The 57,671-nt window shown below is 40.2% G+C and carries 40 protein-coding genes, 3 tRNA genes and 3 rRNA genes (2 of these 46 only partly in view); 33 read left to right on the top strand and 13 right to left on the bottom strand.

Features of this window, described 5'->3' with window-relative positions:
* Positions 1–394, top strand: the 3' portion of a protein-coding gene (locus HUW48_RS21220) for a DUF1003 domain-containing protein (RefSeq protein WP_182412834.1). It extends 311 nt beyond the left edge of the window; only the last 394 of its 705 coding nucleotides appear in the window; its start codon lies off the left edge, out of view; its stop codon occupies positions 392–394.
* A gap of 167 nt (positions 395–561) precedes the next feature.
* Entirely contained in the window at positions 562–1,515 is a 954-nt protein-coding gene (locus HUW48_RS21215; RefSeq protein ID WP_182412833.1) for an SGNH/GDSL hydrolase family protein, read from the top strand.
* A gap of 17 nt (positions 1,516–1,532) precedes the next feature.
* Here HUW48_RS21215 and HUW48_RS21210 read toward each other — a convergent pair whose 3' ends face one another.
* From HUW48_RS21210 to HUW48_RS21200, 3 genes are all read right to left on the bottom strand, one after another.
* Positions 1,533–1,940 carry an OsmC family protein gene (locus tag HUW48_RS21210; protein WP_182412832.1) on the bottom strand — a complete coding sequence of 136 codons (408 nt, stop codon included), beginning with the start codon at positions 1,938–1,940 and terminating at the stop codon, positions 1,533–1,535.
* Positions 1,941–1,959: 19 nt separating this feature from the next.
* Positions 1,960–3,456: a DUF1501 domain-containing protein gene (locus tag HUW48_RS21205; protein WP_182412831.1), complete on the bottom strand. Its 1,497-nt coding sequence runs from the start codon at positions 3,454–3,456 to the stop codon at positions 1,960–1,962.
* Between the two features lie 72 nt (positions 3,457–3,528).
* Complete coding sequence (locus HUW48_RS21200; RefSeq protein ID WP_182412830.1) at positions 3,529–6,273, bottom strand: DUF1553 domain-containing protein; 2,745 nt, start codon at positions 6,271–6,273, stop codon at positions 3,529–3,531.
* A gap of 251 nt (positions 6,274–6,524) precedes the next feature.
* Here HUW48_RS21200 and HUW48_RS21195 point away from each other — a divergent pair, with 251 nt between their 5' ends.
* From HUW48_RS21195 to HUW48_RS21180, 4 genes are all read left to right on the top strand, one after another.
* The gene (locus HUW48_RS21195) at positions 6,525–6,740 is read left to right on the top strand and encodes a hypothetical protein (protein WP_182412829.1); all 216 of its coding nucleotides are present in this window, start codon (positions 6,525–6,527) and stop codon (positions 6,738–6,740) included.
* A gap of 658 nt (positions 6,741–7,398) precedes the next feature.
* On the top strand, positions 7,399–10,788 hold the full coding sequence (locus HUW48_RS21190; protein WP_182412828.1) for a PKD domain-containing protein: 3,390 nt from the start codon (positions 7,399–7,401) through the stop codon (positions 10,786–10,788).
* Between the two features lie 472 nt (positions 10,789–11,260).
* The gene (locus HUW48_RS21185) at positions 11,261–14,569 is read left to right on the top strand and encodes a choice-of-anchor tandem repeat GloVer-containing protein (RefSeq protein WP_182412827.1); all 3,309 of its coding nucleotides are present in this window, start codon (positions 11,261–11,263) and stop codon (positions 14,567–14,569) included.
* An 832-nt stretch (positions 14,570–15,401) separates the two neighbouring features.
* A complete protein-coding gene (locus HUW48_RS21180) occupies positions 15,402–17,207 on the top strand; it encodes a M61 family metallopeptidase (protein ID WP_182412826.1) in 1,806 nt (601 codons plus the stop codon).
* Positions 17,208–17,229: 22 nt separating this feature from the next.
* On the opposite strand, the gene HUW48_RS21175 is transcribed toward HUW48_RS21180, so the two are convergent.
* Positions 17,230–17,679, bottom strand: coding sequence for a hypothetical protein (locus HUW48_RS21175; RefSeq protein WP_182412825.1), 450 nt, complete (start codon positions 17,677–17,679; stop codon positions 17,230–17,232).
* Positions 17,680–17,836: 157 nt separating this feature from the next.
* Positions 17,837–18,457 (bottom strand): FKBP-type peptidyl-prolyl cis-trans isomerase, encoded by a 621-nt coding sequence (locus tag HUW48_RS21170; RefSeq protein ID WP_182412824.1) that lies wholly within the window; start codon positions 18,455–18,457, stop codon positions 17,837–17,839.
* A gap of 315 nt (positions 18,458–18,772) precedes the next feature.
* Between HUW48_RS21170 and HUW48_RS21165 the strand changes: the two genes are divergently transcribed.
* From HUW48_RS21165 to HUW48_RS21150, 4 genes are read left to right on the top strand one after another with little or no spacing between them, the layout of a single operon-like run.
* The gene (locus tag HUW48_RS21165) at positions 18,773–19,390 is read left to right on the top strand and encodes a TetR/AcrR family transcriptional regulator (protein WP_182412823.1); all 618 of its coding nucleotides are present in this window, start codon (positions 18,773–18,775) and stop codon (positions 19,388–19,390) included.
* The gene (locus tag HUW48_RS21160) at positions 19,387–20,760 is read left to right on the top strand and encodes a TolC family protein (protein ID WP_182412822.1); all 1,374 of its coding nucleotides are present in this window, start codon (positions 19,387–19,389) and stop codon (positions 20,758–20,760) included. Before HUW48_RS21165 ends, HUW48_RS21160 begins: the two co-directional genes overlap by 4 nt.
* Before the next feature lie 12 nt (positions 20,761–20,772).
* Positions 20,773–21,840: an HlyD family secretion protein gene (locus HUW48_RS21155; protein WP_182412821.1), complete on the top strand. Its 1,068-nt coding sequence runs from the start codon at positions 20,773–20,775 to the stop codon at positions 21,838–21,840.
* Between the two features lie 2 nt (positions 21,841–21,842).
* Positions 21,843–23,390, top strand: a complete 1,548-nt coding sequence (locus HUW48_RS21150; protein WP_182412820.1) for a DHA2 family efflux MFS transporter permease subunit — start codon at positions 21,843–21,845, stop codon at positions 23,388–23,390.
* An 89-nt stretch (positions 23,391–23,479) separates the two neighbouring features.
* Here HUW48_RS21150 and rfaD read toward each other — a convergent pair whose 3' ends face one another.
* Positions 23,480–24,445, bottom strand: a complete 966-nt coding sequence (gene rfaD, locus HUW48_RS21145) for an ADP-glyceromanno-heptose 6-epimerase (protein WP_182412819.1) — start codon at positions 24,443–24,445, stop codon at positions 23,480–23,482.
* Between the two features lie 145 nt (positions 24,446–24,590).
* Between rfaD and HUW48_RS21140 the strand changes: the two genes are divergently transcribed.
* The 4 genes from HUW48_RS21140 to lpxB all read left to right on the top strand — a co-directional run bounded on the left by HUW48_RS21140 (position 24,591) and on the right by lpxB (position 28,217).
* Entirely contained in the window at positions 24,591–25,526 is a 936-nt protein-coding gene (locus HUW48_RS21140; protein ID WP_182412818.1) for an ABC transporter substrate-binding protein, read from the top strand.
* Entirely contained in the window at positions 25,523–26,530 is a 1,008-nt protein-coding gene (locus HUW48_RS21135) for a FecCD family ABC transporter permease (protein ID WP_182412817.1), read from the top strand. Before HUW48_RS21140 ends, HUW48_RS21135 begins: the two co-directional genes overlap by 4 nt.
* Positions 26,530–26,949: a 6-pyruvoyl trahydropterin synthase family protein gene (locus HUW48_RS21130; protein WP_182412816.1), complete on the top strand. Its 420-nt coding sequence runs from the start codon at positions 26,530–26,532 to the stop codon at positions 26,947–26,949. Before HUW48_RS21135 ends, HUW48_RS21130 begins: the two co-directional genes overlap by 1 nt.
* 146 nt (positions 26,950–27,095) lie before the next feature.
* Positions 27,096–28,217, top strand: a complete 1,122-nt coding sequence (lpxB, locus tag HUW48_RS21125) for a lipid-A-disaccharide synthase (protein WP_182412815.1) — start codon at positions 27,096–27,098, stop codon at positions 28,215–28,217.
* 126 nt (positions 28,218–28,343) lie between these two features.
* Here lpxB and clpX read toward each other — a convergent pair whose 3' ends face one another.
* Positions 28,344–29,567: an ATP-dependent Clp protease ATP-binding subunit ClpX gene (gene clpX, locus HUW48_RS21120; protein WP_182412814.1), complete on the bottom strand. Its 1,224-nt coding sequence runs from the start codon at positions 29,565–29,567 to the stop codon at positions 28,344–28,346.
* Between the two features lie 278 nt (positions 29,568–29,845).
* On the opposite strand from clpX, the gene HUW48_RS21115 reads away from it, so the two are divergent.
* Both HUW48_RS21115 and HUW48_RS21110 read left to right on the top strand, forming a co-directional pair.
* The gene (locus tag HUW48_RS21115) at positions 29,846–31,117 is read left to right on the top strand and encodes an AAA family ATPase (protein ID WP_182412813.1); all 1,272 of its coding nucleotides are present in this window, start codon (positions 29,846–29,848) and stop codon (positions 31,115–31,117) included.
* A 6-nt stretch (positions 31,118–31,123) separates the two neighbouring features.
* Positions 31,124–32,161, top strand: coding sequence for a 5-methylcytosine restriction system specificity protein McrC (locus HUW48_RS21110; protein ID WP_182412812.1), 1,038 nt, complete (start codon positions 31,124–31,126; stop codon positions 32,159–32,161).
* A 91-nt stretch (positions 32,162–32,252) separates the two neighbouring features.
* Here HUW48_RS21110 and HUW48_RS21105 read toward each other — a convergent pair whose 3' ends face one another.
* From HUW48_RS21105 to HUW48_RS21095, 3 genes are all read right to left on the bottom strand, one after another.
* Complete coding sequence (locus tag HUW48_RS21105; RefSeq protein WP_262891461.1) at positions 32,253–32,954, bottom strand: ClpP family protease; 702 nt, start codon at positions 32,952–32,954, stop codon at positions 32,253–32,255.
* Positions 32,955–33,087: 133 nt separating this feature from the next.
* Entirely contained in the window at positions 33,088–34,419 is a 1,332-nt protein-coding gene (tig, locus tag HUW48_RS21100) for a trigger factor (protein ID WP_182412811.1), read from the bottom strand.
* 74 nt (positions 34,420–34,493) lie between these two features.
* Positions 34,494–34,575 (bottom strand) — tRNA-Leu (locus HUW48_RS21095).
* Positions 34,576–34,854: 279 nt separating this feature from the next.
* Between HUW48_RS21095 and HUW48_RS21090 the strand changes: the two genes are divergently transcribed.
* The 16 genes from HUW48_RS21090 (at position 34,855) to HUW48_RS21015 (ending at position 52,711) form a co-directional block, all read left to right on the top strand.
* Complete coding sequence (locus HUW48_RS21090; RefSeq protein ID WP_246343565.1) at positions 34,855–37,089, top strand: RelA/SpoT family protein; 2,235 nt, start codon at positions 34,855–34,857, stop codon at positions 37,087–37,089.
* Between the two features lie 70 nt (positions 37,090–37,159).
* On the top strand, positions 37,160–37,627 hold the full coding sequence (locus tag HUW48_RS21085) for a Fur family transcriptional regulator (protein WP_394368423.1): 468 nt from the start codon (positions 37,160–37,162) through the stop codon (positions 37,625–37,627).
* A complete protein-coding gene (locus HUW48_RS21080; protein WP_182412810.1) occupies positions 37,624–37,968 on the top strand; it encodes an STAS domain-containing protein in 345 nt (114 codons plus the stop codon). The genes HUW48_RS21085 and HUW48_RS21080 overlap by 4 nt, the downstream gene beginning before the upstream one ends.
* Positions 37,969–38,037: 69 nt before the next feature.
* Positions 38,038–39,306 (top strand): adenylosuccinate synthase, encoded by a 1,269-nt coding sequence (locus HUW48_RS21075; protein WP_182412809.1) that lies wholly within the window; start codon positions 38,038–38,040, stop codon positions 39,304–39,306.
* A gap of 129 nt (positions 39,307–39,435) precedes the next feature.
* Entirely contained in the window at positions 39,436–39,609 is a 174-nt protein-coding gene (locus tag HUW48_RS21070; RefSeq protein ID WP_182412023.1) for a hypothetical protein, read from the top strand.
* A gap of 608 nt (positions 39,610–40,217) precedes the next feature.
* A 16S ribosomal RNA gene (locus HUW48_RS21065) occupies positions 40,218–41,738 on the top strand.
* 208 nt (positions 41,739–41,946) lie between these two features.
* Positions 41,947–42,023 (top strand) — tRNA-Ile (locus tag HUW48_RS21060).
* Positions 42,024–42,029: 6 nt separating this feature from the next.
* Positions 42,030–42,103 (top strand) — tRNA-Ala (locus tag HUW48_RS21055).
* A gap of 186 nt (positions 42,104–42,289) precedes the next feature.
* Positions 42,290–45,183: ribosomal RNA gene (locus tag HUW48_RS21050) — 23S ribosomal RNA — on the top strand.
* 143 nt (positions 45,184–45,326) lie between these two features.
* Positions 45,327–45,438 (top strand): 5S ribosomal RNA (gene rrf, locus HUW48_RS21045).
* Together the 16S, 23S and 5S rRNA genes with 2 tRNA genes alongside form the textbook arrangement of a ribosomal RNA operon.
* A 726-nt stretch (positions 45,439–46,164) precedes the next feature.
* Complete coding sequence (locus HUW48_RS21040) at positions 46,165–48,180, top strand: BatA domain-containing protein (protein WP_182412808.1); 2,016 nt, start codon at positions 46,165–46,167, stop codon at positions 48,178–48,180.
* Position 48,181: 1 nt separating this feature from the next.
* Positions 48,182–49,468 (top strand): dihydroorotase, encoded by a 1,287-nt coding sequence (locus tag HUW48_RS21035; RefSeq protein WP_182412807.1) that lies wholly within the window; start codon positions 48,182–48,184, stop codon positions 49,466–49,468.
* Between the two features lie 43 nt (positions 49,469–49,511).
* Complete coding sequence (locus tag HUW48_RS21030; protein WP_182412806.1) at positions 49,512–50,024, top strand: DUF4199 domain-containing protein; 513 nt, start codon at positions 49,512–49,514, stop codon at positions 50,022–50,024.
* Between the two features lie 25 nt (positions 50,025–50,049).
* Positions 50,050–50,586, top strand: a complete 537-nt coding sequence (locus HUW48_RS21025; RefSeq protein ID WP_246343564.1) for a DUF4199 domain-containing protein — start codon at positions 50,050–50,052, stop codon at positions 50,584–50,586.
* Between the two features lie 9 nt (positions 50,587–50,595).
* Positions 50,596–51,582 (top strand): glycosyltransferase family 2 protein, encoded by a 987-nt coding sequence (locus HUW48_RS21020; protein WP_182412805.1) that lies wholly within the window; start codon positions 50,596–50,598, stop codon positions 51,580–51,582.
* Positions 51,575–52,711 (top strand): glycosyltransferase, encoded by a 1,137-nt coding sequence (locus HUW48_RS21015; RefSeq protein WP_182412804.1) that lies wholly within the window; start codon positions 51,575–51,577, stop codon positions 52,709–52,711. The genes HUW48_RS21020 and HUW48_RS21015 overlap by 8 nt, the downstream gene beginning before the upstream one ends.
* Here HUW48_RS21015 and HUW48_RS21010 read toward each other — a convergent pair.
* Entirely contained in the window at positions 52,686–53,801 is a 1,116-nt protein-coding gene (locus tag HUW48_RS21010; protein WP_182412803.1) for a glycosyltransferase family 9 protein, read from the bottom strand. The two genes, HUW48_RS21015 and HUW48_RS21010, sit on opposite strands and share 26 nt — an antisense overlap.
* Before the next feature lie 40 nt (positions 53,802–53,841).
* Entirely contained in the window at positions 53,842–55,191 is a 1,350-nt protein-coding gene (purB, locus tag HUW48_RS21005) for an adenylosuccinate lyase (protein WP_182412802.1), read from the bottom strand.
* A gap of 252 nt (positions 55,192–55,443) precedes the next feature.
* On the opposite strand from purB, the gene HUW48_RS21000 reads away from it, so the two are divergent.
* Positions 55,444–57,456, top strand: coding sequence for a biosynthetic peptidoglycan transglycosylase (locus HUW48_RS21000; protein ID WP_246343563.1), 2,013 nt, complete (start codon positions 55,444–55,446; stop codon positions 57,454–57,456).
* Between the two features lie 68 nt (positions 57,457–57,524).
* Here the strand turns inward: HUW48_RS21000 and HUW48_RS20995 are convergent, their stop codons facing one another.
* A protein-coding gene (locus HUW48_RS20995; RefSeq protein ID WP_182412801.1) for a hypothetical protein crosses the window boundary here: on the bottom strand, positions 57,525–57,671 show its 3' portion. Its footprint extends 105 nt past the window's final position; only the last 147 of its 252 coding nucleotides appear in the window; its start codon lies off the right edge, out of view — the gene reads right to left on this strand; its stop codon occupies positions 57,525–57,527.

Raw genomic sequence — 57,671 nt, 5'->3', positions numbered from 1 at the left:
AGCAGATGGTATTGCTGAATTTGGCGGCAGCTGGACTTTTATTATATGCTTTTTTAGTTTTATTCTGGGTTGGATGCTGGTTAATATTTGGTTGTTTACCACCAAGCCTTTTGATCCTTATCCATTTATCCTTCTTAATTTAATTCTGTCCTGTCTGGCGGCTATTCAAGCACCTATTATTATGATGAGCCAGAACCGACAAGAGCAAAAAGATCGGCGACGAAGCGAACACGACTATAAAATTAATTTAAAAGCAGAATTAGAAATTAAATTACTGCACGAAAAATTAGACCATTTAATGGTGCACCAAAACAAACGCTTGCTGGAAATTCAGGAGCTGCAAACCGATTTTTTAACGGATATTTTTAATCAAATGAAAAAAAAGAATACTTAATATAAAGTAACCTAATTCATTTACTTTAGCCATATACGACTAGCTATTTCAGCTTTAATATTTACTAAATTGTTTTAGAAATAAGTCAGTTAGTAATTTTTATAGGTATTTATTCTTTGTTTTTAGTGGGATTTTACTTGTATACCTGATTTTTGATTAAACATTGTATGAGCAAGCGCCTTCGTTTTAGTTTTATTTTTATTCTCATTCAAATTTTAGCTGCTCCGGTTTTTGCGCAGAAGATTGCTCCCAATGTTAAACGAATTTTGTTTTTAGGCAACAGTATTACCTGGGCCGGCATTTATGTAAACGACATAGAAGCTTTCATAACGGCGCAAAACCCCAGCCAACAAATAGAATTTATCAATGTAGGCTTATCCAGTGAAACGGTTTCGGGGCTTTCGGAAGAAGGCCACGCCGGAGGAAGTTTTCCGCGGCCCGACCTGCACGAGCGGTTAGCCCGGGTACTAACTAAAACCAAACCCGACCTGGTATTTGCCTGTTACGGCATGAACGATGGTATTTATTTGCCTTTTGATGAAAGCCGGTTTACTAAATTTAAAGAAGGTATTAACTGGCTGCACAACGAAGTTGTAAAAACCGGTGCAAGAATTATTCATTTAACCCCTCCCGATTACGATGAGCAGAGAGGAAAAAGTTTGGGCTATGCGGCTGTTTTAGATCGATATTCGGATTGGTTATTGAGTCAAAGATCTTCAAAATGGGAGGTAATTGATATTCATTATCCCATGCAAAAATACTTGCGGGCGCATCTGGTAGTAGATGCTACCTTTAATCTGTCTGGTTTTGCTTTAGCCTTGGATGGAATTCATCCCGGCGAAACCGGGCATTGGATTATAGCCCGGGAAGTTTTATCGTATTTAGGTTTTAAAGAAGTAGCAAATTCTCCGGGGATTATCGAAAGTTTACTGCAATTACCAGATGCAACTCAATATGTAAAGGTAGTGACAGAACGCCAGAACTTAATGCGGGATGCCTGGCTCATCGAGACCAAACACAAACGACCGGGTTTGCCAGTTGGCTTGCCTTTAAACGAAGCAAAAAGTAAATCTGAGGAATTACGTCAGCAGATTCAAAGTTTACTGCAGGGTAAAAATTAAAATAAGTAAATTTTTTACTAGCTGGTTTGTTTTAAAGTTACACTTACGCCTTTTCGTAAGGTGTTATGTACTTCGGCTACCTGATCTACCTGTTGAATAAGTTCAGCAATTTCCTGAGAAGAATGATGAATAGAAAGTACCTGGGCCTGGTACGTAATATTAGAAGCTGGTTCTCCTTCTAGCCCGAATTCTCCTGAAATAGTTACGGTTACCGATTCAATATCCATTTTTCTGCGGGTTGCTTCCCGGTATATATCATTGCAAAAGCAAGTTGCCAAGGATAGAAAAAGTAATTCGCCGCCGTTTACAGAGGAACCATAACCTTCCGGTTTACCGGCAATCTGCATTTCTTTTTCAAGGCCGTTGGTAGCAACTCTTACTTTATTGGCCTGGTTGCTATTTTGAATAGTTGCCGAAATATTCATAGGTGGTAATTACTAATTCTTAGGCAATAATGGGGGTAATGACTTTGCCGTGTACATCGGTTAACCGGAAATTACGACCCTGGAACGCGTAGGTAAGTTTTTCGTGATCCATGCCTAACTGGTGCAAAATGGTAGCTTGCAAATCGAAAATGTCCGTTCGCCCTTTAATGCCGTAATAACCAATCTCGTCGGTTTCGCCGTGGGTATACCCTTGCTTAATGCCCCCACCCGCTAGCCAAACGGTAAAAGCTTCGGTATGATGATCGCGGCCTTTAAAGGCCATTTGCTTACCTTCGCGGTTTTCCTGCATTGGGGTTCGGCCAAATTCGGCTCCCCACACCACCAAAGTTTCTTCTAATAAACCGCGCATTTTTAAATCTTGTAATAGCGCAGATACAGGCTTATCAATGTTGCGGCATAAATTTCCAAAGCCTTTATCCAGAGCATTGGTGGGATCATTGCCATGAGAATCCCAGCCCCAATCGAACAATTGCACAAACCGAACGCCCCGTTCTACTAACCGGCGAGCTAATAAACAGTTATTAGCGAACGAAGCTTTACCAGGTTCCGTGCCGTACATTTGGTGAATATTGGCTGGTTCGCGCGAAATATCCATTACTTCCGGCACCGATACCTGCATCTTAAAAGCCATTTCGTATTGCGAAATCCGGGAAATAATTTCCGGGTCTTGCGTTTCCTCGTAGTGTAGTTTGTTTATTTCATTTATAGCGGCTATGGATTGTTTCCGTAAATCCCGACTCATACCCTCCGGATCTGACACATACAATACTGGTTCACCTTTTTGCCGGCATTCTACGCCTTGGTAAACCGTAGGTAAAAAGCCGCTGCCAAAACCAGCTTTGCCGGCATCCGGAGCTTTACCTCCTGATAGCAATACCATAAATCCAGGCAAATTTTCGTTCTCGGAACCTAATCCATACGTTACCCAGGCTCCCATGCTAGGCCGACCTAAACGGGCATTACCTGTTTGCATCAGTAATTGGGCCGGAGCATGATTAAACTGGTCGGTATGCATGGCTTTCAAAAAAGAAACATCGTCGACCATTTTGGAAAAATGAGGTAAATGCTGCGATACCCAGGCACCTGATTGCCCGTGTTGTTTAAACTCAGCTTGCGGCCCCAGCATTTTAGGTACTCCTTTAATAAAAGCAAACTTTTTACCTTCGAGTAACGAAGGTGGGCAATCTTGACCGTCCAATTTATGCAGCACGGGTTTATAATCAAAAAGCTCTAGCTGCGAAGGTGCTCCCGCCATGTGCAGAAAAATTACCGCTTTTGCTTTAGGAGCAAAATGTGGGGCTAAAGGAGCAAATGGTTTAGATAAATCCCGGAGAATACCACTGGCACCAGCCATGCTATCCGCCCGGTCCCGACCCGAGCAACCTAACAACGACGATAGTGCCATTGCGCCTAAGCCAGTAGTACATTGCCGCAAAAAGTGCCGTCGGGTAAAGTATTCAGACTGCCGGAAAAGAGCTTCTTCAAAAAGATTCATAGCTACTTAATTATTATTTAAATTCATTTTCCAGATTTACGCCTAAAAATTTAGGATGTAATTTACTTTTTCTCACTCCTTAGTAATGTATTCATCTAAATTAAGAATGGCATTACTTACTACGGTTAAGGCGGCTAGTTTTTGGGCTTTAGGCAGAGATGTTAAATTTTGCTGACCTAAAAATTTAGCTAGCTCTTTTGGTTGCTGGGCGTAATGCTGTTCGGTTTGCTGGTATAATTTCAAGAGTACTTCTAAAGTGTAGGCGTTGGGGTATTTAAACAAAGCCTGGTAATAACCTGCTTTAATCTGGTAAAAAGGAGTAGTGCCGGCTAATTGCATGCGCCGGGCCAGACCACGGGCAGCAGTCAAATATACGGTATCGTTTAAAGTAACCAAGGCCTGCAAAGGCGTATTGGTCCGGATACGCCGGGAAACGCAAACCTCCCGACCAGCCGCATCAAAAGTAAGCAAGGACGGATACGGGCTAGACCGACGCCAGAAAGTGTAAATGGCGCGCCGGTAAGCATCTTCCTCCGGGCTGGTTTTCCATTCCATGCCACTGTAAACTACTTGCCAAACCCCTTCCGGCTGCGGAGGCATCACACTCTTACCATACATTTTCCGGCTCAGTAAACCTCCGGTAGTTAAAGCTTGATCGCGAATTTGTTCAGCGGTTAACCGCACGCGCGGGCCACGAGCCAGCAACCGGTTAGCCGGATCTATGTCTAATAAAGTTTTATTGGTTTTAGAGCTTTGCTGGTACGTTTTTGAGAGAACCAAAAACTTTAATAATTTCTTTACCTGCCAGTTTTGTTCGTGCTGAAAATTGAGAGCCAGCCAGTCGAGCAATTCGGGGTGAGAAGGTTTGCTACCTTGCGAACCGAAATCTTCTAAACTTTCTACTAAACCTGTTCCAAATAATTGTTCCCAAAAACGATTAACCGTTACCCGAGCTGTAAGCGGATTTTCGTTGCTTACCAGCCATTGCGCCAAACCTAACCGGTTTTTAGGATAGGAGCTAAAGCTAGGTAAAAAGCGCGGCGTTGTGGCTTGTACTTCTTTGCCTTTGGTTAACCAGTTGCCTCTTACAAATACCACGTTTTTGCGGCGTAGATCGGCGGGGTTTTCGTAAATTATCGGGGTTTGCTCCGTTTCTGTGTTCAGTAGGGATACTAACTTTTTTTCTGTTTCCGGATAACCAGGTTTATCTGCCCCGGGTAAAGACTCTAAAAATAAAATCCAGTCTAATTGGCACACATAATCTTCGGGGTTGGATTGAACAGCATTCTCAAAAACAAAATACAAATCGTGAAAACCAGTGGTGGGTTTTAATTTAATTATTTCCCGCTGGGTAGATCCTCCTCCGCCCGTGTACTTGTTTTGATAAGTACCTATAATTTCTCCGTCTAATTTATCTTTCCGGATGGTTAAAGTGCCTGTATTTTTAGCAGAGCCAACACTCAAAATTAAATTTACTTTTTCGGTTAAGTTAACGTGTTTTAAACGCGCGTAGCCTTTGTGCCCCCCACCTAAAAATTTACCATCCGACAAAGCTGCGTTGGTAAGTTGATCGAAAGAATGAGGATGGATTTTAGGTTCGGTAAAATGAAGTAAGTTATCTAAAGTTTTAATTTTTGTAGCCGCTTCTTCGGCGGGTAATTGCTGCTGCAACCAAGCTTTTACTTGTATTATTGTAGCTTCGTCCTCGGGCTTGTATTTGTTTAAATTAGGAAACTCACCGGGAACATCTTCGTCATGGGTGTTATTAAAAAAAGCCATTGATTCGTAAAATTCCTGGTGCCGGATAGGGTCGTAAGGATGACTGTGGCATTGCACGCAGCTCATGGTAGTTCCCTGCCATACTTCCCAGGTATTACTTACCCGGTCCAGGATAGCCGTGGTGCGAAACTCTTCATCGTCGGTACCGCCTTCGTCGTTATTGGCAGTATTTCGGTGGTAAGCGGTAGCAATTAGTTGTTCTTCGGTGGGTTGTGGCAGTAAATCGCCGGCCAGCTGCTCAATGGTAAACTGGTTAAAAGGTTTATCCTGGTTAAACGAACGAATTACATAATCGCGGTAACGCCAGATATTACGGTATTGGTCTTTTTCGTAACCTTTAGTATCGGAGTAACGGGCTAAATCGAGCCACATGGCGGCCCAGCGTTCCCCAAAATGCGGCGAAGCCAGCAAGCGGTCTACCTGCTTCTCGTAAGCATTTGCTGATTTATCTGCCAGAAAAGTACGTGTTTCGGAAAGGGTAGGAGGCAAACCCGTTAAATCCAGACTTACCCGACGAAGCAAAGTAACTTTATCAGCGGGAGCCGAAGGTTTTAAAGAATCGGGCTGCCAACGGGCTTGGATAAAACGATCTACCGGATGGTTGGACCAATTGGTAGCAGCAGCAAGAGCCGGTTTTTGCGGTTTTACATAAGCCCAATGATCGGCCCAGGGCGCTCCCTGGTTAATCCATTTCTTCATTTTAGTTATTTCATCGGAACTTAAAGGAGCGGCATGGTAGGGCATCCGTTCATCTTCATCTTTCGATAAAATTCTTCGGATAAGTTCGCTGTTATCTGCCGCACCGGGAACGATAGCGGGTTTTCCGGATTTGGTTTTACGCAAGGCATCGGCCCTTGAAAACAAACTAAAGCCTGAACTTTCTTTTACTCCCCCGTGGCAGGAAATGCACTTAGTATTAATAATAGGTCGGATATCCGCATTAAAATCAATTGCTTTTTCCTGCTTAAAAGTATGCCACAGAAACCAGCCTCCAACTAAGGCTATTAACGGAATCAGGGAAAATTTAAGAAGTCTCATAAAGCTATTTAAATAAAAAAAATGGGAATCTGAATTTTTAGTACTCCATAAACCTGAAAAATAAGCATTTAAGTAACAGAATCCAATAACTTATAGCTTAAGAATTACGAATGAATTTAGCGACAATTAATATTTTGCCGTTTAATTTTTAGTTTATGGTTGATAGGGTTTGCAGCCAATTCAAAGAACAATCTGGGAGCTACTCGTATTAAGATTTATAAATTACTGAAATTCCATGAAAAACTAAATCCATGACCTTACTTAAAATAAAAAAGAAAACCCGGCAGCAACTTATTAAACAGTTTCGCAAAACAATTATAAAACATGGTTCAGAAGTAGCGATTGCTTTAGCTACTAGCTTTATTACTGCTTTAATTACAGAAATTGTAGAAAACACGACAGGTAAAGAAGAAACAGGCCATAAAAACAAGAGAAAGAAAAAGAAACATAAAAAAGAAAAGAAATAGTTTACAAACCGCTACCCTGATTTTATAGTTTCAGTCAGTACAAAATAACCTTCCGGGCAAATTTTGAATTTTCTTATATTCACTCCATTAAACTGCTTGTTATTATGCAATAGCAATACTTTTGTTTTTTAATCAGTTCTTAAATATTCCTTCTTTATTTTATTGTTCCACAATCAATTTAAATGTTTAGGATTAGTATTTTTCTAATATCAAACATTTAAATATATAAATTTAATAAAATCGTACTTGTTTATCTTATAAATTTACTTTTCTTTGTGCTAATGATATTTATCATTGTTTTACAATAATTACTGGTAAATAATACATTTTAGGGGCTAAAATTTACTAAAAAAGCTAAATACTTAAGATTTTTCTTGTAAACAGATAATTAAATTCTGCTTGTTATTTGTTTGAAATTATTTAAATCAATTTGGGTTTTTCGAATTGTTATCTAAATAGCCTTTTAATTAAAATTGACTATTTCTATTCCTGATTTATTAAGTAAATCTATAGTAAAATACAATTTGCAATAACAACCGATATGTAAAATAAACTTTAAGGGCGATCTGGAATAATGAAGCAATTGTTATATAAATGCATTTGCCAGGTTATTCTTTATACTAATTCCGGCTTTTAAACAATCTGATCTAATCCATTTATGACAAGAAAATTTACGAAAGTATTTTTTGTACTATTGCTGTGCTTTATTTTCAAGCAATCTGTCTTCAGTCAAACGAGTAAAATTTGGGATAAATCTTTTGGAGGAAATAATTCGGATCTTCTGATAACTACTGTTGCAACTAAAGATAATGGTTTTCTTTTAGGAGGCACTTCTTCTTCTAGCGTTAATGGTACTAAATCAACGGGTAATAAAGGGCTTCAGGATTATTGGCTAGTAAAAACCAACGGCGATGGCAATGAACAGTGGGACAAAACCTTTGGCGGCTCCGGTTCTGATTTCCTGCAAGCTGCCTGGCAAACTGCCGATGGCGGTTACATTTTGGGGGGAAGTTCAAATTCTCCGGTAAGCGGCGATAAATCTATTGCTGCTTCTAGTCAGTACGATTACTGGATTATAAAACTGGATGCATCCGGTAATAAACAATGGGATAAAAGTTTTGGTGGTTCCAGCAACGATTACCTGAAATCGGTAGTAGCAACCCGCGATGGCGGTTATCTTTTAGGAGGCACTTCTGACTCACCGGTGAGCGGAAAAACCGGTTACAACAAGACAGCCGGCTCTAAAGGATTACAAGATTATTGGTTGGTAAAAGTAGATGCCAACGGAAATAAACAATGGGATAAAAGTTTTGGTGGCAGCAGCTACGATTACCTACAAACCATACAAACCACCAACGACAATGGATTTATAGTAGCAGGTTATTCTTATTCTTCCGGTAGTGGAGATAAGTCAGCTGGTTCTAAAGGATTTGCTGATTATTGGATCGTAAAAGTAGACGCCAGCGGCAATAAACAATGGGATAGAACTTACGGGGGAAATCAGGAAGAAAACTTAGAAACCTGCCTTTCAACTTCGGATGGGGGGTATTTACTGGGAGGCATTTCTAACAGTCCTGCCAGCGCTGATAAATCCGAAGGCTCTAACGGCCTTAGCGATTATTGGCTGGTAAAAATAGATGGCTCTGGAAACAAAAAGTGGGAAAAAACATACGGCGGCAATAATAATGACTACCTGCAAGCTATAACGCAAACGTACGATAATGGATTCTTACTCGGCGGCGCTTCGGATTCGCCGGTTGGAGGCGACAAATCAACTGGTTCGAAAGGGGAATCTGATTATTGGATTGTAAAAATAGATGCAGCCGGCAATAAGCAATGGAATAGAACCTTTGGCGGAGAAGGTTACGATAACCTGCAGGCGCTGCAATTAAATAACACCGGAGGCTGTTTATTAAGCGGAACTTCTAACTCCGGGGCTGGCAGCGATAAAAATAGTAGTAACCGGGGAGATACCGATTTTTGGATGATTAACCTGGATTTAGGAGGACCAGATATGCCACCGGTTATAAACCAGGAAGTAGAAAGTTTTACTTTATTAAACGCCGATACGGATACCGATATTCAAACCCTGGCTAGTGGTGCTATTTTAAATCTGGCTACTTTACCTACTAAAAACTTAAATATCCGGGCCAATACGAATATAACTACGATAGGCAGTGTAATTTTTAACTTAAGCGGCGCGCAGGATTTAACCCGAACAGAATCAGGTGCACCTTTTGCCGCATTTGGGGCAACGGGAAATAATTACAACGCCTGGGTACCAGCCATTGGAAATTATACGTTAAAGGCTACGCCTGCTACTAATGGACAGACCGGAACTTCTCTCACGGTAAATTTTCAGGTAGTAAATCAAACTACTAATAACCAGGCACCAGTCGCTTCAGCGGGTTCCAATAGTACGGTTTATCTTCCGGCTACCAGTACTACTCTAAATGGTTCGGGTTCAGATGCCGATGGCAATATAGCTAGTTTTCTATGGGCTCAAGCGAGTGGCCCCAATACAGCTACCTTCAGCAGCAAAACCGTGGCGAAGCCTACCGTAAGCAATTTGGTGGCCGGTACGTATGTCTTTAGCTTAATCGTAAAAGATAACAATAATACCAGCAGTAACCCGGCTCAGGTAAGTATTACGGTAAGTAATAGTAGCACTTCTGATCAGCAGATACTTGGTTTTACTTTATTAAACGCTGATTCAGATACCGATATACAAACTATTACGAATGGTGCCACTTTAAATTTAGGTAGCTTACCTACTAAGAGGCTGAACATCCGGGTAAATACCAGTACCAATACGATAGGAGTAGCCTTTGCTTTAAAAGGCGCAGAAACCCTGAACCGCTCGGAGGCTACTGCTCCCTACATTGTATTTGGGGCATCCGGCACAGATTATAATGCCTGGTCACCTACGGTAGGCAATTACACTTTACAGGCTACACCTTACTCCAAAACCACTGGTGCTACTACTGGGGCGGCCCTCACAATAAATTTTCAGGTAGTAAATCAAACCACCGGGAATCAAATACCTATAGCTTCGGCGGGAGCCAATAGCACCATGTATCTTCCTACGAGTAGCATTATCTTAAATGGTTCCGGAACGGATGCCGATGGCAGTATAGCTAGCTATCTATGGGCTCAGGCGAGCGGCCCTAATACGGCTACCTTTAGCAGCAAAAGCGTAGCAAAACCTACCGTAAGCAATTTGGTGGCCGGTACGTATGTCTTTAGCTTAATCGTAAAAGATAACAGCAATGCCAGCAGTAATCCTTCTCAAGTAGCCATTAATGTAAGTAATAGTACTACTGCTGGTCAGAAAGTAGTTAGTTATACTTTAATGAATGCGGATACCGATAAAGAAATCCGGACGATTTCGAACGGATCCATTCTTAATCTAGCCACATTACCTACAAAAAATTTAAATATCCGGGCCAATACCAATCCGGAAATTGTGGGTAGCGTGGTTATGGTAGTGAGTGGTAAAACTAATTTAAGCAAAACAGAAACTGCCGCTCCTTACGCAGTTTTTGGCGATGTTTCCGGAAATTATAGCGCTTGGATTCCAACTCTTGGTGATTATACTTTAAAAACAACTCCTTACACTCTGGCCAAAGGAGCTGGTACGGCAGGTACTCCCCTCACTATTTCATTTAAAGTAGTAAATGTGGCGGGCAGTAGCTCGATAGATACCAGTTATAGCACTGGTACAGATTCTCTAGCAGTAGAAGATTTCCCTGATGAAGCTTATCCGAATGAAGACCCCACTTTTGAAACAGTCAGTCTTACCAATTTTCCTAACCCTTTCCAGGACCAAACCACTATTCAGTTTTCTTTTCCGGAAGAGCAAGATTACACTTTAGAAATTTACGATTTAACCGGTAGCTTAGTGAATCAACTTAAAACGGGAATTGCTCCCGCCTGCAAATTAATTGAAGCGACCTGGGATTCCAGTCACCAGGATCCGGGAATGTACATTGTGCGGTTAATATCCGGCCACGAAGTGCAGCACTTACAAATTTTACTGGAAGATTAAGCTTATTAATCGCTTATTCTATAAAGGTTTACAACTAAGTAAATTTTCTTTTTAGGAATAAATTACTCTTTTACACAAGTTTTATAAAAACAAAGAATCTGGTAAGCTTTAATTATTTACTAAAACTTACCGGATTCTTTGTTTCGGTCCTGATTCTTTCTCGTTTTATAATTCAGCTTGTCCTGATTTTTAGCATTTAACTTAATCCGGTATTATAAATGAATTACAGATAGCGGAGAAGCACTGGGTTACTTTACTTCAAATTCTCCTATAAGTGCCCTATTTCACTCAGAATATTTATTAAATTTTGTATAAATTATCTTGAAAAAAGATAAAGAAGATAAGTAGCTTTAAAACTTTATTTTATTTAAATTTTGCTTGAATATAGCAGCTTGGCTGATCTTGTAAAGGTTTAATTTTAAGGGAATACGCTTTGTATTCTTTTCTTTAATCTTATCTAAAGTTACTGTTTATGAAACCACTATTACAGTATTCTGTTTCACGAAAAAGTTTTATTCCTCGCAGTCAATCTAAGAAGGGAAAAGTATTTAAAAGCTTCACCGCTGATTTAAACTTTAAACATCTGGCTTCGTGGTTCACTGCACTTTTTCTGGTGCTTTTTTTAACACCAAATGCAATTGCGCAAGAAGTATTACTGGGGCTTAACTCTATCGAAGGTCCGCAGGGTGGCGGTACCGCATTTACTATTAACAGTAGCGGCACTAATTTTACTATGCGTAAAGGCTTTTACAAGTTAGGTTCCTCGCCCTTCGGCGACTTAACGAAAGGAAAAGACGGCAATTTTTATGGTATGACGGCTGAAGGGGGCATTAATTCAGGAGGTACTATTTTTAAAATGACACCCGACAGCAAAGTAACTATTCTTCATCATTTAGATTTTCCGGAGGGCGTTTCTCCGCGCGGAAATTTGGTGTTAGGTACTGATGGTAATTTTTACGGCATGACGTATGTTGGCGGAGCCAATAAGAACGGTACTATCTTTAAAGTTACTCCTGGTGGCACTTTAACTGTCTTGCATCATTTAAATAAACCTATTGATGGTGGTGCGCCGGAAGGTAGTTTAGTTCAGGGCTCTGATGGTAATTTTTATGGCATGACTTTGCTGGGCGGCAAGTATGATTATGGAACAATCTTTAAAATTACGCCCGCCGGAGTATTTACCGTTTTACGCTCCTTTAACGGAACCACGAACGGCGGAGCTTCTTCCGGCAATTTAGTACAAGGAAAAGACGGTAATTTCTATGGCATGACCTCTCAGGGAGGTACTTACGGATACGGTACTATTTTTAAAGTTACCCCAACTGGTAGGTTTGCGGTTCTACGATCATTCAATAATGATACAGATGGAGGCCTTCCGGGAGGCAGCTTAATACAATCATCAGATGGTAACTTTTACGGCATGACATACGCCGGAGGAGAAAACTTTAATGGCACCATTTTTAAAATTACAGCCAAAGGGGCTTTCTCGGTTTTACATGCTTTTCGTTCCGAAGATGGTAGTCACCCGTATGGCAACCTGGTTAGGGGCTCAGATGGTAATTTTTACGGCATGACTTCCGATGGCGGGAATAATTATTATGGTACTATTTTTAAACTAACTCCGGGCGGTACTTTTACTGTTTTAAAGCACCTGGATTTTTCAACAACTGGCGCCAACCCACGGGGAAGTTTAGTGCAAGGCAATGATGGTATTTTTTATGGCATGGCGGGGAGTTACGGGCCTAGTAGCTATGGTACTATTTTTAAGATTACGCCGGCGGGTACCTTTACTGTACTAGTAGCACTACCCAACGATAACCAGGGGAATACGCCTTATAGTAGTTTAGTGCAAGGCAAAGATGGCTTTTATTACGGTACTACTTCTCAGGGAGGTAAGCATGGCAATGGTACTATTTTTAAAATGTGTACCGATGGTACTTTTACTACTCTGTATTCTTTAAACATTAACACCGATGGAGCAAACCCGGAAAGCGCTTTAATTCAGGCCAATGATGGAAATTTTTATGGTACAGCCAGCACGGGAGGCAAGAACGGTTATGGCACTATATTCAAAATTACTCCTGGTGGTACTTTTAGGGTTTTACACTCTTTTGATTTTAACACTAACGGAAGAAATCCTTATGGTGGTTTAGTGCAAGGTAACGATAATAATTTTTACGGTATTACTTTTCAGGGAGGCACCATTGGTGGGGGCACCGTTTATAAAATTACCCCTTCCGGTACTCTAACCACTATCCGGCAGTTAAGTTTTAGCGATGGTGCTGATTCAAAAGCTACCTTGGTAAAAGGGAAGGATGGTAATTTTTATGGCACCACTCATATAGGTGGCACCAACACGGGTGGTACTATTTTTAAAATTACTCCAAAGGGTGCTTTCAGTGTTTTATATAATTTTACCAATGCCAGCGGGGGATTTACAAGGGGCAGTTTAAGCCAGGATGCAGAAGGTAATTTCTATGGATTAACTCCAGTAGGTGGTAGTAAAGGATATGGCACTATTTTTAAAGTAAATTCTTCCGGTACAGTTACCGTACTTTATAATTTTGATAAAATTACTGATGGCAGTAAACCAAATGGAAGTTTAGTCCGGGACAGTAAGGGAAATTTATTTGGAATGAATAGTGAAGGGGGAACTTATCAGGGCGGCACTATCTTTCGGCTTACTCCTAAAGGCACTTTTACCGTCCTGCGTCATTTAAACAAATCGGCCGATGGGGGTTCACCGCAAGGCAGCCTTATTCTGCAAAAAGCCAATCCGGTAGCAAAAGCACAAAGTGTAGTTACCTCTTTAAATACTCCCAAAGCAATTACCTTATCGGGCACGGGTGGAAACCCACTGGTTTATACTATTGTTTCTCAACCTAAAAACGGAAGGGTAAAGGGTTCCGGGCCAAATCGGTTATACACGCCTAAGCCTGGCTTTACCGGGACAGATTCTTTTACTTATACTGTAACCTGGGGATGTCAAACTTCTGCGGCCAAAACAATCTCTATTTCGGTAGGTGAGCTTACTGCTAAAACTCTACGAATTAACAGTGGTGGCAATGCTGTTGCAACTTCCTTAGGTGAATTTAGTAACGATGCCTACTTTATTGGGGCAAGTACTATTACCTCTACTACCGCCGAAATTTATGGAACCAACGATGATGCCTTGTACCAAACTACCCGTAAAGCAGAAACTTCGGGTGGTAGTTTTAACTATTCCATACCGGTTACCAACGGTAATTACACAGTTAAGCTGTACTTTGCCGAAATTGCTTTTGTAACTAGTGGCAAACGAAAGTTTAATGTAAACGCCGAAGGAACCTCTTGGTTGACTAATTATGATATTTTCGCGGCGGCAGGTGGGGCCCGGAAAGCCGTTATAGCTACCAAAAATGTACTGGTTACTGATGGTATGCTACATTTATCATTTATATCCGTTGTAGATAAGGCTTGCGTTGCCGCCATTGAAGTTATTCCGGTTGCTAATTCAAATCGCCTGGCTAATCAAGAGCCTTCTTTAAACCAGAATACCAGAATAATAAGTATTTTCCCTAACCCGGTAATTAATAAATTAACCCTCTTCCTGCCAGGGATCGAAGATCAGGTGATAACTTTTGTTACAGATATAACAGGAGCACAGGTAAGTACCCAAAAACAACAAATAGTAAAAAATCATCAATTAGAATTGGATGTTCAAAGTTTGAAGGCAGGCGTGTATGTACTGCACGTGCAGACAAATCAGGAGGTACAATCTCTCCGGTTTATTAAAAAATAATCTGAGAAGTGTAAGGATTAACAAAGACGGTTAGTGCCTTATTTATTAAACTTTTTTCTTTTAAATGCTTAATATTGATGTATTTACTTAAAAGAAATATGCAATTTAAAATAAAGTAACTTGTAACAGTTTAGTACCCAATTAATTGCTAAAAACACGGTTTCTGTGGTAATTAACAGACATGTATTTGAAAAATTAAGCGGTTGATAATGTTTTTATTCCAAATATATTCCTAAAAAAATAGTAAAATATTTTTGAACCTAATGGATAAAATATATCTTTATAACATAGTAGTGAGTGCTACGGCTTACCGGCCGCGCCATAAGGTGCTTGGCAACCCCGGTAAGATATGTCGGATTTAAAGAAAGGAGGTACAAATGTCTAGTCCCAAACAAATTTTATCAGGTTTGAATAATGTTGTATCCTTCAATGGAGGTTTGTTCTAAGTTGGTTTTACCACTTATAACAGATTAACATTATTTTTAAGGTCTGAAAAGATCACTGGTTTGAAATACAACTGGTAACTTGGTAAGATTTTAAAGGATTTATAGCCTGCCTGTTTCATCTTGTATGAAACAGGCAGGTTTTTTTTTACCTTTTACTTTTAAATTCTGGCCAACTCCGTATAGCCATATTACTTTTGAAAGTAGAGGCTCTTTTTTCTATCTTTTTATCTAGTACTTTTGTATGAAATAAAATATTAGACAACAATAACATCATATTAAAACACTAGTCAGATTCTCTATTATTCAATAAGAACTTAAAAGCCCTTCTAAATAAACCTAATAGCTTTTATTTGCTTTTTTAACTTAGTTTTTACCATTCATTATCTATGTCTTTAACTTTCTGTAAACGAATTTTCTTTTCTTCTTTATTAATAATTTTATTTCTACCCATAAAAACCTGGGCGGCGGCTAAAGTAAATTATACACTGGCAATGCCACAACCCCAAACTCATTACTTTGAAGTTGAAATGACATTTGCCAGCCCCCAGAAAGAATATGTTGAGGTTAAAATGCCGGTCTGGACACCTGGTTCGTACTTAGTTCGGGAATACGCCAAAAACGTGGAGGGTTTTACTGCTAGTGCAAATAACCAAAAGTTACGTTACGAAAAGATAAATAAAAATACCTGGCGTATTTATTCGCAAAAAGTACCGCAGGTTAAAGTTACTTACAAAGTATATGCTTTTGAGTTAACGGTGCGTACCAGTTTTCTGGACGCCGAACACGGTTATGTCAACGGAGCCAGTGTTTTCATGTACCCCGACGGTTTACAAAATGAAAAATCCGAGATTAAAATAGTGCCTTATAAAGATTGGAAAGTAGTTTCTACTGCCCTGGTGCCAGTTAACGAAAGTCAGCCTTTTACTTTTCAGGCAACTAATTACGACGAAGTAGTAGACTCGCCGATTGAGATTGGTAACCATAACGTGTGGCAGTTTGAGGTAAATGGCGTACCCCATCAAGTAGCGATGTTCGGAGAATCGAACGTGAACAAAGACAAGTTTTTAGCCGATTTAAAAAAAGTAACTACTACGGCTACCCAAATTATGGGCGATCAGCCAATTAACCATTACTTATTTATTATTCATAATACCAACAATGGCGGGGGAGGATTGGAGCATAAATACTCGACCACTTTGCAGGTGAAAAAATGGAATTATGCTTCGTCTACGGGTTATAACAGTATTTTAAGTTTGGTAGCCCACGAGTACTTTCACCTTTGGAATGTAAAACGTCTGCGTCCGGCTGGTTTAGGTCCTTTTAATTACGATGCCGAAACGTATACCAATTTACTTTGGGTATCAGAAGGTTTTACGAGTTATTACGCTAATTTAATTTTGCGCCGTAGCGGTTTTCAAACCAACGAACAATATCTGACTACTAGCGCCAAAGAAATAAGCGATCTGGAGAATACTCCGGGCGTTCGGGTACAATCGGCGGCCGAATCGAGTTTCGATGCCTGGATTAAATATTACCGGCCTAACGAAAATTCTACTAATTCCGGCACTTCTTATTATTCCAAAGGAGCGGTAATTGGTCAGTTACTAAATCTGGAAATTTTGCACCGTACCAAAGGCCAGAAAAGTTTAGATGACTTAATGCGCCAGTTGTACCAACAATATTATAAAAAACTGGATCGGGGTTTTACTGATGTTGAATTTAAACAAGCGGCCGAGAGTATAGCCGGTGGAAAGCTCGATACTTTCTTTAATGATTATATTTACGGTACCAAAACTCCTGATTACGCTACTTATTTTAATTACGCCGGTTTACGCTTTATTAACCAGAATAATAACAAAACCGAACCTAGCTTAGGGGCGAAAGTATCGCTAACAACCGGCAAGCAAATAGTTACATCCGTAACTCGGGACGGCAGTGCGTGGCAAGGAGGTTTAAACGTGAACGACGAGATTTTAGCTGTAAACGGCTACCGTATTACCGACGATGTAAATCTATCTTTGGCGGGTGCCCGGGTTGGTCAACCTATTAGTTTGCTCGTAAACCGCGATGGTCAGATTTTGACTTTAGAGTTTCCCTTGGTTGCCACCGAAATGCGTCGTTTTAGCATCTTGCCGAATGAAAAACCTACCAAAGAACAAACGGCTGTTTTAAATAAATGGCTGAATGGATAAATTAAGTAAATAATTGCCTGAACTAATCGTCGGATAGGCTTAAGTTGCCGTGTTCCGAAGCCGTTTGCGTAATAATACGATGACGAACGATGTTTACAAATTGTAAAAAAGGCGGATACTTACCCGAAAACCAGAAAACGTAGTCGTTTGTGGTGGTACTGATTTGTAAACTTATTTTTCCTCTCAATCCGAAATAAAGACCAACAATACCAATTAAAACGAGTAATATACCAGGCAGCGGAGAAATAAAGTTGTTTAAAATGGCTAATAACGAAAGCGTTAGGGTAAATCCGCCCGCTAAGTAATAGAACAGCAACCGAATGTGCCTTAAATCAATCGATTCTATTTGATTAAGCGGTAAAATATACCGATGGGCGCGATGTTTAATTTCCAGCGCTTCAGATGTTAAGGTTAGATGGTCGCTGGAGTAACCTTTTTCCGGGTAATATTCTTCTATCAGCTCCGTCGACATTGCCTGTGTTATTCATAGGATTGCTGCCAAAGTAAAACTGATTGCATTTAGCAAAATTATCGGATTTGCTCCAATAAATTTGGCTGATTGAACCGAGTTTTACTTTGGCAGCAATTAAAAGGTGTGTTACTTACTATACTAATAAGTAGTCTCTGATTTAGTTAACCGATAATAATTCTACGTCAAAAATAAGAGTAGCATTAGGTCCGATATCGCCGCCGGCACCACGGGTTCCGTAAGCTAAATTGGATGGAATAAACAACCGCCACTTATCGCCTTCTTTCATTTTTTGTAAAGCTTCGGTCCAGCCCGCAATAACTCCGTTTACTGGGAAGGTGGCTGGTTCACCGCGTTCGTACGATGAATCAAATACAGTTCCGTCCAGCAAGGTACCGTGGTAATGCGTAGTAACCGAATCGTTCTTGGAAGGTGATTTACCGGAACCTTGGTTTAATACCTGGTATTGCAGGCCACTTGGCAAACTAACTACCTCCGGACGGTTTTTGTTTTCGGCCAGGAAAGCTTCGCCTTCCTGCTGATTTATTTCTCCTTGCCGGCCAGTTGCGGTATTTTGCCGGCTGGCCATTAGCTGCTGAAGTTCCATCATGGCTGCTTGTACATCTTCCTGGCTAAGCTGCGATTTCTGACCCGCAGTGGCTTCTTTAAAGCCTTGCAAGAATATTTCCGGATCTACTTCTAGGCCTTGTTTCTGAAAGTTGGCGGCCATATCCCGACCAATAATATAACTGATTTTTTCTTTGTTACTATTGAAATTCATCTTTGTGTAGTTTACGCACCTTTGGGTGGTTAAGAGTTTAGAATTAATGATTATTAAAGTAAAACTACTTCTTCTTTAAATGAACGCAAAGTTGTTCCGTAAGTTACTTCCGTATTTATACTTATAGTCCTAATCTGCTTACTAATAATTTAAAAGAGTTTAGGTAAATTGTGTATCCTTTTTTTAATTATTCCGTTTTTCAGCATTAAAAATTTTAATCCATAGCTTCAGAGTTTAGAAATATCTTAAAATTACATTTGTAATTAATCAATCGATTGATTAATTTTGCAGGTAATTTATTATTCACAAAAAATTATGAAGCTGGATAAGAGAGACCATATTATAGAAGTAGCAGAAAGGATTTTCGGTGAAGTAGGATATGAAGGAGCTTCTACCAGATACTTAGCAACGGAAGCTGGAGTAAATATAGCTATGCTAAATTATTACTTTGGCTCTAAAGACGGGTTACTAAAAGCGGTTTTAGAACGCCGGATAAATTCAATGCGGCAAGCCTTAGTGGCCATTAAAGAGCAACCAATTCCTACTTGGGAAAAACTAACTAAAGCTTTAGATATATACTTGGATCGGGTGTTAGTAAATAATTCTTTTCACCGATTAATTCACCGGGAGCTTTCTTTAAACCAACGTCCGGAAATTACAGAAACTATTACTAACCAAGTTTTAAATAACATTAATGCTATTAAAGCTATTATTCAGGAAGGTATAGATAACGGTTCTTTTCGTTCCGTGGATGTGGAGATGACCATTGCCAGTATCCTGGGTACCAAATATTATATTTCTAATTCTACTCATATTTCGTCGCGGTTGCTGGAAATGGATTTGAATGAACCCAACGTATTGGAAACACAATTAAGACCTCGCATCAAGCATTTTATACAGGATTATTTACAAGCTTATTTATTAAAAAAATGAAACTAAGATTTCGGGATACTTTCCGTAAAGTAGAATGGAGTTGCACGAACCGACTTTACAAATTGGTTTTAGTAATTTTGTTAAGTGTACAAACTATAGCCGCTTCGGCACAAAATGTAAAAGTACTTTCATTAAGCGAAGCGGTAGATTTAGGAATACGCAATAGTAAAAATTTAAAATTAGCCCAATCGAAAATTGATCAGGCAATAGTGCGGTACCATCAAGCGTTGGATAGCCGTTTGCCTACCGGTAGTGTGAGTTATACATACAACCACGCCGAAATACTCGCAAATAAAGTACAACTAACCCCCGAACAACAACCAATTATTTTACCTAAACACGCGGATGCAGCTATTGGCATTGCCGGTTTGCAAGAGGTTTTGTTTGCCGGGAATAAACTACGTTATGCCCGCGAAAGTACCCAATTACTCACCGAAATAGCCCGGTTAGATGCCGATAAAGACCAGGAAGAAATAATTTACAGCATTACCAGTGCTTATTACAACTTGTATAAGCTGCAACAAAGTAAAAAAGTGGTAGATCAAAACCTGCAAGCTATTGATCGGCAAATAAAACAGGCGCAGCGGTTCTTCGAGCAAGGTATTGTAACCAGAAATGATGTATTACGCTTTCAATTGCAACGCAGCAATGTGGAGCTATCCGGCGTGGATCTGGAAACAAACCGGAAAATTGTGGTCTATAATCTAGGTATATTATTAGGATTGCCCGATAATACTGATTTACAAACCGAAGAATTACATAATCCGGCCACCGAAATCCCTGCCTTAACCACTTTTATGGATGCGTCTATTGCGAATCGCCAGGAATTAAAATCACTTGGTTTAAACAGCCAGGTAGCCGATTTAAACATAAAATCCATTAAAGCCGATGCCATGCCAACCGTTTTGGTGGGAACGGATGCTTACTACGTTAACCTGAAAGGCCCATTTGTACCCCATACTAATGGATTTATAGCTCCGGTTACAGCCGCTGCTACCGTAGCCTGGAATTTTGACCGGATATGGCAAAACAAAAATAAAATTAACGAAGCCCGCATCCAGAAAACGCAAGTAGACATTAACCGCGACATAGTAACGGATCAAATAAAAACCGAAGTAAATCAGAGTTACCAAAATTATGTAAAAGCGCTGGAACGGATCAAAATTCTGGAAACCTCCATTGTGCAGGCTCAGGAAAATGATCGTACCACTGCCTCGCAGTACCAAAACAAAGTAGCAACTGCCACCGAGCGGGTAGATGCTCAATCGGAACTGTTTCAGGCCCAGATAAACCTGGAACTTGCCCGCGCCGATGCTCAAATTGCTTACTATACTTTATTAAAATCAACCGGAAAAATCTCGCAAAAATAATTTTTTAGTGTCATGGAGACAGCAACAGAAATAATAATCGAAAAAAAGAAAAAGAAAAAGTCAAATAAGGTAATTCCTATCATTCTAGGGCTTGTATTACTGGGAGGAGCTATATTCGGTATTCGGGAATATATTTATTATGGCAAACACGTAGATACCGACGATGCGCAGATTGACGGCGATATTAGTCCGGTAGTGGCCCGGGTAGGAGGGTACGTGGAAGAAATCAACTTTGAAGAAAACCAACCGGTAAAGCAAGGCCAGATAGTAGTAAAGCTAGATGACCGGGACTTACGCATTCGGTTAGAGCAAGCCGAAGCCGCCCGCCGCGGTACCAGTGCTAATATTAATGTATCGCAGGCTCAAATTACCGCTACCGCCGCTAACCTAACTAGTGCCAAAGCCAACATAGAAGCCGCCGAAGCCCGGCTCTGGAAAGCCACTCAGGATTATAACCGCTACGCTAACTTAATTCAGGATGGTTCTATTACCCAGCAACAATTTGATCAGGCAAAAGCCGAACGCGATGCAGCAGCAGCTAACCTGGAAGCAGCTAAAGGACAATACCGGGCAGCTAACCAGCAGGTAGGTACTACCCGTTCACAGCTGGCTGCTACCACCACCGGCATAGACCAGCGCCAGGCCGATATTGATTTTGCTAATCTGCAACTTTCTTACGCCCAGGTTAAGGCTCCTGCCTCTGGGATTGCTTCTAAAAAGAATGTGCAGAAAGGCCAGTTGATACAGGCCGGACAAAGCTTATTTTCCATAGTAAACGAAAACAGCTTGTACGTTACCGCCAACTTTAAAGAAACGCAATTAGAAAAATTACGCTCCGGCCAAAAAGTAAATATTGAAGTAGATGCTTTTCCGGAAGAAAAAGTAATGGGCGAAATTTATAATTTTTCGCCGGCTACGGGCGCTAAGTTTTCTTTATTACCTCCCGATAATGCGACCGGTAACTTTGTGAAAGTAGTGCAGCGGGTACCGGTTAAAATTAAAATTAATACCCGGAAAGAGATAATGGATCAATTACGGCCCGGAATGAGCGTACGGGTTTCGGTAATCACGCAGGAATAATTATGGCTGAAACCGGATTGAAAAAGTGGGTAATTACCATCACGGTAATTACCGCTTCTTTGCTCGAGCTGATTGATACCACCATTGTAAACGTATCTATTCCGCAGATGCAAGGAAATTTAGGGGCCACCCTCGAAGATATAGCTTGGATAACAACGGGTTATGGCGTGGCTAACGTAATTATATTACCCATGTCGGGTTGGCTGGGAAGTTATTTTGGCCGCAAGAATTACTTTTTAGGCTCAATTGTATTATTTACCATTGCCTCTTTCTTGTGCGGTAATGCTACTACTCTGGAAGAACTCATTGCTTTTCGTATTCTGCAAGGTTTAGCAGGTGGTGGTTTAATTTCTACGGCACAAGCTATTTTACTGGAAACCTGGCCACCTGAACAGGTAGGTACCGCTACGGCTTTATTTGGTTTAGGAGCGGTAGTTGGTCCTACTATTGGGCCTACCATTGGCGGCTACATTACTGATAATTTTGCCTGGCCCTGGATTTTTTACGTGAACATACCCGTAGGTGCTATTGCCGCTTTTGCCACCTACACTTTTGTGCGCGAAACTCCACGAGATGGTAAAGGCCAACCCATTGATTGGTGGGGCATTGCTTTACTGGCCTTAGCGGTAGGTAGTTTACAAACCGTATTGGAAAAAGGAGAATCAGAAGATTGGTTTGCCGCTCCTTACATTATTGTATTATCGGCAACTTCGGTAATTGGCACCATTTTATTTATTTGGCGCGAAAAAAGTACCAAGCACCCTATTGTGAACTTTAAAATTATGCGGCACAGAAGCTTTAGCGTAGGTATGTTTACTTCTTTTGTGCTGGGTTTGGGGCTTTACGGATCTATGTTTGTATTCCCCGTTTTCTGCCAGACTTTATTGGGTTTCACGGCGCAGCAAACCGGCGAATTACTATTGCCCGGTGGTTTGTTTACCATTGTAATGATGCCTTTTGTGGGTAAAATGCTGCAGCGGGGCGTACCGGCTCAATTTATGGCTACCGTGGGGATGTTCTTGTTTTTTGTTTTTTCCCAGATGCTGATTAAATCTACTTTAGTGAGCGGTACCCACGATTTCTTCTGGCCTTTAGCTATCCGGGGCGTAGGTATGGCTTTATTGTTCGTTCCACTTACTACTTTAGCTATTCAGGATTTAAAAGGTAAGGAATTAGGGCAAGGAACCGGGTTAAATAACATGATGCGGCAGTTAGGCGGATCATTTGGTATTGCTTTACTTACTACTTTAATTCATGTGCGCTCTGGTATTCACCGCAACGACTTGCTGGTAAATATTAATGAGTTTAATCCGGCTTTCCTGCAACGGTTCCAAGGCTTAATGCAAACTTTTGTGGCAAAGGGGTATTCGTTGCTCGATGCTAAAACCGCAGCGTACCGGGCTATTGAAGGTACCGTGATAAAACAGACTATGCTCTTATCGTATACCGATGCTTATTGGATTTCCGGTATGATTATGTTGTGCTCTATTCCGTTGCTATACCTGCAAAAATTTAAAAAGAACGTTAAGCTACCAGTGGATGCACATTAATTATTAAAAACTGGGAAATTTAAGTATTTGCTGAATTAGATAAGCTAATAAAACAAAACCCCTCCTGAACTCAGGAGGGGTTTTGTTTTTTACAGATACTTATTAGGAATTAAGTATTGTTGTACGTAATCCGTTATCCCGTCTTCTAAAGTGTAGAAAGGCCGGATAAAACCAATATTTTTTAGTTTTTGCATGTTGGCCTCAGTAAAGTATTGGTAATTATCGCGGATTACTAAAGGCGTATCCACAAAATCAATATTTATGTCTCTGTTCATGGCCGTAAAAGTATTAAAGGCTAAATCCAGAAACGTACGGGCCTGGCCACTTCCCAAATTGTAAATACCGGAGTGCTGCCGTAAATGCATTAAAAAATAACACACTTCTACTACATCTTTTACGTACACAAAGTCTCGCATTTGCTCCCCATCTTTATAATCCGGGTGGTGCGATTTAAAAAGTTTTAATCGGCCATTATCATTAATTTGGTTAAAAGCATGGAAAATAACCGATGCCATACGGCCCTTGTGGTATTCGTTGGGACCATACACATTAAAAAACTTTAACCCTGCCCAAAAAAATGGTTTAGCTGTTTGCTGTAATACCCACTTATCAAATTCATGCTTAGAATCGCCATACGGGTTCAAAGGGTTTAGCAGCGGTAAAATAGCTTCATCGTCGTCGTAACCTAATTTGCCGGCCCCGTAAGTAGCGGCCGAAGAAGCGTAAACCAGTGGAATTTGATACTCGCAGCAAGCTTCCCAAACTTTTTTAGAATAATTAAGATTAAGTAAATCAAAAATATCCTTACTAATTTCAGTAGTATCGGTGCGGGCACCCATGTGAAAAATAAATTCTACTTCTTCGTAGTTATCCGCTAGCCAATCAAAAAAATCGTTACGATCTACGTAGCGTTTAATTTTTTTTCCTTGCAGGTTGTTTTCCTTTTTTGCTACCGAAAAATTATCGACTACAATAATATCATTAAAATTATCAGCGTTTAGCCGACTTACCAGACAAGAACCAATAAAACCCGCAGCCCCGGTTACTACTATCATATTTAAATTTTATTTACAACCTGTTCTAAACTTAAGCGCTAAATTTACGAAAAAATCAATACCCGGCACGGTTAACTCAAATAGGCTTACTGATTTGTTGTTTTAAAGAAAGTGCCTTTACTTATACAGAGTACATTAGAATAGAATGCAGCAAAAATTAAAAATTAAAAGTTTTTTATTAGGGCTATGGTGTGGCATGTTGCTTTTACTTTTTGCCGAAGCAGGCTGTCAGTCTAAATCCAAGAAAGTGAAAACAGATTTATCTGTTAAAGAATATATTACCATAACCGACGATTTAGGAAGAAAATTAAAAATTCCGCATTATCCTAAACGGGTAATGGCGCTGGCTCCCTCGGCTACTGAAATGTTGTTTGCCGTATGCGACGAAAGCCAAATAATAGCCCGTACGCAGAATTGCAACTATCCGGCTCAGGTAAAAAGTAAACCAGTGGTAAATAATTACCCAATGGATTATGAAAAATTAGTACAGCTAAAGCCGGATTTGATTTTTACAGTAGATGGTATTACTCCGCCCGAAGTAGCCGCCCGCATTCAGGAATTAGGTATTCCGGTTTATTTTCAAACATTCGGGAAATTAAACGATATTTTTGACCGCTTAGTGGATATTGGCCGCATTATGCACCGCGATGCTTACGCCATGTATTATGCTGATTCTTTACAAAAACAATTAAAAAAGATAGCGGCTCTAAAGGGAAATACCGCATATAAACCCAAGGTATTAGCTATAACCTGGAACGATCCCATTTATGTGTACGGACGCAATACTATATTTACAGATAAACTTCATGTAATTGGCGCAGAGAACGCCGTTACAGAAGTAATGTCGCAGCCTTATCCGGCTTTAACCCGCGAGTATATTTTAAAAGTAAATCCAGATGTAATTATTGGTGGCACCTTCGGGAAAATGGATAGTACTTTCTTTCAGCAGTACCCGGAATTAAAACAAACGAATGCTTATCAAAACCGCCGTATATTTGCTGCCACCGACGACTTAATGTCCCGGCCTAGTCCGCGGGTTGTGGAGTCGGTACGCGAACTGCAATCTTTCCTGAAACTTTGACGAAGAACCTAATTATTTATGTAGTACTAATTGTTCTGCTCCTGTTGGTGTTAGGAACGGGCCTATTGGTTGGCAGCTTTGAAACCTCACTCGCCGATGTGCAAGCTGCGATTCTGGCTTATGAACCTGATAATCCTGTCCATTTTGCCATTGTACAGTTGCGTCTGCCCCGCTTGTTGTTAGCCTTATTGGTAGGCAGTTCCCTGTCGTTTTGCGGTTATTTAATGCAAGCCATGGTCAATAACCCCTTAGCCGATCCGTATATTTTAGGTACTGCTTCCGGGGCATCGTTAGGCGCCTCCTTAAGTATTTCGGGTGTAATAGCTACTACCTGGGGAACCATTTATTTACCACCCTTTTTTGCCTTAATAGGTGCTTTTGGCGTTACAGTTTTAGTTATTGCCTTAGGTTACCGGAAAGGTCAGATTATACCCACTCAACTATTATTAGCGGGCATTGCCATTAGCTCGCTTCTCACAGCTTTAGTAAGTTTTTTTACTTTTCTCTTTGGCTCTGAGAGTAATATTAAATCAATTTTATTCTGGTCGATGGGAGATTTTGGGCGGGCAAATTGGGATTTCTTAGCTTATCCGGCTATTGCCTTAATTTTAGCTTTGCTTCTCTTCCGGTTTCAGGTGAAAGAATTAAATACTTTATTATTAGGGTCCGAACGGGCGCATGCTTTAGGCGTACACGTGGTACGTACCCGCTGGCTTATTTTAATTACGGTCGCCGTACTTTGTGGTTTCTCGGTAGCTTTAGCAGGTTCAGTAGGGTTTGTAGGTATAATTATTCCGCACGTTACGCGAGCATTAATGGGAATTACGTATAAAAATAACCTTTTGGTGTGTGCCTGGTTAGGTGGTGTGTTTATGATCGCCTGCGATATTTTATCTCGTTTTATTTACCCGCCCGCTGGTTTGCCGATTGGTATTATTACTTCGTTTTTCGGGGTGCCTTTTTTCGTATATTTGCTGTTGAAAAAGCAATATCATTTCAACTGATGGTTTATATAAGCAGACTAGAACACTTTAATGCAGCGCATAAGCTGTTCAACCCAAATTGGTCGATAGCGAAGAACAAAGAAGTGTTCGGACCGTGTGCAAACGCTAATTGGCATGGCCATAACTACGAATTGATTGTAACGGTTAAAGGTACTCCCGATCCGGATACTGGTTTTGTAATAGACCTGAAGAAACTCAGCTTACTTATCCGGGACCATATCATCCAAAAAGTAGATCATAAAAACCTGAACCTGGATGTAGCTTTTATGGAAGGCAAACTAGCCAGTACCGAAAACTTAGTTATCGAATTTTGGAATATACTAAAACCACTTATATCTAAAATTTCCAGTTCGGCTCAGTTACACAGCCTTAAATTATACGAAACACCCCGCAATTTTGTAGAATATCTTGGCGAGTAAAATAAGTATAGTGTTGAATTGTTAGGTTGTGGAGGTGTTATCGGAATTATTTTATTATCTGGTACGATAGTCATTCAGCAATAAAATCATTAAGCCAACTTACAATTCAACCATCCAGCAATTTAACAATTCAACCATCTAAAATATTGAAATATTATCTGATTGCGGGCGAGCGTTCCGGCGATTTACACGCAGCTAAGTTAATGCAGGAACTCCAAAAGCAAGATACTAACGCTGAGTTTCGCTACTGGGGCGGCGATATGATGGAAGCGACCGGTGGGTATTTGGTGCGCCATTACCGCGAGTTGGCTTTTATGGGTTTTAAGGAAGCAATTACTAATTTATTTAAAATAGTTCGCTTTCTCCGGGAATGCAAAGCCGATATTTTAGCTTACCAACCAGATGTGGTTATTTTAGTAGATTATGCCGGCTTCAATCTTCGTATTGCCAAATTCGCGAAAGCCAATGGTTTAAAAGTGTTCTACTACATTTCTCCTAAAATTTGGGCCTGGAACCAGGGCCGGGTGCATACTATTAAAAAGCTGGTAGACCGGATGTTTGTTATAATGCCGTTCGAAGCAGATTTTTACCAGCAGTTTGATTATAAAGTAGATTATATAGGTAACCCTATTGCAGATTTAGTAAGTGCGCATCAAGCTAACCCCTCATTCAGGCAACAAAATAATTTAGTAAATAAACCTATAATTGCTATTCTACCGGGTAGTCGTAAACAAGAAATAGAAGCTATTTTATCCGTAATGCTAAGCGTGGTGTCGGATTTTCCGGAGTACCAGTTTGTAATTGCGGCAGTTTCTAACTTAAATCCGGAGTATTACCGAAACATCGAGAAAAAAGATAATGTAAGTGTGGTAACTAACCAAACTTACGATTTACTGGCTAATGCTCAGGCCTCTTTAGTTACTTCGGGTACTGCTACTCTCGAAACAGCTTTGTTTAATGTGCCGCAGGTAGTTTGTTACAGTACCAGCGCCCTATCGTACTGGATTGCGCGGGCTGTAATTAAAGTACCCTATATTTCCTTAGTAAATTTAATCGCCGGTAAACCAGTAGTAAAAGAGCTTATTCAAAATGATTTGAACAGTAGAAATATTATTGCTGAATTAAGAAAGATTACAAAAGACGACGCAGTAATTCAGCAGCAAAAAGGCGATTACCAAGATCTTCGTAATTTATTAGGCGAAGCAAAATCTGCTGCGAAGGCCGCTGAATTAATGGTAAATTACTTGTCTTTAGATGCTGGTCATTAGACTTTAGATAGTAGACTTTTTACTAGAGTTTAAATAGATAAAAACAAAGGTGGCTCCTAAATACTTAGGAGCCGCCTTTGTTTTTATTTAATCTTTTATCTAGCGTCTAGTATCTAGCGTCAAATCCTATGCAACTTTTAATTGCTTTAAAGACGATTTTTCAAACTGATGACGAGCGTATTCTAAATCAATAACCAGGTCAGAAGTGCCTTGTTGCGAAGGAAGTTCAAACATAGCTTCGGTCATAATACCTTCGCAGATAGAACGTAAACCACGGGCTCCTAACTTGTACTCGGCGGCTTTGTCTACAATGTAGTCCAATGCTTCTTCGGCAAAACTAAGGGTAATATTCTCCATTTCGAACAAGCGCTTGTATTGTTTAATAATCGAGTTTTTAGGTTCGGTTAAAATTAAGCGCAACGTTGATTTATCTAACGGATTTAAGTGCGTTAAAACAGGTAAGCGACCAATTAATTCAGGAATAAGGCCAAAAGTTTTTAAATCCTGAGCAGAAATATAACGCAGATAATTATCAGTATTCTCCGCATTATCAGCCGCCGATTTCGAAAAGCCAATCGGTTTGGCATTCATACGATTTTTAATAAGCCGGTCAATGCCTACAAAAGCGCCACCGCAGATAAACAAAATATTTTCGGTGTTTACCGAAATCATTTTTTGTTCCGGATGTTTGCGGCCACCTTGTGGGGGTACATTCACGGAAGTACCTTCGAGTAATTTCAATAAAGCCTGCTGTACGCCTTCACCACTTACATCGCGGGTAATCGACGGGTTATCACTTTTGCGGGCAATTTTATCAATCTCATCAATGTATACAATGCCACGCTCGGCCGCTTCTACGTTGTAATCGGCCGCTTGTAGCAAACGGGTTAAAATACTTTCTACGTCTTCGCCCACATAACCAGCTTCGGTTAATACGGTTGCATCGGCAATACAGAATGGAACTTGCAAAACCCCAGCCAGCATACGCGCCAGAAAAGTTTTTCCGGTACCCGTTTCGCCCACCATTATAATATTTGATTTCTCAATCACTACATCGTCTGACTTAACGGTTTGCATTAAGCGCTTATAATGATTGTAAACCGCTACCGACATTACTTTCTTCGCCTCGTCCTGACCCACCACAAATTGGTCCAGGTACTCCTTCATTTCTTTTGGTTTTACTAAATTAAATTTAGGAGAGCGGCTATTAGAACGAATTTTATTTTCTTCGTTAAGGATTTGCTGCGCCTGGCCGATACACCTTTCGCAGATGTGAGCATTAATGCCCGAAATCATTATAGATACTTCTTTTTTTGTTTTTCCGCAGAAAGAGCACGTTACATCGGCCATATAATTATTTGTAGTAAAGGATATTTTAATATAATCTATTACAAAGGTACTAAATAGAAATTTTATGGATACATATTTTTATTCACACATTTTTAACATTTAAAATATTGTATGTTAGATATTTATACGTATTTAGTAAGCTTAAAATCTTTTATTGAACATTTCTAATTTTAAGTCTTGTAAGTTTATATTTTAAAAAGAAAAAAACTTGCTTAAATCCTATTATTTTTTCTGAACCTAACCTATTAATTTGTACGTTGTTAGGGTAATAACGGTTTATGACAGCTATTCAACTTAAAAGTATCACTAGGGAGCACATTTTGCAGGCGATTAATCACATTGATCGGCAGCAAATTAATTTACGGGCTTCTACGGTATACGATGTGGTTTATAAAGGTAAACGTTATCCACCCCGGGAGTTATTGCGTTTAGCTCACCAGGTAGCCAGTGGTACAGCGGCCGAATGGGTTACCTCCGCCGGGATTACTGCCAATTCGTATCTGGAAAAATTGGGTTTTTCGGTGGTGAATAAACGGCCCTTATTTCTGCTTCCTCCGGAAGATGACAAAGTTGTAACCGAGGTAGCTGTTCCCGCCGAAATAGCCTTAGCTCTTAGTAGTCCCTCGCCTTCTCTGGAATTAGTTGCTGAACCAAAAATTACTTATAAGGCTAATAAAGTCGAGAGTTACTCTCTAGTTCAGGCATTAGAAGAAATTTTTTTAGAAGAACACCAATTACAAAGTTTAATGGCGGCTTTACGCCGTAAAATGAACCTTATTCTGCAAGGCCCCCCGGGTACCGGAAAATCTTTTCTGGCTAAACGGTTGGCCTTTTTAGATCAGGGCAGGCAGGATTTAGACCGTATAGAAATTGTTCAGTTTCACAGTAATTACGCCTACGATGATTTTATCCAGGGTTATCGACCCGATACCGAAGGAAAGTTTAAGCTGACAAACGGAGTATTTTATAACTTTTGTCAACGGGCAGTGACTGATCCGGAGCAATCTTATTATTTTATAATTGAGGAAATAAACCGCGGCAATGTAAGCAGTATTTTTGGAGAGATGTTGTTTCTGCTGGAAGCTGATAAACGTGGACCTGCCTTTGCTACCTCACTTACGTACGGGCAATCAGAAAGCGAAAAGTTTTATATCCCCGAAAACGTATTTGTGATTGGAACTATGAATACGGCTGATCGGGCTTTAACCTTGTTAGATTATGCTTTGCGGCGGCGTTTTGCATTCTTTAGAATGGAGCCGCAGTTTAACGAGCAATTTCACCAGTATCTTCTAAGTAAAAACGTATTGCCGGATTTAGTAATTCATATTAGTAATAGTTTAACTAAATTGAATCAAAGGATTGCTGATGATTCTAATTTAGGTCCCGGTTTTCGCATTGGCCATAGTTATTTTAGTAACCCGCCTTTAGGTTCTGGTTTTAAATGGTTTAATGGGATAATTGAAAATGAAATAGCTCCTTTGTTAGAAGAATATTGGTTCGATAATCCGAAGCAAGTAGCCGTGCAACTTCAAAAACTAAGAGTTGGGTAAATTATTATGGTAATTCCCATTCAAAACATATACTACCTGCTTAGTTATGCATGGGATAAAATAGATTGGCTGCCCAACCCAGAGTTAGTAGGTAATGAAACCGGTGCAGATTCAGTAAATCTTTTGGTAAGCATGCTGCTACCAGAAGTACAACATTTATTAACTCAAGGTTTAGCTACTGATTATAAAACTCAAAAACAGCAGATAAAAGGAATTAAAGGAAAGTTATTGTTAAACGAAACAATCCGTTATAATTTAAAATCTGCACCTGGTCAAACAATTTGTTCCGTTGAGGAACTTAGTCATGATATTATACCTAACCAGATTATTAAAACTACTCTTTTAGAACTACAGCAAACCGTTAATTTATCTTCTGGTTTTTACAAAAAAATAAACGCTTTTTTGCCTGCTTTTGCATTAGTGCAGCCGCTTTCTTCTACTATTCAGGTAAATGTGCCAGCGCAATTACCCCGTTATCAATTAGCGCGCTACCGATTTGTCTTAAATTGCTGCACTTTTATCCGGCAAAATTTATTGCCTACCAACGACCATAAGGCATATACATTTAAAGCTTTTTTGAAGGATAAAAAGCAAATGGCGGCTATTTTCGAAGCTTTTGTCCGAAATTTTTACCGAAGAGAGCAATCTGGTTTCAGCGTAAAATCAGAAAGAATTAATTGGAAGAGCGCAGAAAATACAGAAGAAATACAGGATTACCTGCCGGTAATGTACACCGATATCTCTTTACAATCGGCAGACCGGAAAATAATTATAGATACCAAGTTTTACAAAAAAGCTCTCCTGCCGCATCATCAAAAAGAGAAACTCCATTCTAAACATTTATACCAACTGTTTACTTATCTGCAAAATTCGCCTTTAATTCACCCTAACCAGACCGTAGAAGGAATATTGTTGTATCCGGTTGTAAATACAGAATTGAACCTGGAGTATGTATTAAGCGGAAATAGAGTACGAGTTTGTACAATTAACCTAAACCAGCCTTGGATTAAGATAAAGGAGAATTTAGTAAAACTGCTTGATTAGCCAATCTGATTTACTAAATAAATTATTTTACACAAAAAAGCTTACCTCAACAACTGTTAAGGTAAGCTTCCTGATGAAATAGATTATAAATTTAAGCGCTTGGCCGAATTAAAACTTCGTCGATTAAGCCATATTCTTTAGCTTCATCGGCGCGCATCCAGTAATCCCGATCAGAGTTATCGTGCACTTCCTGGTAGCTTTTACCGCTGTGCGAAGCAATAATTTCGTATAATTCTTTTTTCAATTTTAGAATTTCCCGGGCCGTAATTTCAATATCCGAAGCTTGACCTTGGGTACCACCCATAGGTTGGTGAATCATTACGCGAGCATGCGGTAAAGCCGAACGTTTGTTTTTAGCGCCACCGCAAAGTAATACAGCCCCCATAGAAGCAGCTAAACCGGTGCAAATAGTAGCTACGTCGGGCTTAACATACTGCATGGTATCGTAAATACCTAATCCGGCATATACTGAACCACCAGGACTGTTGATATATAATAAAATATCTTTCTTGGAATCCGAAGATTCTAAGAACAGAAGTTGAGCCGTAATAATGTTCGCAATAAAATCATCTACCTGCGTGCCCAGGAAAATAATGCGGTCCATAATTAAACGAGAGAATACATCAATCTCCCGGAAATTAGTGGGACGTTCCTCAATTACCGAGCGGGTCATGCTTTCAATGCGGTGCAGGTTAGTGGTATTTTCGACGTGGCTTAAATACTGATCTACGCCTAAACCGCTTAAACCTTGCCCTTTTACGGCAAATTTTCTGAATTCATCTTTATAGTACATAAAGTAGGGTCTTAAATGATTTAAGTAAAATATAAAACAGGTAATAGGGTAAGCAAATAACAGAAATCATGCAAAAATAAAAAAGTCCTTATTATAAGGACTTTTTAAGCTTTTTGTTTTCGAAAAGTGGAAATTAGAACGATAAATTCCGGAACTCATCCGCCGTTACTGACTTTTCGACTACAGTAACTTTATCTTTTAATACATCTAATACTTTTTCTGCCAAAATGGCTTCGTATTCGTTAATGTAGTTACGACCGTTATTTTGTTTCAGATAATTATCAATATAACCACTCATGGTTTCTGCTAACTCTTCCGAAATATCAGGCATATTAAATTGCGCAAACATCTTAGCCTTGGTAGCATCTACTACTTCCTGGTTCGAAACTTTAATGTCATTTTCTTCAACTACCTTATTGCGAATCATTGACCACTTAAGCTCGTCTTTGTATTGCTCAAAGTTCTGCTCAATTTGCTCCGGAGTTAATTTACCCTGGTTAGAAATCGCCAGCCATTTTTTAAAGAATTCTTCTGGTAAGGTAATATTTGTTTCTTTAACCAGTTTTTCTACCAGTTTATTCTTTAATACTTTATCAGCCTCTTGCTGGTAATTTTCCGCTAAGGTCTCACGCAACTTGGCATTAAATTCTTCTTCGGTAGTTACAGCGTCTTTGCCGAAAATTTTATCAAATAATTCCTGATTCAATTCAGCAGCCGTAGTGCGGTTAATCTTTTCTACGGCAAATTCGAAGTTCCCTTTTAGTTCGGCAGCTTCCGATTTCTTCTGGCCGGTAACATGCGAAATGGCTCCAGCATCCTGATCGAATACTTCTTGCAGATCAAAAGTAATTACTTCGCCTGGTTTAACGCCAATAAACTGCTCTTGATTTTTCTTTATTTTATTTATAGGTAGGAGGGTAGTGGTTTTAAATTCGCCATCCACTTGGCGGAGCTCACCTGATAAATAATCGTTTGCTTCAGAAGTTTCCGGGTTAGCTGTTTCGCCGTACTGACGTTGCAAATGCTCGTGTACCTGGTTTATGGTTTCCTCGTCCAGTTCAATTTTATAAGCATCTAATGTTTCACCTGCCGCTAGATCTAAATCAAAATCTGGCAGTATGCCTAATTCAAAATCAAACTCAAATTCTTTTTGATTATCCCAGTCTATCGTGTTTTGCTTTGTTTCATCGGGTAACGGCTCACCTAAAATCTTTATGTTATTTTCTTTGATATAGTCGTTAACAGATTTAGAAAGCAAGCCGTTGATTTCTTCAGCCAGAATACTTTTGCCGTACATTTTACGGATAAGGCCAGCCGGAACTTTGCCCGGGCGAAATCCTTTGATCTGTGCCTTTTTGGTGTATTCTTTTATTTTTTCGTCAACTTTAGGAGCGTAATCCGCTTCCTGCAATACTACCTTCAAGTTAGCATTGGTTGTGTCGTTTTGATTTAAGGTAATGTTCAAGGCTTACAAATTTAGGTTATTGGAAACTGCATTAAAAATAAACCCTCAACACAGGAATGTTGAGGGTGTTGAAGTGCGGATGAAGGGACTCGAACCCCCATGCCGTGAAGCGCTAGATCCTAAGTCTAGTGCGTCTACCAATTTCGCCACATCCGCAAGGCTTTTCAATTATGCTGCAAAGGTACTAAATCTGGAGCTAAATGCAAGGTGCTATATGTTTTTTTTGTAAAATATTTTACTTAAATAAAGCAATATAGGCGGGTATAACAGTTATATAGTTAATGTTGGCCTTTTTAATTTAATATCAGAAGTTTTCCTGTAAAGTAGTTCTCGCTTAAAATAGGCACGATATAGTAGTAAATTATGTTATTAGGATAAGTACATTTGGTTCCAAGTAAGAAGACGCTAAACGTTTAGCAATTGCTATTATGTAAAATGCGACGAAACGCACCTTATACAAAAATGATTGACCCAGAAGAAGAGCGAAAAGAAATTCTACGTCATTATCGCCGGTTACTAAAATATGCCAAGCCTTTTTTAAAAGATAATGATGCAAAAATTATTAAAAAAGCATTTAATACCTCGTTAGAGGCGCACAAGAATATGCGTCGTAAGTCGGGCGAGCCTTACATTCTGCATCCATTAGCGGTAGCACAAATTGCTGTAGAAGAAATTGGTTTGGGTACTACCTCTATTGTGGCCGCCTTGTTGCACGATGTAGTAGAAGATACTGAACTCGAAATTCCGGATATAGAGCGGGAATTTGGGCACAGCGTAGCTCGGATTATTGAAGGACTTACTAAAATTTCCGGCGTTTTTGATTATGGTACGTCGCAGCAAGCCGAAAATTTCCGGAAAATGCTTCTTACTCTTTCGGACGATGTACGTGTAATTCTGATTAAGCTGGCTGACCGCTTACATAATATGCGTACCCTGGATAGCATGGCTCGGGACAAACAATTAAAAATTGCCTCGGAAACAATGTATCTGTATGCCCCATTGGCTCATCGCCTGGGCCTGTACGCTATAAAATCGGAGTTGGAAGATTTATATCTAAAATATACCGATACCGAAACCTATAAAGAAATAACGAATAAAATCCGGCAAACAAAATTAGCCCGAAACAAGTTTATTAAAGATTTTGTATCGCCTCTGGAAGAAGAATTAGCGCGGCAAGGGTTTGATTTTGAAGTAAAAGGGCGTCCTAAATCCATCTACTCTATTCTAAAGAAAATTCGTAAGCAAAATATCACCTTCGATGAAGTATATGACTTATTTGCTATCCGGATTATTTTGAATGTGCCTTTAGAAATAGAAAAAGCAGCATGTTGGTCGGTTTATTCCATTGTAACCGATTTTTATCAACCCAATCCGGATCGATTGCGGGATTGGGTAAGTACGCCACGTGCTAATGGTTACGAGTCGTTACATACTACGGTCATGAGTCATACGGGACAATGGGTAGAAGTTCAAATCCGGAGCCAGCGCATGGATGATATTGCGGAAAAAGGTTATGCAGCTCATTGGAAATATAAGAGCGAAGGTAATACCGGCGGGCATGAATCAGGATTGGAGCAATGGATCAATAAGGTTCGGGACATGCTCGACACAAATAATTCTAATGCGCTGGAGTTTATGGATGACTTCCGGAAAAATTTATTTGTCGAAGAGGTTTTTGTATTTACGCCAAAAGGTCAGTTAATTATTTTACCGGATAAAGCTACCGCTCTGGATTTTGCCTTTGAAATTCATACCCAAATTGGCACGCAATGTATCGGGGCAAAAGTAAATCAAAAGCTTGTTCCCTTAAGTTATCGGCTTCATAACGGCGACCAGGTAGAAATATTAACTTCCCAAAAACAACGGCCATCCGAAGAGTGGCTTAAATTTGCAACTACTTCCCGGGCACGGTCAAAAATTAAAGAATACTTACGAGAAGATCGGAAAATTAAAGCAGAAGAAGGCAAAACTATCGTAGAGAAGCGTTTGCAACAGTTAGGAATTGAACCTTCCTTATCTAATTTAAACCGCCTTTTTACTTTCTTTCATGTGCCGCATCCGCAGGAGTTTTACTTCCGGATAGCCATTAATAAGATTGAGGTCAAGGATATTAAAGAAGAGATTTTTGATCATAATCTGGTTCTTGAGCGGGTAAAAAATGACCATTTCGATCAAAAAAGCTTCGACAAGGAAGTACAGAAAATACGAGGAGTAACCTCTGACATGTTGGTAATCGGGGAGAATACCTCTAAAATAGCTTATAGCATTGCTGCTTGCTGTAATCCTATTCCGGGCGATGATGTATTTGGTTTTGAGACGGAAACAGAAGGCATAATTATTCACCGTACCTCTTGCCCGAAAGCGGTAGAATTAATGTCTAATTACGGTAATCGCATTGTAAAAGCTAAATGGACAGATCAATATGAATTAGTATTTCTGGCCGGAATTCGGATTAAAGGCACAGACCGGGTAGGAATGGTAAATGATTTAACTAAAGTTATTTCTAATAGCTTAAAGGTAAATATGCGGTCTATTACTTTAGATTCGCATGACGGAATTTTTGATGGTAAAATTATGGTTTTTGTTAACGATACCAGCCATTTAGAAAAGTTAATTCAGCGTCTTAACCGGGTGAACGGAGTAATTCTGGTAGAACGATTCGATTCATAATAGTTTGATTACTCTACTTAAAGGTAGAATTTAGTAAATTTTAGTAAGTTTTTAATGAAAGGTTATAAACGTGTTAGATCCAATAAAATATAACGAAGTAAAAAAAATATTTACCGCTTACCTCGAAAGTAAAGGTTTGCGGAAAACTCCCGAGCGCTACGCCATTCTGGAAGAAATTTATTCCCGTACTGGACACTTCGATGTAGAGTCGTTGTACATTAGTATGAAGAATAAGAATTATCAGGTAAGTCGGGCTACGGTGTATAACACCTTAGATTTACTGGTAGAAAACGATTTAGTAAGTAAGCACCAATTTGGCCGTAATCTGGCTCAGTATGAAAAATCGTATGGGTACCGGCAGCACGACCACGTAATTTGTACGGAGTGCCATAAGGTTGTCGAGTTCTGCGATCCTCGAATTCATAATATTCAGACCATGGTAGGGGAACTATTAAATTTTCATATCTTGCACCATTCTTTGAATTTATACGGCATCTGTGCTGATTGCCGGGCAAAAAACAACGCGCAAAATTCATGAAACTGGAAAGTACCGTTACAGAAGATATAGTTTACGTTCGATTACAAGGTGATTTAATTGGTAACCCGGATTCTCAACAATTAGTTGAGCTGGTAAATAGTAGCATTAATAATACAAAGTTGCTTTGTGCCGTAGATTTATCAGAAGTGCGTTTTATAAATAGCAGTGGTATTGGCGTTTTGGTTTCTTTATTAACTAAGTTTCGTAATCGGGGAGGTGAAATGGTGCTGATCAATCCGTCAGAACAAATTCGTAAACTCCTTATTATTACTAAACTCAATAATATATTTACAATAACAGATACAGATCAGGCAGCTGCCGATTTTTTAAGTAAGTCCTGAATTTCCTCTCTTATTCAGGTTTAATTAATTCCTTAACATCCTTATTTTCACTAAATACTCCTTATTTAAATGGCAGTAGATATATTAATTGGTCTTCAGTGGGGCGACGAAGGCAAAGGTAAAATTGTAGACGTATTAGCACCTACTTACGACATTGTAGCGCGTTTTCAAGGTGGGCCTAATGCAGGCCATACTTTAGAATTCGATGGTATTAAGCATGTTCTGCACCAAATACCCTCTGGTGTTTTTCATCCTGACATTATTAATATTATTGGCAATGGTGTAGTGCTAGATCCAATAATTTTTAAAGCGGAAATGGAAAAACTATCTGCTCGCGGTGTGGATGCAGCTAAAAACCTTTTTATATCAAAAAAAGCATCTCTTATTCTTCCTTCCCATAAATTTATTGACCGGGTATCCGAAGAAGCTTTAGGTGAAAATAAGATTGGTTCTACACTTAAGGGAATTGGTCCAACTTACCAAGATAAAATAGGCCGCTCTGGTTTGCGCGTTGGAGATATTTTGCTTGCCGATTTTAATGACCGATATAATCGGATAATTGAACGGCATCGGAAAACAGTAAGTTTTTACCAGCGTGACTTAGATATTTCAGAGCAGGAAAAAGAATTTTTTGAAGCTGTTGAGTACTTAAAAACTCTTCGGTTAGTGGATAGTGAATATATGATTAACCAAGCCCTAAAAGATGGGAAGCGTATTTTAGCTGAAGGAGCACAAGGGTCTTTGCTGGATATTGATTTTGGTACGTATCCCTTTGTTACGTCTTCTAATACCTTAGTTGCTGGAGCTTGTACTGGTTTAGGTGTGGCTCCAAGGCATATTGGCGAAGTATATGGTATATTTAAAGCGTACTGTACGCGAGTAGGTAGTGGTCCTTTTCCGACAGAATTGTTAGACCAGGTAGGAGAGAACATTCGCCAGGCCGGTCATGAGTTTGGATCAACTACGGGTAGGCCTCGCCGATGCGGTTGGATAGATCTGCCAACTTTAAAATATTCCATTATGTTAAATGGAGTTACTCAGCTTAATATGATGAAGGCTGATGTGTTAGATGATTTTGAAGAAATTAAGGTATGTACCCACTATAAATTACCTTCCGGCGAATTAATAGATACTGTTCCGCACCAATTTATTGATGGGGAATTAACACCTTATTACACTACTTTGCCCGGTTGGAAAGCTGATACTAGTAAAATTGTAAGTTTCGATGGTCTGCCAGATGCATTTCACTCCTACATTAACTTCTTAGAAAACCAACTGCAAATTCCAATAACAATTGTAAGTGTTGGCCCGGATAGAATTAGCACTTTAAGAAAATAGCTAAAAAGATATATGTAAATCCAAGTCTTTATTCGAATGTAAAGTGGCTTAATATAGGAACGAGAAAGGGGCTTAGGAGGAATTTTTTCTTGGGGGGGAATCAGGGAGTTAGGCCGGGGGCGAGGGAAAATGGGGGTTGGTATTAGGAAAAGCGGCGGGGGAAGTGTTACCTTTGTGCACCGCAACGAAAAAGGGGGAGATAAGTTTCCTTTTTTTCTTCGGCCAAAAGCATGGGCGGGAGGCGAGCCCGAAAAGAAAAAGAAGAGTCTGGTAGCCGGCTGGACCGGGGTTCTACTCCGATAAAAAGTAGGGACCCATAAGGGGGGTAAAATAAAGTGAGCAGAAAGTTTGCGCAAGCGGGGAAAGGCTCGTACTTTTGTCTTCTGTTTCGGCGAAAAGCGCCGATTAAAGCCCGGTAAATTTCGAAAAAAAAGTTTCCTTAAAGTTTGGAGGTTTGAGAAAAGATTCGGACTTTTGCCCTCCCAAATCGACAGCAGGTTGAGGCAAGAAAAGCAGGCAGGAAAGCCTTTTCGTTTGAAGGAGCGAAGAGGTAGTTTTCGGAGAGAGGGAGGAGGAAATAGGGGAGTGAAAAAAAAAGATTAAAATTTTTACTTTCAGATTTGGAAAGAAGGAAAAAGATGTTGACCTTTGCACTCCCAAAACGAAACAAGGTTTTTTCAAAAGAGAAAAGACGGGAAAAAGAGAGAAAATAATCTTGCTTAATGAGCAGTTAAGAAGGTTGCCTAAGTAAACGACAGGTTTACAAAAGTTCTTTGAATGAGTGAGAAAAGAGAATAGCAAACCGCATAAGTGCTACATCTCATCTTGATGGTGAGAGGGTCTTATGTTAAAAGAGCAGGTAACCATCCAGCGAGACAAATTTGAGTAGTGATACTCACAAATTATATTCTACAATGGAGAGTTTGATCCTGGCTCAGGATGAACGCTAGCGGCAGGCCTAATACATGCAAGTCGAACGGGCTGGAGTAGCAATACTCCAGTTAGTGGCGCACGGGTGCGTAACGCGTATGCAACCTACCTTTTATTGGGGGATAGCCCGAAGAAATTCGGATTAATACCGCATAATATCATTTGAGGGCATCTGAGGATGATTAAAGCTACGGCGATAAAAGATGGGCATGCGTGTCATTAGCTAGTTGGTGGAGGTAACGGCTCACCAAGGCAACGATGACTAGGGGTTCTGAGAGGATGATCCCCCACACTGGTACTGAGATACGGACCAGACTCCTACGGGAGGCAGCAGTAGGGAATATTGGGCAATGGAGGAAACTCTGACCCAGCCATGCCGCGTGCCGGATGAAGGCCTTCTGGGTTGTAAACGGCTTTTACCAGGGAAGAAAATACCTTTGCGAAGGGAACTGACGGTACCTGGTGAATAAGCACCGGCTAACTCCGTGCCAGCAGCCGCGGTAATACGGAGGGTGCAAGCGTTGTCCGGATTTATTGGGTTTAAAGGGTGCGTAGGCGGCTTGATAAGTCCGTGGTGAAAGCCAACAGCTCAACTGTTGAACTGCCATGGATACTGTCAGGCTTGAGTACAGACGAGGTAGGCGGAATGGATAGTGTAGCGGTGAAATGCATAGATACTATCCAGAACACCGATTGCGAAGGCAGCTTACTAGACTGTAACTGACGCTGAGGCACGAAAGCGTGGGGAGCGAACAGGATTAGATACCCTGGTAGTCCACGCCGTAAACGATGATAACTCGATGTTGGCGATACACGGCCAGCGTCTTAGCGAAAGCGTTAAGTTATCCACCTGGGGAGTACGCCCGCAAGGGTGAAACTCAAAGGAATTGACGGGGGCCCGCACAAGCGGTGGAGCATGTGGTTTAATTCGATGATACGCGAGGAACCTTACCTAGGCTAGAATGCGCGTGACCGCCTCAGAGATGAGGCTTCCCTTCGGGGCACAAAGCAAGGTGCTGCATGGCTGTCGTCAGCTCGTGCCGTGAGGTGTTGGGTTAAGTCCCGCAACGAGCGCAACCCCTATCTTTAGTTGCCAGCGGGTAATGCCGGGGACTCTAGAGAGACTGCCTGCGCAAGCAGTGAGGAAGGTGGGGACGACGTCAAGTCATCATGGCCCTTACGCCTAGGGCTACACACGTGCTACAATGGGCGGTACAGAGGGTCGCTACTTAGTAATAAGATGCCAATCTCAAAAAACCGTTCTCAGTTCGGATTGAGGTCTGCAACTCGACCTCATGAAGCTGGAATCGCTAGTAATCGCGTATCAGCAATGACGCGGTGAATACGTTCCCGGGCCTTGTACACACCGCCCGTCAAGCCATGGAAGTCAGGGAGACCTGAAGATCGTAACCGTCTAGGAGCGATTTAGGGTAAAACTGGTAACTGGGGCTAAGTCGTAACAAGGTAGCCGTACCGGAAGGTGCGGCTGGATCACCTCCTTTCTGGAGCTGATGGTTACTCTAACCGGTTAGCTATTCTCTCTCTCTTATTCAAACCTTATTGCTACTAACGACTGGTTAGTAGTCAGGAAAAAAAGAAGTGGCATCATAGCTGCGTGTAAGCTTGAGAAGCAAACGAGAGCGGGCAAGGACAAGAAAGAAGGACTTCAAGCTTAAGAAAGCCGGAGCATGCAACTCAACTGAAGAATGAGGGCTTGTAGCTCAGGTGGTTAGAGCGCTACACTGATAATGTAGAGGTCCCTGGTTCGAGTCCAGGCAGGCCCACCAGCACATGGGGGATTAGCTCAGCTGGCTAGAGCGCCTGCTTTGCACGCAGGAGGTCAACGGTTCGACTCCGTTATTCTCCACACTTAAATAGTACCTCAGTAAAGGCAACAGGTCTTTACTACTAAACTTAGGATTTTTTGTTTGGCTGGCCGATGTATCCCATCGACCCACAAGCGAGCAACTAACGCCTAAGATAAAGTTCTTTGACATAATGGCAAGAGAAAAACTAGAGTAGACTGTAAATACGAGTAAAGAGTAAATTTTTTAAGAAAGTTACTAAGGGCGTATGGGGGATGCCTAGGCTCTCAAAGGCGAGGAAGGACGTGATAAGCTGCGATAAGCTCGGGGGATTGGCACATACGAAGTGATCCCGAGATTTCCGAATGGGGCAACCCGGCTAGTTGAAGACTAGTCACACCGCAAGGTGAGCAAACCCGGAGAACTGAAACATCTAAGTACCCGGAGGAAGAGAAAATAAAAATGATTCCCTGAGTAGTGGCGAGCGAAAAGGGAAGAGCCCAAACCAGTATTGTTACGGCAATACTGGGGTTGTAGGACCACGAGATGGGACTGAAAAGTAAAGCTAAATTACCTGGAAAGGTAAGCCAGAGAAGGTGATAGCCCTGTCAGCGTAAGCTTTTCAGCCTTAGTGGGATCCTGAGTAGGGCGGGACCAGCGAAATCCCGTCTGAATCTACCGGTACCATCCGGTAAGGCTAAATACTTTTGAGAGACCGATAGTGAACCAGTACCGTGAGGGAAAGGTGAAAAGAACCTTGAATAAAGGAGTGAAATAGAACCTGAAACCATACGCTTACAAGCGGTCAGAGCCTCTTCGTGGGGTGATGGCGTGCCTTTTGCATAATGAGCCTACGAGTTACTCCTCTCTGGCAAGGTTAAATGTTTGAAAACATGGAGCCGCAGCGAAAGCGAGTCTGAATAGGGCGCATAGTCAGAGGGGGTAGACGCGAAACTTTGTGATCTACCCTTGACCAGGTTGAAGTGTGGGTAACACCACATGGAGGACCGAACCAGTTTCCGTTGAAAAGGATTTGGATGAGTTGAGGGTAGGGGTGAAAGGCCAATCAAACTGAGAAATAGCTCGTACTCCCCGAAATGTTTTTAGGAACAGCGTCGTGGTTAGAGTTTTAGAGAGGTAGAGCTACCGATTGGACTAGGGGGAGTCACATCCTACCGAATCCAGACGAACTCCGAATGCTCTAAAATATACGCGGCAGTGAGGCGTGGGGTGCTAAGGTCCCACGCCGAGAGGGAAACAACCCAGACCATCAGCTAAGGTCCCTAAATCTATACTAAGTTGAACAAAGGAGGTCCAGTTGCTTTAACAGCCAGGATGTTGGCTTGGAAGCAGCCATTCATTTAAAGAGTGCGTAACAGCTCACTGGTCGAGCGACAGGGCATCGATAATAATCGGGCATCAAGTATAGTACCGAAGCTATGGATATGTAGTAATACATGTGGTAGGGGAGCATTCTCATCGGCGTTGAAGGTGCCTGGTAATGGGTGCTGGAGCGATGAGAAAAGCAAATGTAGGCATAAGTAACGATAATGCAGGTGAGAAACCTGCACGCCGTAAGACTAAGGTTTCCTGAACAACGCTAATCGGTTCAGGGTTAGTCGGGTCCTAAGGCAATACCGAAAGGTTAAGTCGATGGACAACGGGTTAATATTCCCGTACTAGCTTCATAGAGTGATGTGGTGACGGAGGAGTGAAAGGTCTGCGTACTGACGGAATAGTACGTTGAAGGTGGTAGGTAGTAGTTTGGTAGGCAAATCCGCCGAACTAGCTGAAAGCCGATAGTACACCAACCCTTCGGGGGCGGTGATATGACCCTAATCCGACTTCCAAGAAAACCCGCTAAGCGTTTACTATGAAGCTACCCGTACCGTAAACCGACACAGGTAGTCGAGGAGAGCATCCTCAGGCGCTCGAGTGAATCACGGCCAAGGAACTCGGCAAAATGGCCCTGTAACTTCGGGAGAAGGGGCGCTTCCTTGCAGCAATGCAAGAAGCCGCAGTGAAAAGGCCCAGGCGACTGTTTAACAAAAACACATGGCTTTGCGAAATCGAAAGATGAAGTATAAGGCCTGACACCTGCCCGGTGCTGGAAGGTTAAGAGGGGGGGTTAGTCCGCAAGGGCGAAGCTCTGAATCGAAGCCCCAGTAAACGGCGGCCGTAACTATAACGGTCCTAAGGTAGCGAAATTCCTTGTCGGGTAAGTTCCGACCTGCACGAATGGTGTAACGATCTGGGCGCTGTCTCAGCCGTGAGCTCGGTGAAATTGTAGTCTCGGTGAAGATGCCGAGTACCCGCAACGGGACGGAAAGACCCCGTGCACCTTTACTATAGCTTAACATTGACTCTGGATAATTCATGTGTAGGATAGGTGGGAGTCTATGAAGCGGTGTCGCTAGGCATCGTGGAGACAACGTTGAAATACCACCCTTGAATTATTTGGAGCCTAATCTCGCAAGGGAAACAGTGTTTGGTGGGTAGTTTGACTGGGGTGGTCGCCTCCAAAAGAGTAACGGAGGCTTTCAAAGGTACCCTCAGCACGCTTGGTAACCGTGCGTAGAGTGCAATAGCAAAAGGGTGCTTGACTGTGAGGCCGACAAGCCGAGCAGGTACGAAAGTAGGATATAGTGATCCGGTGGTTCCGCATGGAAGGGCCATCGCTCAAAGGATAAAAGGTACGCCGGGGATAACAGGCTGATCTCCCCCAAGAGCTCATATCGACGGGGAGGTTTGGCACCTCGATGTCGGCTCGTCACGTCCTGGGGCTGGAGAAGGTCCCAAGGGTTCGGCTGTTCGCCGATTAAAGTGGCACGCGAGCTGGGTTCAGAACGTCGTGAGACAGTTCGGTCCCTATCTGTTGTGGGCGTAAGAAATTTGAGAGGACCTGACCTTAGTACGAGAGGACCGGGTTGGACAAGCCGCTAGTGCACCGGTTGTGACGCCAGTTGCAGCGCCGGGTAGCTACGCTTGGATGAGATAAGCGCTGAAAGCATCTAAGTGCGAAACTCACCTCAAGATGAGATTTCTTTTAAGGGTCGTGAGAGATGATCACGTTGATAGGCGGCAGGTGTAAAGCAAGAAACTGCAAAGCTGAGCCGTACTAATTACCCGTAAACTTTCTTAAAAACCCTGTTTACTTCCAGTCCACGGTAGCGTTTTCTCTTGCCCATTTATGTTACGCTAGCACGTGGTGCTAGTGAATAAGACTTTAGCCATTATCAAAGCTGCCCAGGCAGCTTCGCTTACTTAACCAGTAAGCCGAACAATAATGGTGGTTATAGCGCGGGTGTTCACCTCTTCCCTTTCCGAACAGAGCAGTTAAGCCCCGTAGCGCCAATGGTACTGCAATCACATGCGGGAGAGTAGGTAGCCGCCAACCCCTTTTTTCCTCTGAACGCCCCCACCTTCCTTGAAGATGCGGGCGTTCTGCTTTTTAGTGAAATGGGTAGCGGATTCTTGCCTTATTCTTCTCTCTTTATAAAAATGAAAGAACCTGGAAAGGTATAATCACGGGTTTAGGTATCACGTATTACCATAATTAACTATTTAGAACCTCACTATTTAGAACGTCAATATTTAGAACCTTAACGTACAAGTAGAAGAGAACAACTTCCAAAAAGTTCTTGCCTACCAAGATTAGTGGAAATGATTGGTAATCTAACCCTTGAACCTTGGTGACCTTATAGTACCGCTTCACGAGGACCAAGGCAATTTATGCTAAATTGGCTCTTAACCTAAAGCTAAAGAAAGAGAGCATAGAAAAAATCTTCGAAGCCCTTCCCAAAGCGGAAGTTAATGGAAGAGATGTGCCACCAAACATTAATAGTCATCAGCAAGGCATGCTAGGAGTTAAATTTAAGTAAGTCGGTTTACTACTATCAAATAGCGAAATAGAACCAGCCAGTTTAAGAAGTTTTACAGCAGAAAGCCGAGCAGCATCCCCGCTAAGGCTTTAGAAAATACAAATGATTTATTTATTATACTGACAATAAAGAGGTAACTTCTAATAACAAAGTTTGATTTAAAGCTAATTTATTACATTATAATAAACTTCTTTATATGTAAGTTAGTAAATTACATACTTTAGTTTAAAAAGAAATTTGTAATGAGTTTTCTCTTCCCGACCTTCTTGTATGGTTTACTCGCGGTTAGTATTCCTATTGTAATACACTTAATTGAATTACGAAGAGCGAAGCATGTTTTCTTTACTAATTTAAAATTTATTAAAGAAGTAAAAAGCATTACTGCTAGCCATAGGAGATTAAAACAATGGCTCATTCTCCTAGCTCGTATATGTTTTATTATTTCATTAGTTTTATTGTTTAGCCAACCATACCTGTCTAATGGAAACAAGATAGGTTTGTCTACTAATAGAGCGAAAGTGTTTATTGATAATTCATTTAGCATGCAGAATGAAGCTAAAATTGGCAATAATACTTTATTGCAAACTGCTCTAGACCAAACAAATGAATTAACTAAGTTTTTTAATGTAAATTCTTCTTACCAGATAAGTACAAATTCGAAGTTTTCATATACTGATTTAAATAAATCTAATTTTCAGAAACAAGTAGGGCTTATAAAAGAAGCGGTTAACTCCCGTTCTCTGCATTCTATATTTTCCTGGTTCAATCAAGAAGAAGATAGAAAGCCATTTAAGGGTTTTCTATTCTCTGATTTTCAAAAGTCGATAGTTAAGCCTAATTCTTTCCAGATACCTGACAATGTAAATGAATATTATTTAGTACCAATTCAAAGCTCAAGTGAAAATAACTTATTGATAGATACTGTTTATAGCGAAGATGTATTTATAAGACAAAATGAAGAGAATGCGCTTCAAGTAAGAGTACGTAACGCAGGAATTACGGAAAAAGATTGTCAGGTTAAATTCTTTATTGATAATAAACAGGTTTCAGCGTTAAGTGTAAATGTGCCACCTAACCGAACCGTTCCATTTACCCTAAATTACCGATTAAGTAGTAACAATATGGCAAATTGCAGGATTGTTATTGAAGATTTTCCAGTGACTTTTGATAATACTTTTTATTTTATTCTAAAGCCTTCAGAAAGCATTAAGATTTTAGAAATTAATTCCAATAACTTAATTGGTAATAATCTATTTACAAACGAAAATATATTTAGATATACAGCCTCCTCTGTAAATAATATAAATTATAAACAAATTAATCAGGCCGATTTAATTGTTTTAAATAGCATTAACGATATAGATGCTCCTTTGGCGGATAACTTACGTTCATTTGTTCAGGATGGAGGTAACATCCTTATCATACCAGGTGATAAGGTTAATTATAATTCTTATCAAAGTTTCTTAGCTAAATTACAATTAAGCAATGTGCAATTAGTACAGAATCAGCAAGGAGCAAGTAAAAGTTTACTCGCGTACCCTGAAATACGTAACCCGTTTTTCCAAAATATATTCAGCGAGCAAAATCGTAATACTATTTTACCACAAGGTACCAGGCTTTGGCGCTGGAATCGGTCTGCTAGTGATATTTTATCTTTTAAAGAAGGGGGAAGCTTTTTGTCTTCTTTTAGATTAGGCAATGGTCAGATTTATATGTTTGCTTCGCCTTTAACAGAAGCTTATTCCGATTTTCAGAATCATGCTTTGTTTGTGCCGGTAATGTATAAAATAGGAATGCTTAGTTCTCGGGAGCAACAGCCTTTAGCCTACTCCATGAGTAATCGTATTCTTACTATTCCTTTTAAACAAAGTGCGCCAGCAGACCAAATAGTACAATTACGTAAGGATAGCACATCTTTCATTCCGGAGCAACAAGTTCGGAAAAACGAATTGGTTCTTGGTATTCCGGCTGAGGCAAACGAAGCAGGATTTTATGAATTAATCCAAAAAGATTCAGTACTAGCTAGATTAGCTTTTAATTTTGATAAAAAAGAATCTTTTTTAAAGCAGTATACAGTACAAGAACTGCAAAGACTTACGGCAGGGCAAAAAAATATTCATGTAATTAATGCTACAAACCAACTAGACTTAAAAAAAGAGTTAACAACCGAAAATTTAGGTGTACCTCTATGGAAATATTGTCTAATATTGTGTCTTGTTTTTATGTTCACAGAAATTTTACTAATCCGATATTTCTAACATGCAGGTATTACTTAAATCAGTAAAAGTAATTGCTCCCGCTTCTAAATTGCATCAGAGTACCACTGATATATTGATTAAAGATGGTTATATAAGTGATATTAGTCAAAATATACCAACACCTAATTCAGAAACAGAAACAATTAACCAGGCTGGTTTATGCGTTTCTGTGGGGTGGCTAGATATGAATGCCTGGATTGGTGATCCCGGTTTTGAACACAAGGAAGATTTACAAAGTGCAGCTCTGGCTGCAGTGAAAGGCGGATTTACCGAAGTAGCTTGCCTACCTAATGTAGAACCAGTGCACCAAACCAAGAACTCGATTGGGTATATTCAAAATCGTTCGAGAATATTGCCGGTAAGTTTTTATTCCCTAGGAGCAATCACTATGAATGCTCAAGGAAAAGAACTTACCGAAATGATAGATTTGCATGTAGCAGGAGCTATTGCTTTTACGGATGGTTTACAGCCAGTGCAACAGGCTGATGTACTTGTAAAAGCTTTGCAATATGTACAATTTTTCGATGGACTTTTGATTCAGAAACCCGAGAATAGTAGCCTTACGCAACACGGTTTAATGCACGAAGGCATTATGAGCACGCAATTAGGATTAAAAGGCATGCCTTCCCTGGCCGAAGAAGTAGTTGTGACTCGGGATATAAAATTACTTAAATATACGGGTGGTCGTTTGCATTTTACTTTAATTTCTTCGGCAGAGGCAGTTGAATTAATCCGGGAAGCTAAACGAGAGGGATTAAATATTACCTGCGATATGGCCGCTTTCCAAACGGCCTTTACCGACGAAGAGATATTACCTTTTGATACCAATTATAAAGTAAATCCACCTTTCCGATCTCAGCGAGACAGAGAAGCTTTATTACAAGGTTTAGCGGATGGTACGATTGATGCATTAGTTTCGGCGCACCGCCCTCAAGACACTGAATCTAAGAATCTGGAGTTTGATTTAGCAGAGTTTGGAATTACAAGTTTAGAAACTGCTTTTGCTGTGGCAAATACTTATTTAAGTCCTGTAATTGGCCTGGAACAAGTAATTACAAAATTAGCTTTTGCGCCGCGTAATATCTTAAAAAAAGAAATCCCCGCCATTAAAGTAGGGGAAGTAGCTAATTTAACTTTATTTAACCCGAATCAGACCTGGATTCCGAGTGAATCTAGCACAGCTTCTAAAAGTAAAAATAATCCTTTTTTTGACCATACGTTGCAAGGGCAAGTTTTTGGTATTGTAAACAAAAATCAGTTGGTGTTAAATCCCGATTATACTCTCTAGCAAAAGAAGGCTTTCCTAAAAGTACCAGAATTAATTTATAGCAATGTTGGAGCAAGCAGTTTTAAGAACAGCCGTACGATTTGGAGTATTAGCAGCAGGGGCTAGTTTCTTAGTGATACTAATCGTTTACCTAACAGGGAATAATCCGTACGGCCAGAATGCTTTTTATGCTTTATTCTTACTACCGGTGTTCTTATTTACAGGTACTGCTTATTATAAAAGAAAATTTAATTCAGATTTAAGGTTTTTTAAAGGTTTAAAACTGGCATGGTTAACCTCCTTTATAGCGGCCATAACTTTTGGGTTATTAATTTATGCGTTTTCTTTGATAGTGGGAGCAGAAGCACTGCAAGGGCATATTCAGGAAATGAAAACCATGATGGAACAGAATAAAAGTCACTTTCTTAACTTGCCAAATGGAAAACAGGTTTACGCTTTAAACTATACCAAGCTCGACCAAATTACCGTTAAATCTTTAGTTCTCGATAATTTTTTGAAATTGTTACTAGTAGGTTTTTTATTCTCCTTAGTATCAGCTACATTTTACCGAAAATAAAGCATTTAAACTAATTTAAACGGTTATGGATAATTATTCTACTACAACGGTAGCTCCTTCAAAAAATGCTATTGCCCTACGTTACGGACTAATCTGCGGGATTATTTCTATTGTTTACTCGCTTATTTTAAATATTACAGACCTGGCTTTTACCAATAAAGCCTTAAGTTGGATATCGTTTGTTATTCTGATTGGGGCTATTGTATTAGCCATGCGGGAATTTAAACGGCAGAATAATAATTACATGTCTTACGGGCAAGGCTTGGGTATAGGAACTCTCGTAACAACAGTATCAAGTTTGCTAGGAGGAATTTTTACTTTTATCTACGTAAAATTTATTGATACAGGCTTTATTGATAAAATGCGTGAGATGCAGGTATCCGAACTAGAAAAGAGAGGTATGAGCGATGATCAAATAGAACAAGCAATTTCGGTATCTGAAAAAATGATGACTCCTGGTATGATAGTAGTATTTGCTGTTTTTGGAGGTTTATTTTTTGGATTTTTATTATCGTTAGTTATTTCGGCTATACTAAAGCGTACCCGACCTGAATTTGAATAAATAATTTTAATGCAAAAACCCGATTTAGATATATCGGTAGTGATTCCCCTTCTGGACGAAGCAGAATCCTTACCGGAACTTACCCAGTGGATTAGCCGTGTGATGGTTTCGCACGGCTATTCTTATGAAATTATTTTAGTAGATGATGGTAGTACCGATAATTCTTGGAACGTTATTCAGGACCTTTCTGCTATAAATCCCGCAATCAGGGCCATCCGGTTTAACCGGAATTATGGTAAATCAGCTGCTTTAAATGTTGGTTTTAAGGAAACACGTGGTAAAGTAATCATTACCATGGATGCCGATTTACAAGATAGCCCGGATGAAATACCGGAGTTATACCAAATGATTACCGAACAAGGATATGATTTAGTTTCGGGTTGGAAGAAGAAACGTTTTGATCCTTTGTCTAAAACTATTCCGACGAAATTATTTAATGGGGTTACCCGTAAAATTTCCCGGATACCTTTGCATGATTTTAATTGTGGGTTGAAAGCCTACGATCAAAGGGTAGTAAAAAGTATTGATGTATACGGCGAAATGCACCGTTATATTCCGGTAATTGCCAAGTGGAACGGCTTTAAGAAAATTGGGGAGAAGGTAGTACAGCACCGCGAGCGGAAATATGGTACTACTAAATTTGGGCTAGAACGATTTGTTTACGGATTTCTTGATTTACTATCCATTACATTTGTTTCTCGGTTTAAGAAACGCCCCATGCACTTTTTTGGTGCCATGGGTACCTTATCTTTTCTGATAGGTTTTGTTATTACCATGTGGCTGATTGGTGATAAAATATATTCTTCATTTTACCTGCACCAGCGCACCCGCGATGTGGTCGCGCAACCATTATTCTTCCTGGCCTTAGTAGCCTTAATAATTGGAGTACAGCTATTTTTAGCTGGTTTTCTAGCCGAAATGATTTCCCTTACGGGTAGTCGTAAAAAGGAGTATCTAATCCGGGATCAGATAGGATTAAGGCCAACGCATGTCTAAAATAGTAATTGTTGGACCGGCTCATCCGTTGCGCGGTGGCTTAGCTACTTATAACGAACGATTAGCTAAAGCTTTTCAGCAAGACGGCGACGAATTAGAAATAATTACTTTTAGTTTGCAGTACCCCAGTTTTTTGTTTCCGGGTAAGACTCAGTACTCCGACGAAGCTCCTCCTCTTAATTTAAATATTAAAGCATTTATAAATTCTGTAAATCCCATTTCTTGGCTAAAAACGGGTAACTATTTACGTCAGCAAAAACCAGATATACTAATTTTTCGATTTTGGCTGCCTTTTATGGGACCAGCCTTAGGCACCATTGCCCGTGTAGTAGCCCGCAATAGGCATACAAAAATTGTAGCTATTACCGATAATGTCATTCCGCACGAAAAACGAATGGGCGATTTGCCTTTTACTAAATATTTTTTGCAGGCCTGCCAAGGTTTTGTAACCATGTCGAAAGCCGTGCTAGGTGATTTAAAAAAGCTGCAACCTACTAAAGTAAAAGTATATCATCCGCATCCTTTGTACGATAATTTTGGAGAGCCTCTTTCAAAACTCGAAGCGCAACGTTTATTAAACTTAAACCCCGACTACCATTACATTTTATTTTTTGGGTTTATCCGGAGTTACAAGGGGCTGGATATTTTATTAAAAGCTTTTGCCAGCGAAAAACTGGCTCAGTATAAAAAATTAAAGCTTATCATTGCCGGCGAGTTTTACGAAAGTCCTGAAGTGTATAACCAATTAATAACGCAATACCAATTAGAAGATAAAATTATACGTGCTACGGATTTTATCCCGAACAACCAGGTAAGACAATATTTTTGCGCGTCTGATTTAGTTGTTCAACCTTACAAACAGGCTACTCAAAGTGGGGTTTCGCAGATTGCGTATCATTTTAATAAGCCTATGGTAGTAACAAATGTAGGAGGGTTAGCCGAATTGGTGCCAGACGGTAAGGCAGGTTATGTTACTCCCGTAGATCCGGAAGCTATTGCCGCAGCCATTGCAGATTTTTACGAAAAGGACCGGGAAGCTTTTCTGACGGAACAAGTTAGTATATTAAAAAAGCAGTTTTCCTGGGAAAGTATGGTGCAAACGCTTAAGCAAGTGGCGGCGCAGGTATAACTCCTGATTTTAGCGTATCTTTAACGGCTTGCCAAACTTTAGCGGCAGGTAAATCTTCCATGCAGGAAGTGCCAAATTTACAAGTACCCCGGTAAAAACAAGCACAATCTTTATTCGGCTGAATAATTACGCCCCGACCGTACAGTTCAAATTCGTGGGGATTAAAGATGTTGTTCAGCAGAACCATTTTCTTGCGCAACGCAATGGCAATGTGCATGGCCATGGTTACCTGCGTAACAATTACGTCCATCTGGTACATTAGATTAATAAATTGCTCTAACTTAAAATAACCTAAGTAAGTAGCCTTAGAAGCTTCACTGAGTCGTTTATTGCGAGCATCTTCTTGTTCACCTCCCAATAATACCACCGTAAAGTTTTGCTGCTGTAGTAAACGAATAAGCTCTAGCCATTTCTCATCCGACCACAGCCGGGTTGTCCAACGGTCACCGCAACCGGTATTCAGGCCGATAAGTGGTTTGGTACGGTCAAGTGGCCATACATAACCTTTGTCTTCGTGGGTGTCAAAAATATATTCTTCGTAGTTAAACTGCCAACCGCACAATTCAAAGATTTCTTCTACGTACGACTTTTTATTTGCCAGACTTACTTGGTCAAAAACCCCGGTTAAATACTTATGATTGGCTAACGAATTAGATGGATAAGCAACACCATTTTGTAAGGTGTAACCAAATTTTTGTTTTGCCGAAATGGTATCGTGCAGGGCGCAGGCTTCTTTGTCTTTATCTAAATTGAATAAGATATCAAAACTGGTGTTTTGCAGATACAGAATGGCCGCTAAGTCAAATTTTAAAATTTCTTCTATTTCGTTTTTGGGAAGAATAGCTGGCGTATGGGTGAGCCAGGTAATTTTAGCTTGTGGATAAGTAGCCCGTATTTTCCGGAGTAATGGCGTTGTTCGGATTACATCGCCAATCGCCCCTAATTTAATAATAAGAATGCGCGTTTGAATAGGCGTATAAACCGGACAATCATTGCATATATAACCCGATTCTTTATTTGGTTTACAGGGAACATCGCCCCGGAAATAAATGCAATCGGTATTTACTTTTATGCCATTTAAAACGGACATGCTACTTAGGTCGAAGTTAAAAACTTATGAGTTAGAAATGCTAAAACAGAATTCCCGTGTAATTAAACGGAGTAATTGCTTTTAATTCTGTTTTTACAGCATCATTTACATTCAGAGTATCAATAAATTGGCTAATGGTTTGAGCAGTGATTTTTTCGTTTACCCGGGTAAGAGCCTTTAAAGCTTCGTAGGGTTGCGGGTAACCTTCCCGACGCAGGATAGTTTGAATGCCTTCGGCTACTACCGCCCAGTTTTCTTCTAAATCCTGCTTTAAAGCCAATTCATTCAGTTCTAATTTACTAATTCCTTTCCGTAAAGATTTTAAGGCAATAATAGTATGAGCCAACGGCACGCCCAAGTTACGTAATACAGTAGAATCGGTAAGATCGCGTTGTAAACGGCTGATGGGTAATTTAGCTGCTAAAAACTCCAGTAAGGCATTAGCTATTCCAAAATTACCTTCGGCATTTTCAAAGTCAATTGGATTTACTTTATGCGGCATGGCCGATGAGCCTACTTCCCCCGCCTTAATTTTCTGTTTAAAATAACCTACCGAAATATATTGCCAAACGTCGCGGGCAAAATCAATTAAAATAGTATTTAAACGCTTAACGGCATCAAAAAAAGCAGCTAAGTTATCGTAATGCTCAATTTGAGTAGTGTATTGGCTGCGGTTTAATCCTAAAGTTTGGTTTACAAATTTGTTGGCAAAAGCAATCCAATCTATTTGCGGGTAAGCCACAAAATGCGCATTAAAATTACCAGTAGCACCGCCAAATTTAGCAGAATAAGGTATGGCTTCTAACTGGGCTAATTGCCCCTGCAAACGTTCGGCAAAAACTTGTATTTCTTTGCCTAAGCGAGTTGGCGAAGCCGGTTGCCCGTGGGTGCGGGCTAATAAAGAAATATTTTTCCAGGACACCGCCATTTGCTGTAATTCCTCCATCATTTGTTTAAAAGCTGGTAAAAGCTGCGTTTGAGCGGCATCTTTTAACGAAAGCGGTATAGCAGTGTTATTAATATCCTGGGAGGTTAAACCAAAATGAATAAATTCCTTGTAGGCTTCTAAACCCAATTGATCGAAATGGTTTTTAATAAAATATTCCACGGCTTTTACATCGTGGTTCGTTGTTTTTTCAATTTCTTTAATGGCTGTAGCATCTTCTACCGAAAAGTTCTGGTAAATCTGGCGTAAATCGCTAAATACCTGTTGGTTTACTGCCGATAATTGAGGTAAGGGTAACTCGCATAACGCAATAAAATACTCAACTTCCATTTGAACCCGGTACTTTATTAGCCCCCATTCTGAAAAATAAGGTGCCAATTCGGCAGTTTGCCGGTGGTATCGTCCGTCAATAGGAGAAAGGGCAGTAAGCGATTGCAATTTCATATTTTCGTATTTTTGTCAAAGATACGCACGATAATTTAAATAAACGTGGCAAGAAAGCTGCAAAACATGCTAGAATTAAAGAAATGGAGTTACTTTTGTGAACCCATATTAGCTGGTAAAACTCTTATAAGTCTAACCTTTAACCGACTATTTTACGTTTACAGGAAAGTGCCGAAATTAAACCTGGTACCGCTAATAGTATTAACTTACAGAATATCGTTATTCTGTTAATTTGTCTTAAATTCTGCTACGTTGAACCCGAAAATACAAGAAATTTTAAATAGTAGAGGTGCTAAAATTGCCGGAAAAGTTGCTGCCGCAGCGGCAGTGGTATTACTTATTGCGTTTAGTGTATTATTTATTTTCCGCCGGAATATTCTGCAATTTGTTGTAAAAGAAGTTATTACCCGAGTAGAACGTAAGTATCCGGTAGACTTAATTATTGGTAAAGCCGATTATGTTGGCGTTAAAACCGTAATTATGCGCGATATTGCTTTAATACCTAAAGGCGGTGATACTTTATTTACTACCGATAGTGTGGATGCTGAAATTAGTTTATGGACTATTTTTAAAGGCCGCGTAGTATTTAGTGATCTTAAAATAGCGAATGCCTTTTTAACTGCCCGGAAAACCAAAGATCAAAATAATTTTAGTTTTTTACTCCGCAAGAAAACTCCTGCAGCTCCCAGAGATACAACCCAAGGTCGTAATTACGGCGAAATCCTGAATCGCTTAATTGAAACGGCTTTTGAGAATGTACCGGATGCGGTTACTTTCCGGAATTTATTGGTTACTTACGAAAGTCAAAATCGTAATATAAGAGTGAATATGCCCTTACTTACCATAGATGATGGCGATATAAGCAGTTCACTTACGGTGCAAACCGATTCTTTGATCAACAAACTGCACGTAGATGGCAGTATTAACCCCGATGATTACCAGCTTTCGGCTAACTTATATACTACTGATACGGCCGGCATCCGGATCCCGTACATAAAAGAAAAATACGGCGCTAAACTTTCCTTCGACTCCCTTAAAGTTAGCTTAACCGATAAAGTTTATAAAAGAGACCGACTCACGATTAAAGGCGAAGGTCAAATGAATAAACTGCTGGTAAATCACCCGAAAGTAGCAGATGGCGATGTGGAGATAGACAAAGGAGCGATTGACTACGTTGTCACCATTGGCGAAAATTACTATTCTTTAGATACTCTCTCGCGGGTAACAGTAAATAAAATGGTAGTTTATCCGCAAGCGCGTTTAATTACCAAACCTTCTAAGCGGGTGGCCTTAAAAGTGCATTCTGCCCAAACCGAAGCCAATGACTTTTTTCAATCGTTGCCTAAAGGGATGTTTGAAACCCTGGAGGGTATAAAGGCTAAAGGCTATTTAACTTACAAGATGAACTTCTATGTAGATTTAGCACAAATAGATAGTTTAAAGTTTGATTCTGATTTAGAAGGTAAGAATTTTAATGTTTTGGAATACGGTAATACGGATTTAGGCCGGATGAATCAGCCATTTGAGCATACGGTTTATGAGTACGGTAAACCTTTGCGTACTTTCATTGTTGGCCCACAGAACCCGAACTTTACTCCTTATAACCAAATTTCTAACTACTTAAAAAATAGTATTCTTACTTCCGAGGATTACGGCTTTTTTAAACATAAAGGGTTTCACGAAGGCGCTTTCCGGCATTCCATGATTACGAACCTGAAAGAAAAGAATTTTACCCGGGGCGGGAGTACTATTTCAATGCAGTTGGTTAAAAACGTATTTCTTACCCGTAAAAAAACAGTTGCCCGCAAGGTAGAAGAAATGCTGATTGTTTGGCTCATTGAAAATAACCGCATTACTTCTAAACAACGCATGTACGAGGTTTATTTAAATATTATTGAATGGGGGCCGAATGTGTATGGGGTGAAAGAAGCATCCCGGTTCTTCTTCGAGAAATATCCGGCAGAGCTTAATTTAGCGGAGAGTTTATTTTTAACCAGTATTATTCCTAAACCCAAAGCCTACCGGTATTCTTTCGATGCCTACGGTAATTTACGTAATCGGTCGCGTTATTTCTTTAAACTTATCTCCGGAATAATGCTGCGTCGCGGTCTTATTTCGCGCGAAGAGTATGATAATTTGTACCCACACGTAAATTTAGCAGGTCGGGCGCGCGATTTAATTGTTACTGCTACGCCAGCTCCAGATACTACCGCCGTAGATTCGCTGCAAATAGATTTAGTTACTCCAATTGATTTATTGGATTAACAGTGTAATTACTAATTTTAAGCTTTTTAGTAATTTTTTTTAGAAAATACCTATATTCAGAAAAATAACTACTTTCTCTGAACATCGGTAATATCAATTTCATCCAGGTAGGTGGTTAAGCAGGCGGTATCTGTAAAGCCTCGAATTAAACCTACTTCATGACTGCCTTTGGTATACCAGACTTCTACAAAAAAGTCGGCAACATAATACAAATT

Origin of the sequence: Adhaeribacter radiodurans (genome assembly GCF_014075995.1) — a bacterium.
GTDB classification, from domain to species: Bacteria; Bacteroidota; Bacteroidia; order Cytophagales; family Hymenobacteraceae; genus Adhaeribacter; species Adhaeribacter radiodurans.
The sequence above is the reverse complement of the archived record's forward strand: the minus strand, read 5'-3'. Positions and strand labels throughout refer to the sequence as shown.

Excerpts from the sequence above, each read along its gene's own strand:
- HUW48_RS21215 (WP_182412833.1), top strand. The coding sequence starts at position 562 with ATGAGCAAGCGCCTTCGTTTTAGTTTTATTTTTATTCTCATTCAAATT.
- HUW48_RS21210 (WP_182412832.1), bottom strand. The coding sequence starts at position 1,940 with ATGAATATTTCGGCAACTATTCAAAATAGCAACCAGGCCAATAAAGTA.
- HUW48_RS21205 (WP_182412831.1), bottom strand. The coding sequence starts at position 3,456 with ATGAATCTTTTTGAAGAAGCTCTTTTCCGGCAGTCTGAATACTTTACC.
- HUW48_RS21200 (WP_182412830.1), bottom strand. The coding sequence starts at position 6,273 with ATGAGACTTCTTAAATTTTCCCTGATTCCGTTAATAGCCTTAGTTGGA.
- HUW48_RS21195 (WP_182412829.1), top strand. The coding sequence starts at position 6,525 with ATGACCTTACTTAAAATAAAAAAGAAAACCCGGCAGCAACTTATTAAA.
- HUW48_RS21190 (WP_182412828.1), top strand. The coding sequence starts at position 7,399 with ATGACAAGAAAATTTACGAAAGTATTTTTTGTACTATTGCTGTGCTTT.
- HUW48_RS21185 (WP_182412827.1), top strand. The coding sequence starts at position 11,261 with ATGAAACCACTATTACAGTATTCTGTTTCACGAAAAAGTTTTATTCCT.
- HUW48_RS21180 (WP_182412826.1), top strand. The coding sequence starts at position 15,402 with ATGTCTTTAACTTTCTGTAAACGAATTTTCTTTTCTTCTTTATTAATA.
- HUW48_RS21175 (WP_182412825.1), bottom strand. The coding sequence starts at position 17,679 with ATGTCGACGGAGCTGATAGAAGAATATTACCCGGAAAAAGGTTACTCC.
- HUW48_RS21170 (WP_182412824.1), bottom strand. The coding sequence starts at position 18,457 with ATGAATTTCAATAGTAACAAAGAAAAAATCAGTTATATTATTGGTCGG.
- HUW48_RS21165 (WP_182412823.1), top strand. The coding sequence starts at position 18,773 with ATGAAGCTGGATAAGAGAGACCATATTATAGAAGTAGCAGAAAGGATT.
- HUW48_RS21160 (WP_182412822.1), top strand. The coding sequence starts at position 19,387 with ATGAAACTAAGATTTCGGGATACTTTCCGTAAAGTAGAATGGAGTTGC.
- HUW48_RS21155 (WP_182412821.1), top strand. The coding sequence starts at position 20,773 with ATGGAGACAGCAACAGAAATAATAATCGAAAAAAAGAAAAAGAAAAAG.
- HUW48_RS21150 (WP_182412820.1), top strand. The coding sequence starts at position 21,843 with ATGGCTGAAACCGGATTGAAAAAGTGGGTAATTACCATCACGGTAATT.
- rfaD (WP_182412819.1), bottom strand. The coding sequence starts at position 24,445 with ATGATAGTAGTAACCGGGGCTGCGGGTTTTATTGGTTCTTGTCTGGTA.
- HUW48_RS21140 (WP_182412818.1), top strand. The coding sequence starts at position 24,591 with ATGCAGCAAAAATTAAAAATTAAAAGTTTTTTATTAGGGCTATGGTGT.
- HUW48_RS21130 (WP_182412816.1), top strand. The coding sequence starts at position 26,530 with ATGGTTTATATAAGCAGACTAGAACACTTTAATGCAGCGCATAAGCTG.
- clpX (WP_182412814.1), bottom strand. The coding sequence starts at position 29,567 with ATGGCCGATGTAACGTGCTCTTTCTGCGGAAAAACAAAAAAAGAAGTA.
- HUW48_RS21115 (WP_182412813.1), top strand. The coding sequence starts at position 29,846 with ATGACAGCTATTCAACTTAAAAGTATCACTAGGGAGCACATTTTGCAG.
- HUW48_RS21110 (WP_182412812.1), top strand. The coding sequence starts at position 31,124 with ATGGTAATTCCCATTCAAAACATATACTACCTGCTTAGTTATGCATGG.
- HUW48_RS21105 (WP_262891461.1), bottom strand. The coding sequence starts at position 32,954 with ATGTACTATAAAGATGAATTCAGAAAATTTGCCGTAAAAGGGCAAGGT.
- HUW48_RS21090 (WP_246343565.1), top strand. The coding sequence starts at position 34,855 with ATGCGACGAAACGCACCTTATACAAAAATGATTGACCCAGAAGAAGAG.
- HUW48_RS21080 (WP_182412810.1), top strand. The coding sequence starts at position 37,624 with ATGAAACTGGAAAGTACCGTTACAGAAGATATAGTTTACGTTCGATTA.
- HUW48_RS21075 (WP_182412809.1), top strand. The coding sequence starts at position 38,038 with ATGGCAGTAGATATATTAATTGGTCTTCAGTGGGGCGACGAAGGCAAA.
- HUW48_RS21070 (WP_182412023.1), top strand. The coding sequence starts at position 39,436 with ATGGGGGTTGGTATTAGGAAAAGCGGCGGGGGAAGTGTTACCTTTGTG.
- HUW48_RS21040 (WP_182412808.1), top strand. The coding sequence starts at position 46,165 with ATGAGTTTTCTCTTCCCGACCTTCTTGTATGGTTTACTCGCGGTTAGT.
- HUW48_RS21035 (WP_182412807.1), top strand. The coding sequence starts at position 48,182 with ATGCAGGTATTACTTAAATCAGTAAAAGTAATTGCTCCCGCTTCTAAA.
- HUW48_RS21030 (WP_182412806.1), top strand. The coding sequence starts at position 49,512 with ATGTTGGAGCAAGCAGTTTTAAGAACAGCCGTACGATTTGGAGTATTA.
- HUW48_RS21025 (WP_246343564.1), top strand. The coding sequence starts at position 50,050 with ATGGATAATTATTCTACTACAACGGTAGCTCCTTCAAAAAATGCTATT.
- HUW48_RS21020 (WP_182412805.1), top strand. The coding sequence starts at position 50,596 with ATGCAAAAACCCGATTTAGATATATCGGTAGTGATTCCCCTTCTGGAC.
- HUW48_RS21015 (WP_182412804.1), top strand. The coding sequence starts at position 51,575 with ATGTCTAAAATAGTAATTGTTGGACCGGCTCATCCGTTGCGCGGTGGC.
- HUW48_RS21010 (WP_182412803.1), bottom strand. The coding sequence starts at position 53,801 with ATGTCCGTTTTAAATGGCATAAAAGTAAATACCGATTGCATTTATTTC.
- purB (WP_182412802.1), bottom strand. The coding sequence starts at position 55,191 with ATGAAATTGCAATCGCTTACTGCCCTTTCTCCTATTGACGGACGATAC.